Source organism: Nonomuraea polychroma, from assembly GCF_004011505.1.
GTDB lineage: Bacteria > Actinomycetota > Actinomycetes > Streptosporangiales > Streptosporangiaceae > Nonomuraea > Nonomuraea polychroma.
Genome location: NZ_SAUN01000001.1, coordinates 11,119,431 through 11,175,653, shown reverse-complemented (window position 1 = coordinate 11,175,653; position 56,223 = coordinate 11,119,431). Strand labels below are relative to the sequence as shown.

Annotated in this window: 57 protein-coding genes, 1 tRNA gene, 1 pseudogene and 1 riboswitch (2 of these 60 running past the window's edge); of the genes and pseudogenes, 31 read left to right on the top strand and 28 right to left on the bottom strand. The window is 69.4% G+C overall.

Going from position 1 to position 56,223, the window contains the following annotated elements:
- The 3 genes from EDD27_RS52180 to EDD27_RS52170 form a co-directional block, all read left to right on the top strand.
- Positions 1-792: the 3' portion of an SCO6745 family protein gene (locus EDD27_RS52180; protein WP_127940091.1), read on the top strand. 45 nt of this gene lie to the left of the window's left edge; only the last 792 of its 837 coding nucleotides appear in the window; its start codon lies beyond the left edge, outside the window; its stop codon occupies positions 790-792.
- Between the two features lie 101 nt (positions 793-893).
- Positions 894-1,433 carry an HdeD family acid-resistance protein gene (locus EDD27_RS52175; protein WP_127940090.1) on the top strand — a complete coding sequence of 180 codons (540 nt, stop codon included), beginning with the start codon at positions 894-896 and terminating at the stop codon, positions 1,431-1,433.
- Positions 1,434-1,463: 30 nt separating this feature from the next.
- Positions 1,464-2,315 (top strand): SDR family oxidoreductase, encoded by an 852-nt coding sequence (locus EDD27_RS52170; RefSeq protein ID WP_127940089.1) that lies wholly within the window; start codon positions 1,464-1,466, stop codon positions 2,313-2,315.
- Here EDD27_RS52170 and thiC read toward each other — a convergent pair.
- On the bottom strand, positions 2,264-3,856 hold the full coding sequence (thiC, locus tag EDD27_RS52165; RefSeq protein ID WP_127940088.1) for a phosphomethylpyrimidine synthase ThiC: 1,593 nt from the start codon (positions 3,854-3,856) through the stop codon (positions 2,264-2,266). The genes EDD27_RS52170 and thiC overlap by 52 nt on opposite strands.
- Positions 3,849-3,961, bottom strand: a riboswitch (TPP riboswitch). Its footprint overlaps the gene before it by 8 nt.
- Before the next feature lie 51 nt (positions 3,962-4,012).
- Between thiC and EDD27_RS52160 the strand changes: the two genes are divergently transcribed.
- The 4 genes from EDD27_RS52160 to EDD27_RS52145 all read left to right on the top strand — a co-directional run bounded on the left by EDD27_RS52160 (position 4,013) and on the right by EDD27_RS52145 (position 7,039).
- Positions 4,013-4,615 carry a class I SAM-dependent DNA methyltransferase gene (locus EDD27_RS52160; RefSeq protein ID WP_164904163.1) on the top strand — a complete coding sequence of 201 codons (603 nt, stop codon included), beginning with the start codon at positions 4,013-4,015 and terminating at the stop codon, positions 4,613-4,615.
- A gap of 37 nt (positions 4,616-4,652) precedes the next feature.
- A complete protein-coding gene (locus EDD27_RS52155; RefSeq protein WP_241564720.1) occupies positions 4,653-5,006 on the top strand; it encodes a hypothetical protein in 354 nt (117 codons plus the stop codon).
- A gap of 44 nt (positions 5,007-5,050) precedes the next feature.
- Positions 5,051-5,872, top strand: a complete 822-nt coding sequence (locus tag EDD27_RS52150; protein WP_127940086.1) for a universal stress protein — start codon at positions 5,051-5,053, stop codon at positions 5,870-5,872.
- A 123-nt stretch (positions 5,873-5,995) separates the two neighbouring features.
- Complete coding sequence (locus tag EDD27_RS52145; RefSeq protein ID WP_127940085.1) at positions 5,996-7,039, top strand: cellulose binding domain-containing protein; 1,044 nt, start codon at positions 5,996-5,998, stop codon at positions 7,037-7,039.
- A 16-nt stretch (positions 7,040-7,055) separates the two neighbouring features.
- Here EDD27_RS52145 and EDD27_RS52140 read toward each other — a convergent pair whose 3' ends face one another.
- Both EDD27_RS52140 and EDD27_RS52135 read right to left on the bottom strand, forming a co-directional pair.
- Positions 7,056-7,721, bottom strand: coding sequence for an AIM24 family protein (locus EDD27_RS52140; protein WP_206642043.1), 666 nt, complete (start codon positions 7,719-7,721; stop codon positions 7,056-7,058).
- A gap of 119 nt (positions 7,722-7,840) precedes the next feature.
- Complete coding sequence (locus EDD27_RS52135; RefSeq protein ID WP_127940084.1) at positions 7,841-8,227, bottom strand: response regulator transcription factor; 387 nt, start codon at positions 8,225-8,227, stop codon at positions 7,841-7,843.
- Between the two features lie 116 nt (positions 8,228-8,343).
- On the opposite strand from EDD27_RS52135, the gene EDD27_RS52130 reads away from it, so the two are divergent.
- The 3 genes from EDD27_RS52130 to EDD27_RS52120 all read left to right on the top strand — a co-directional run bounded on the left by EDD27_RS52130 (position 8,344) and on the right by EDD27_RS52120 (position 9,962).
- Positions 8,344-8,415 (top strand) — tRNA-Arg (locus tag EDD27_RS52130).
- A 388-nt stretch (positions 8,416-8,803) separates the two neighbouring features.
- Positions 8,804-9,175, top strand: coding sequence for a replication-relaxation family protein (locus tag EDD27_RS59155; RefSeq protein ID WP_127940083.1), 372 nt, complete (start codon positions 8,804-8,806; stop codon positions 9,173-9,175).
- Positions 9,176-9,476: 301 nt separating this feature from the next.
- Complete coding sequence (locus tag EDD27_RS52120) at positions 9,477-9,962, top strand: hypothetical protein (RefSeq protein ID WP_127940082.1); 486 nt, start codon at positions 9,477-9,479, stop codon at positions 9,960-9,962.
- Positions 9,963-10,150: 188 nt separating this feature from the next.
- Here the strand turns inward: EDD27_RS52120 and EDD27_RS52115 are convergent, their stop codons facing one another.
- Entirely contained in the window at positions 10,151-10,504 is a 354-nt protein-coding gene (locus tag EDD27_RS52115; protein ID WP_127940081.1) for a DoxX family protein, read from the bottom strand.
- Positions 10,505-10,639: 135 nt separating this feature from the next.
- Between EDD27_RS52115 and EDD27_RS52110 the strand changes: the two genes are divergently transcribed.
- Positions 10,640-11,230, top strand: a complete 591-nt coding sequence (locus EDD27_RS52110) for a TetR/AcrR family transcriptional regulator (RefSeq protein ID WP_127940080.1) — start codon at positions 10,640-10,642, stop codon at positions 11,228-11,230.
- A gap of 678 nt (positions 11,231-11,908) precedes the next feature.
- Here EDD27_RS52110 and EDD27_RS52105 read toward each other — a convergent pair.
- From EDD27_RS52105 to EDD27_RS52090, 4 genes are all read right to left on the bottom strand, one after another.
- A complete protein-coding gene (locus tag EDD27_RS52105) occupies positions 11,909-12,127 on the bottom strand; it encodes a ferredoxin (protein WP_338324739.1) in 219 nt (72 codons plus the stop codon).
- Positions 12,128-12,134: 7 nt separating this feature from the next.
- On the bottom strand, positions 12,135-13,358 hold the full coding sequence (locus EDD27_RS52100; protein WP_127940079.1) for a cytochrome P450: 1,224 nt from the start codon (positions 13,356-13,358) through the stop codon (positions 12,135-12,137).
- A 139-nt stretch (positions 13,359-13,497) separates the two neighbouring features.
- On the bottom strand, positions 13,498-14,562 hold the full coding sequence (locus tag EDD27_RS52095) for a hypothetical protein (protein WP_206642042.1): 1,065 nt from the start codon (positions 14,560-14,562) through the stop codon (positions 13,498-13,500).
- Positions 14,563-14,703: 141 nt separating this feature from the next.
- Positions 14,704-15,654: an RNA polymerase sigma-70 factor gene (locus EDD27_RS52090; RefSeq protein ID WP_127940078.1), complete on the bottom strand. Its 951-nt coding sequence runs from the start codon at positions 15,652-15,654 to the stop codon at positions 14,704-14,706.
- 260 nt (positions 15,655-15,914) lie between these two features.
- On the opposite strand from EDD27_RS52090, the gene EDD27_RS52085 reads away from it, so the two are divergent.
- The 7 genes from EDD27_RS52085 to EDD27_RS55175 all read left to right on the top strand — a co-directional run bounded on the left by EDD27_RS52085 (position 15,915) and on the right by EDD27_RS55175 (position 24,102).
- Entirely contained in the window at positions 15,915-17,111 is a 1,197-nt protein-coding gene (locus EDD27_RS52085) for an NAD(P)/FAD-dependent oxidoreductase (protein WP_127940077.1), read from the top strand.
- A gap of 434 nt (positions 17,112-17,545) precedes the next feature.
- Entirely contained in the window at positions 17,546-18,340 is a 795-nt protein-coding gene (locus EDD27_RS52080; protein WP_127940076.1) for an IclR family transcriptional regulator, read from the top strand.
- Positions 18,337-19,218 (top strand): SMP-30/gluconolactonase/LRE family protein, encoded by an 882-nt coding sequence (locus EDD27_RS52075; protein ID WP_127940075.1) that lies wholly within the window; start codon positions 18,337-18,339, stop codon positions 19,216-19,218. The genes EDD27_RS52080 and EDD27_RS52075 overlap by 4 nt, the downstream gene beginning before the upstream one ends.
- A gap of 16 nt (positions 19,219-19,234) precedes the next feature.
- Positions 19,235-20,095, top strand: a complete 861-nt coding sequence (locus EDD27_RS52070; protein WP_127940074.1) for a fumarylacetoacetate hydrolase family protein — start codon at positions 19,235-19,237, stop codon at positions 20,093-20,095.
- Positions 20,095-21,108, top strand: a complete 1,014-nt coding sequence (locus tag EDD27_RS52065) for a zinc-dependent alcohol dehydrogenase (protein ID WP_127940073.1) — start codon at positions 20,095-20,097, stop codon at positions 21,106-21,108. The genes EDD27_RS52070 and EDD27_RS52065 overlap by 1 nt, the downstream gene beginning before the upstream one ends.
- A 19-nt stretch (positions 21,109-21,127) precedes the next feature.
- A complete protein-coding gene (locus tag EDD27_RS52060; RefSeq protein ID WP_127940072.1) occupies positions 21,128-23,926 on the top strand; it encodes an FAD-binding and (Fe-S)-binding domain-containing protein in 2,799 nt (932 codons plus the stop codon).
- A gap of 38 nt (positions 23,927-23,964) precedes the next feature.
- Positions 23,965-24,102, top strand: a complete 138-nt coding sequence (locus EDD27_RS55175) for a hypothetical protein (protein ID WP_164904162.1) — start codon at positions 23,965-23,967, stop codon at positions 24,100-24,102.
- 516 nt (positions 24,103-24,618) lie between these two features.
- Here EDD27_RS55175 and EDD27_RS52050 read toward each other — a convergent pair.
- The gene (locus EDD27_RS52050; protein WP_127940071.1) at positions 24,619-25,845 is read right to left on the bottom strand and encodes an MFS transporter; all 1,227 of its coding nucleotides are present in this window, start codon (positions 25,843-25,845) and stop codon (positions 24,619-24,621) included.
- Positions 25,846-26,151: 306 nt separating this feature from the next.
- On the opposite strand from EDD27_RS52050, the gene EDD27_RS52045 reads away from it, so the two are divergent.
- Positions 26,152-27,279 carry an MFS transporter gene (locus tag EDD27_RS52045; protein ID WP_241564947.1) on the top strand — a complete coding sequence of 376 codons (1,128 nt, stop codon included), beginning with the start codon at positions 26,152-26,154 and terminating at the stop codon, positions 27,277-27,279.
- Between the two features lie 162 nt (positions 27,280-27,441).
- On the opposite strand, the gene EDD27_RS52040 is transcribed toward EDD27_RS52045, so the two are convergent.
- From EDD27_RS52040 to EDD27_RS52000, 9 genes are all read right to left on the bottom strand, one after another.
- Entirely contained in the window at positions 27,442-29,625 is a 2,184-nt protein-coding gene (locus EDD27_RS52040; protein ID WP_206642041.1) for a xanthine dehydrogenase family protein molybdopterin-binding subunit, read from the bottom strand.
- Positions 29,622-30,602, bottom strand: coding sequence for an FAD binding domain-containing protein (locus EDD27_RS52035; protein ID WP_127940069.1), 981 nt, complete (start codon positions 30,600-30,602; stop codon positions 29,622-29,624). Before EDD27_RS52035 ends, EDD27_RS52040 begins: the two co-directional genes overlap by 4 nt.
- A complete protein-coding gene (locus tag EDD27_RS52030) occupies positions 30,602-31,102 on the bottom strand; it encodes a (2Fe-2S)-binding protein (protein WP_421917395.1) in 501 nt (166 codons plus the stop codon). Before EDD27_RS52030 ends, EDD27_RS52035 begins: the two co-directional genes overlap by 1 nt.
- A gap of 614 nt (positions 31,103-31,716) precedes the next feature.
- Positions 31,717-32,388: a DNA alkylation repair protein gene (locus tag EDD27_RS52025; protein WP_241564719.1), complete on the bottom strand. Its 672-nt coding sequence runs from the start codon at positions 32,386-32,388 to the stop codon at positions 31,717-31,719.
- 74 nt (positions 32,389-32,462) lie between these two features.
- Positions 32,463-33,143, bottom strand: coding sequence for a DUF998 domain-containing protein (locus tag EDD27_RS52020; protein WP_127940067.1), 681 nt, complete (start codon positions 33,141-33,143; stop codon positions 32,463-32,465).
- A 46-nt stretch (positions 33,144-33,189) separates the two neighbouring features.
- Entirely contained in the window at positions 33,190-33,849 is a 660-nt protein-coding gene (locus EDD27_RS52015) for an SRPBCC family protein (protein WP_127940066.1), read from the bottom strand.
- Positions 33,846-34,103: a hypothetical protein gene (locus tag EDD27_RS56160; RefSeq protein ID WP_206642040.1), complete on the bottom strand. Its 258-nt coding sequence runs from the start codon at positions 34,101-34,103 to the stop codon at positions 33,846-33,848. The genes EDD27_RS52015 and EDD27_RS56160 overlap by 4 nt, the downstream gene beginning before the upstream one ends.
- A gap of 199 nt (positions 34,104-34,302) precedes the next feature.
- Complete coding sequence (gene chrA, locus EDD27_RS52005) at positions 34,303-35,538, bottom strand: chromate efflux transporter (RefSeq protein WP_241564718.1); 1,236 nt, start codon at positions 35,536-35,538, stop codon at positions 34,303-34,305.
- Positions 35,539-35,641: 103 nt separating this feature from the next.
- Positions 35,642-35,965, bottom strand: coding sequence for an Rv3488 family transcriptional regulator (locus EDD27_RS52000; RefSeq protein ID WP_241564717.1), 324 nt, complete (start codon positions 35,963-35,965; stop codon positions 35,642-35,644).
- Positions 35,966-36,459: 494 nt separating this feature from the next.
- On the opposite strand from EDD27_RS52000, the gene EDD27_RS51995 reads away from it, so the two are divergent.
- Together EDD27_RS51995 and helR are read left to right on the top strand one after the other, a co-directional pair.
- Positions 36,460-37,701 (top strand): glycosyltransferase, encoded by a 1,242-nt coding sequence (locus tag EDD27_RS51995; protein ID WP_127940065.1) that lies wholly within the window; start codon positions 36,460-36,462, stop codon positions 37,699-37,701.
- A gap of 198 nt (positions 37,702-37,899) precedes the next feature.
- The gene (helR, locus tag EDD27_RS51990) at positions 37,900-40,050 is read left to right on the top strand and encodes an RNA polymerase recycling motor ATPase HelR (RefSeq protein WP_127940064.1); all 2,151 of its coding nucleotides are present in this window, start codon (positions 37,900-37,902) and stop codon (positions 40,048-40,050) included.
- Between the two features lie 460 nt (positions 40,051-40,510).
- On the opposite strand, the gene EDD27_RS51985 is transcribed toward helR, so the two are convergent.
- A complete protein-coding gene (locus EDD27_RS51985; RefSeq protein WP_164904161.1) occupies positions 40,511-41,257 on the bottom strand; it encodes a CbrC family protein in 747 nt (248 codons plus the stop codon).
- Between the two features lie 108 nt (positions 41,258-41,365).
- Positions 41,366-41,563 carry a hypothetical protein gene (locus EDD27_RS51980; RefSeq protein WP_127940062.1) on the bottom strand — a complete coding sequence of 66 codons (198 nt, stop codon included), beginning with the start codon at positions 41,561-41,563 and terminating at the stop codon, positions 41,366-41,368.
- A gap of 87 nt (positions 41,564-41,650) precedes the next feature.
- On the opposite strand from EDD27_RS51980, the gene EDD27_RS56155 reads away from it, so the two are divergent.
- Together EDD27_RS56155 and EDD27_RS51970 are read left to right on the top strand one after the other, a co-directional pair.
- Entirely contained in the window at positions 41,651-41,857 is a 207-nt protein-coding gene (locus tag EDD27_RS56155) for a hypothetical protein (RefSeq protein WP_206642039.1), read from the top strand.
- Between the two features lie 31 nt (positions 41,858-41,888).
- Positions 41,889-42,542: a DinB family protein gene (locus EDD27_RS51970; RefSeq protein ID WP_127940061.1), complete on the top strand. Its 654-nt coding sequence runs from the start codon at positions 41,889-41,891 to the stop codon at positions 42,540-42,542.
- Positions 42,543-42,605: 63 nt separating this feature from the next.
- On the opposite strand, the gene EDD27_RS51965 is transcribed toward EDD27_RS51970, so the two are convergent.
- The 4 genes from EDD27_RS51965 to EDD27_RS51950 form a co-directional block, all read right to left on the bottom strand.
- On the bottom strand, positions 42,606-44,111 hold the full coding sequence (locus EDD27_RS51965) for a M28 family peptidase (RefSeq protein WP_127940060.1): 1,506 nt from the start codon (positions 44,109-44,111) through the stop codon (positions 42,606-42,608).
- A gap of 148 nt (positions 44,112-44,259) precedes the next feature.
- On the bottom strand, positions 44,260-45,816 hold the full coding sequence (locus tag EDD27_RS51960; protein WP_127940059.1) for a M28 family metallopeptidase: 1,557 nt from the start codon (positions 45,814-45,816) through the stop codon (positions 44,260-44,262).
- Between the two features lie 173 nt (positions 45,817-45,989).
- Entirely contained in the window at positions 45,990-46,595 is a 606-nt protein-coding gene (locus EDD27_RS51955; RefSeq protein ID WP_241564716.1) for a cadmium resistance transporter, read from the bottom strand.
- A gap of 67 nt (positions 46,596-46,662) precedes the next feature.
- Entirely contained in the window at positions 46,663-47,040 is a 378-nt protein-coding gene (locus tag EDD27_RS51950) for a MerR family transcriptional regulator (protein WP_127940058.1), read from the bottom strand.
- A 77-nt stretch (positions 47,041-47,117) separates the two neighbouring features.
- Between EDD27_RS51950 and EDD27_RS51945 the strand changes: the two genes are divergently transcribed.
- Positions 47,118-47,549 (top strand): hypothetical protein, encoded by a 432-nt coding sequence (locus EDD27_RS51945; RefSeq protein ID WP_127940057.1) that lies wholly within the window; start codon positions 47,118-47,120, stop codon positions 47,547-47,549.
- A 16-nt stretch (positions 47,550-47,565) separates the two neighbouring features.
- Here the strand turns inward: EDD27_RS51945 and EDD27_RS57555 are convergent, their stop codons facing one another.
- Together EDD27_RS57555 and EDD27_RS59150 are read right to left on the bottom strand one after the other, a co-directional pair.
- On the bottom strand, positions 47,566-48,018 hold the full coding sequence (locus EDD27_RS57555; RefSeq protein ID WP_241564715.1) for a hypothetical protein: 453 nt from the start codon (positions 48,016-48,018) through the stop codon (positions 47,566-47,568).
- Between the two features lie 109 nt (positions 48,019-48,127).
- A pseudogene (locus EDD27_RS59150) lies at positions 48,128-48,472 on the bottom strand (bile acid:sodium symporter); the annotation flags it as partial.
- A gap of 154 nt (positions 48,473-48,626) precedes the next feature.
- Here EDD27_RS59150 and EDD27_RS51935 point away from each other — a divergent pair.
- The 7 genes from EDD27_RS51935 (at position 48,627) to EDD27_RS51905 (ending at position 54,525) form a co-directional block, all read left to right on the top strand.
- Positions 48,627-49,034 carry an ArsR/SmtB family transcription factor gene (locus EDD27_RS51935; protein ID WP_127940056.1) on the top strand — a complete coding sequence of 136 codons (408 nt, stop codon included), beginning with the start codon at positions 48,627-48,629 and terminating at the stop codon, positions 49,032-49,034.
- Positions 49,031-49,762, top strand: a complete 732-nt coding sequence (locus tag EDD27_RS51930; RefSeq protein WP_127940055.1) for a cation efflux transmembrane domain-containing protein — start codon at positions 49,031-49,033, stop codon at positions 49,760-49,762. Before EDD27_RS51935 ends, EDD27_RS51930 begins: the two co-directional genes overlap by 4 nt.
- Before the next feature lie 150 nt (positions 49,763-49,912).
- Positions 49,913-50,521 (top strand): dihydrofolate reductase family protein, encoded by a 609-nt coding sequence (locus EDD27_RS51925; RefSeq protein ID WP_206642038.1) that lies wholly within the window; start codon positions 49,913-49,915, stop codon positions 50,519-50,521.
- 217 nt (positions 50,522-50,738) lie between these two features.
- Positions 50,739-50,846: a PEP-utilizing enzyme gene (locus EDD27_RS58495; protein WP_338324779.1), complete on the top strand. Its 108-nt coding sequence runs from the start codon at positions 50,739-50,741 to the stop codon at positions 50,844-50,846.
- Between the two features lie 63 nt (positions 50,847-50,909).
- Complete coding sequence (polX, locus tag EDD27_RS51920) at positions 50,910-52,628, top strand: DNA polymerase/3'-5' exonuclease PolX (protein ID WP_127940053.1); 1,719 nt, start codon at positions 50,910-50,912, stop codon at positions 52,626-52,628.
- Between the two features lie 105 nt (positions 52,629-52,733).
- Entirely contained in the window at positions 52,734-54,020 is a 1,287-nt protein-coding gene (locus tag EDD27_RS51915) for an aminotransferase class I/II-fold pyridoxal phosphate-dependent enzyme (protein ID WP_127940052.1), read from the top strand.
- A 238-nt stretch (positions 54,021-54,258) separates the two neighbouring features.
- Entirely contained in the window at positions 54,259-54,525 is a 267-nt protein-coding gene (locus tag EDD27_RS51905) for a hypothetical protein (protein ID WP_127940051.1), read from the top strand.
- A gap of 446 nt (positions 54,526-54,971) precedes the next feature.
- On the opposite strand, the gene EDD27_RS51895 is transcribed toward EDD27_RS51905, so the two are convergent.
- Together EDD27_RS51895 and EDD27_RS51890 are read right to left on the bottom strand one after the other, a co-directional pair.
- The gene (locus EDD27_RS51895; protein ID WP_127940050.1) at positions 54,972-56,093 is read right to left on the bottom strand and encodes a sensor histidine kinase; all 1,122 of its coding nucleotides are present in this window, start codon (positions 56,091-56,093) and stop codon (positions 54,972-54,974) included.
- Positions 56,093-56,223: the 3' portion of a response regulator transcription factor gene (locus tag EDD27_RS51890; protein ID WP_127940049.1), read on the bottom strand. Its footprint extends 556 nt past the window's final position; 131 of the gene's 687 nt are visible here — the last part of the coding sequence; its start codon lies off the right edge, out of view; the stop codon is at positions 56,093-56,095. The genes EDD27_RS51895 and EDD27_RS51890 overlap by 1 nt, the downstream gene beginning before the upstream one ends.

Sequence of the window (56,223 nt, the reverse complement as noted above, 5' to 3'; positions counted from 1 at the left end):
GAGCCGCTGCACGGCATGATCTACTTCGTTCCCGAGGCCGCCGACCGCTACGCCAAGCTCGGCCTCACCGGCATGTCGGGATATTTCGCCTCGCGCGGCGCCGCCTTCGGCCGCGCCTCCGCCGACCTGGTCATCGCCACCTTCTACAACTTCTGCCCCGATCTCGTACGCCGGTCCCTGCCCGCCGCCTGGGACGTGGTGACGCCGGAGCAGATGCTCGAGGCCCGGGTGGAAGCCGCTGCCGAAGCCCTGCGCCGGGCGGGCGTCCACGAGCTCCCGCACCTGGCCGAGACCCTCGACCTGGCCCGCCGCGCCGCCATGGCCGCCTGCGACCATCCCCAGGGTCGCCCGCTCTTCGCCGCCCACGCCGCGCTGCCCTGGCCGGACGACCCGCTCCAGCAGCTCTGGCATGCTCAGACCCTGCTCCGCGAGTTCCGCGGGGACGGCCATGTGGCCACCCTGCTCGCCGAAGGCCTCACCGGCCTCGAAGCCCTGGCTCTCCATGCCGCCGGCGGCGAGGTCCCTGTCGCGTTCCTCAAGATCAGCCGCGCCTGGCCGGAGGAGGAGTGGACGGCCGCGGAGGCGCGCCTCCAGGACCGCGGGCTCATGGAGGCGGGAGCCCTGAGCACGGCGGGGCATGCGCTGCGCCGCCACCTCGAGGACCGCACGGACGCCCTGGCCATGGCCGCGTACGGGGCACTGGGCGAGGACGGTTGCGAGCGCCTGGCCGAACTCGCGCGCCCCTTCGGCCGCCGGGTCGTCGACGCCGGCCTGCTGAGCCTCGGCAGATGACCTGGCGCAACCCGGGATACGGACGTCCGATGTGGACCGCGAGCGACGTCCCCATGGAGTGACGCCGCATATGAGGCCCCGCTCCGGGAAGGAACGCAACCGTGATCGATGACTATCTCGGCCATTGGTGGGTGCTCACCCTGCGCGGCGTGCTCGCCCTCCTCTTCGGGATCATGGCCGTGGCCTGGCCCGCCATCACGCTGCTGGTCCTCGCCGTCGTGTTCGGCGCCTACGCGATCGTCGACGGCGCCCTGGCGGCGGTGGCCGCCACCCGCGCGGCCAAGGGGCACCGGGCTCCGCTGATCTTGCTCGCCGTCGCCGGGCTGCTGTTCGGCATCATGTGCATCGTCTGGCCGGGACTGACCGTGCTGGTCGTCACGTTGCTGATCGGGATCTGGGCCATCGTGACCGGCGTCATGGAGATCATGACGGCGATCAGGATGCGCAGGGAGATCCAGGGCGAGTGGCTGCACGTCCTCGCGGGCGTGTTGTCAGTGCTGTTCGGCGTGCTGGTGCTGGTCTGGCCGGCGACCGGGGCGATCACCGTGGCGCTGATCATCGGGATCTACGCCATCGTGGCCGGGATCATGCTGATCATCCTCAGCCTGCGCGTACGCAAGCTGCGGGAGGTGGGGCGTTAGGCATCCCCCGACCAGGGAAGACGGCTGGGCATGCCGGAAACGACACCACCTCAGAGCCAGCCGTACCCCGGGCGCACGGGCGAGATGGTCCCCGAGCCGCGTGACGAGATGCGCGACTACGAGGGCCGGGACCTCCTCAAGGACAAGAAGGCGCTCATCACCGGGGGCGACTCGGGGATCGGCAGGGCGGTCGCGGTCGCCTTCGCCAAGGAAGGGGCCGATGTCGCGATCGCGTACCTGACCGAGCACGAGGACGCCGCGCACACCCGCAAGCTGGTCGAGGAGACCGGGCGGCGCTGCGTGCTGCTGCCCGGCGACCTGGGTGACCGCGCCCACTGCGGCGCCGTCGTCGAGCAGGCGGTCTCCGAGCTCGGCGGGCTGGACGTGCTCGTCAACAACGTGGCCTACCAGGCACCGGTGAACAGCCTGGAGGAGCTGACCGACGAGCAGTGGGAGCGTACGTTCGCGGTCAACATCCACAGCTACTACCGCGTCACCAAGGCCGCGCTCCCCCACCTGCGCGAGGGAAGCGCGATCGTGAACACCTCCTCGATCAACGGCCTGCGCGGCAACAAGTCGCTCATCGACTACGCGGCCACCAAGGGCGCGATCAACGCCTTCACCTACTCCATGGCACAGAGCCTGGTCGAGCGGGGCATCCGGGTCAACGCCGTGGCGCCGGGGCCAGTGTGGACGCCGCTGATCCCGGCCACGATGCCGGAGGAGAAGGTGGAGAAGTTCGGCAAGCACGTGCCGATGGGGCGACCCGCCGATCCGGACGAGATCGCCCCCTCGTACGTCTTCTTCGCCGCCGAACGGCTTTCGTCGTACTACACGGGCGAGGTGCTGGCCCCCGTCGGCGGCGAGACCCTGCCGGGCTGATCGATGTAGACCGTGCCGCCGCGCTGCCGGAACTCCGCCGCCTTCTCCGCGAAGCCGGCCTCGCGAATGTCGTGGCTGATCCGCATGGAGCAGAACTTGGGCCCGCACATCGAGCAGAAGTGCGCGGTCTTGGCCGGCGCCGCAGGCAGGGTCTCGTCGTGGAAGGCGCGGGCGGTCTCGGGATCGAGTGACAGGTCGAACTGGTCCTCCCAGCGGAACTCGAACCGCGCGTCCGACAGCGCGTCGTCCCACTCCTGCGCCCGCGGGTGCCCCTTGGCCAGGTCCGCCGCGTGGGCGGCGATCTTGTACGTGATCACGCCGGTCTTGACGTCGTCCTTGTCCGGCAGGCCGAGGTGCTCCTTGGGGGTGACGTAGCAGAGCATGGCGGTGCCGAACCAGCCGATCATGGCGGCGCCGATGCCGGAGGTGATGTGGTCGTAGCCCGGCGCGATGTCGGTGACCAACGGCCCGAGGGTGTAGAAGGGAGCGTCGTCGCAGAGCTCGCGCTGCAGGTCGACGTTCTCCTTGATCTTGTGCATGGGCACGTGTCCCGGGCCCTCGATCATGACCTGGACGTCGTGCTCCCGCGCGATCGTCGTCAGCTCGCCGAGCGTGCGCAACTCGGCGAACTGGGCCTCGTCGTTGGCGTCCGCGATCGAACCTGGCCGCAGCCCGTCGCCCAGCGAGAACGACACGTCATAACGCGCCAGGATCTCGCACATCTCGGCGAAGTACTCGTACAGGAAGCTCTCACGGTGGTGCGCCAGGCACCACGCGGCCATGATGGAGCCGCCGCGCGAGACGATGCCGGTCTTACGGCGGACGGTGAGCGGCACGTGTTCGAGCCGCACCCCGGCGTGCACGGTCACATAGTCCACGCCCTGCTCGCACTGCTCGATGAGCGTGTCCCGGTAGACCTCCCAGGACAGATCCTCCGGACGGCCCTTGACCTTCTCCAGCGCCTGGTAAATGGGCACGGTGCCGACCGGCACCGGCGAGTTGCGGATGATCCACTCGCGGGTCTCGTGGATGTCCGGGCCGGTGGACAAGTCCATGATCGTGTCCGCGCCCCACCGGGTGGCCCAGGTCATCTTCTCGACCTCCTCCTCGATGGAGGACGTCACGGCGGAGTTGCCGATGTTGGCGTTGATCTTCACGAGGAAGTTGCGGCCGATGATCATGGGTTCGGACTCGGGGTGGTTGACGTTGGCGGGGATGATGGCCCGGCCGGCCGCGACCTCCTGGCGTACGAACTCGGCGTCGAGTCCCTCGCGGACGGCCACGAACTCCATTTCCTTGGTGATCAGGCCCTTCCGCGCGCAGGCGACCTGGGTGACGGGGTGGCCGGCTGCGCGGCGCTCGCGTACCCACTGCTCGCGCAGACGGGGCAGCCCGCGCCGGACGTCGGTCTCGAGGGCGGGGTCGGTGTACGGGCCCGACGTGTCGTACAGGGTCACGGTCGAACCGTTGGAAAGGTGCACCTGACGCATCGGCACGCGGAGGTCACCGGTGTAAATCTTGGAAAAACGCGCGCCATTCATCGCGCAAACTCCCTTCGCCGGCATTATCCGGAGCAGGTTCTGGCGGTCGGCGGCTGTCAGCCGTCCTCTCAGCCCGGTCAGCACCGGGCTCCCGCGTTGGACGGCGTTGATCGTACCCACCTGTTAAGCCGCGCCAAACCTGGCATGATCGAGGTAATGGATGATCCCGTTTCGCGCACCACAGCGACCTACGACCGCATCGCACGTGATTTCGACGCGCGCGCCAGCCGCAGCGACGGCTTCCTGGCCTTCCGCCAGCGATTCGCCGACGCGGCGCGGGGCTTGGTGACCGATCTCGGGTGCGGTCCCGGGCATGACGCGGCCTGGTTCCAAGAGCAGGGGCTGCCGGTCATCGGAGTCGACCGCTCGATCGAGATGACCAGGCTGGCCGCCGCCCGCGGAGTGCCGACCGTGCGAGGCGACCTGCGCAGGCCGCCGCTCGCCCCCGGCTCGCTGGCCGGCCTGTGGTCCTCCGCCGCGCTGCTCCACGTGCCCGCCGAGGAGACCGAGCCGACGTTGCGCGCCTGGTGGGCGACGCTGCGGCCGGGTGGCGTGCTGGGCCTGAGCACCTCGGCCGGCGACGGGGAGGGCTGGGAGCCGGTTCCGTACGACACCGAGGTCTTCCGGTGGTTCGTCCACCGCCACCCCGATACGCTGCTCGCGACGCTGGAATCGGCCGGGTTCGAGGTCCTGGAGCAGGAGATGAGCACGTGGAACCGCACCTGGCTCAGCGTGCTGGCGCGCCGCCGTGAGGTTTGACGATCGCCCTCGGCGGTACCACCCCCTCAGGGGGACTATGAAGAAAATAGCCGCTGTCGCAGGACTCGTGGTGGTGGCCGCGTTGGGAGGGACCAGCGCTGCCGGGGACGGCATCGACCAGCACGAAGTCAGTCAAGAGCAGTACCAGACCCTGATCGCCCAGTGCCAGTACGCCAATACGGCACGGGCGCGGACGCAGTGCCGCGAGGAGGTCAAGGCACGGTACCGGATCGGCAAAACCGACAGGTCGCTCGACTGCCGCACGTTCTCCGGCGTGACCGTCTGCGGCACGCTGAGGCTCAGCAAGGCCGAGCGCCAGTGCACCGAGGACTCCACGGAACAGGGCGTGTCCTTCCGCCGGGCCGAGGTGGAGTGCTACGCGTTCTCCTAGACCCTAGAAGATCCTGAAAGGCCGTCGTCGTGATCATCGTTGGGGTGGACGGTTCACGCACCGGGCTGGAGGCCGCCGCGTGGGCCGCCACCGAGGCCGCCCTTCGCCGCACGTCGCTCGTCATCGCTCATGCCGTGTCGAAATGGGTGGCCGAAGACACGCCCAGCGGCCACTATGCCGAGGTCGGCCGGTGGATGCGCGAGGGCGCCATGACAGTGCTCGCAGCGGCCGAAGACCGGGTACGCCGCGAGCATCCGGAGGTCGATGTGGCCACCGAGCTGCTGCCCGGCGATCCCCGTACCACATTGATCGACGCCTCCGAGAGCGCCGAGCTGCTGGTCGTGGGCAGCCGCGGGATCGGTGGCGTACGCGGGCTGCTGGTCGGCTCCGTCGCGCACGGAGTGGCCGCGCACGCCCGTACGAACGTGGTTCTCATCCGGGACGTTCCCCGGCCGGCCCGCAGGGAGGTGGTGGCCGGGGTGGACGGCTCACCCGGCGGCCTGCGCGCGCTCGACTTCGCCCTCGCCGAGGCAGAGTTGCACGGTTCACGGGTACATGCCGTACAGGCGTGGGCCTGGCCGCACCCCAGCGGCTTCGAACCGGCCGACCCCGACGGCGAGCAAGATGCCCTCCGCGCCCTGCAGGAGCTGGTGGCCGACGGCCGGGCACACCATCCGGGGATCGACGTGGTGGCCGAGGTCATCCACGGGCACCCCATCGAGGTGCTCAAGGAAGCCGCGACGCGGGCCGACCTGCTGGTCGTGGGGTCGCGCGGACACGGTCAACTGACCGGGATGATCATGGGTTCGATCAGCCAGGCCCTGCTCCACCACGCGCCGGGCCCGCTCGCCATCGTCCGCCCTTGATCTGAAAGTTACATCCCGGATCGCGTATCGCCGCAGGTCGCGTCCCAGTGCCCGGGCCGCCGCCTTCCCGTCTCCAAGCCGCGCTCTTACGATCAGCGCCAGGCGACGACGGGAGTGCGGACGATGCGGAAGACCTGGGCGTTACTGGCGGCGTTGCTGGCGATGGCCGGCGCGGTGATGTTCTTGACGACCACCCCGGCCGGCGCCGCCGCCATCAGGGTCATGCCCCTGGGCGACTCGATCACCGGCTCCCCCGGCTGCTGGCGGGCCCTGCTCTGGAACAAGCTCCAGAGCACCGGCTACACGAACATCGACTTCGTCGGCACCCTCCCGGCGCAGGGCTGCTCGGTCCCGTACGACGGCGACAACGAGGGCCACGGCGGTTACCTTGCCACGAACGTCGCCAACCAGAACCAGTTGCCCGGCTGGCTCGCCGCGACCAGGCCCGACATCGTCATGATGCATTTCGGCACCAACGACGTGTGGAGCAACATCCCGACCTCGACGATCCTCAGCGCGTACACGACGCTCGTGAACCAGATGCGGGCCAGCAACCCCGCCATGAAGATCCTCGTGGCCAAGATCATCCCGATGAACCCGTCCACCTGCGCCGAATGCGCCCAGCGCGCCGTGAACCTGAACAACGCCATCCCCGGCTGGGCCACGAGCACCTCCACCCAGCAGTCGCCCATCACGGTGGTGGACCAATGGACGGGGTTCAGCACCAGCACGGACACGTACGACGGGGTGCACCCGAACGCGGCGGGCGATCAGAAGATCTCCGACAAGTGGTACCCGGCCCTGGTGAACGCCCTGTCCGGCGTCACCCCGTCGCCCTCCGTGACCCCCACCGTCACCCCCACCGGTGGTGGCGGGTGCACGGCCACGTACAAGAACGCCGGTCAGTGGCAGGGCGGCTTCCAGGGCGAGGTCACCGTCAAGAACACCGGCACCACGCCGATGAACGGGTGGACGGTGCGGTGGACGTTCGCCAACGGGCAGCAGATCAGCCAGATCTGGAACGGCACGCTGAGCGCGAGCGGCGCGGACGTGACGGTGCGCAACGTGAACTGGAACGGCTCCCTGGCACCCGGAGCCACGGCCACGTTCGGCTTCCTGGCCTCGTGGAACGGCACCAACACCGCCCCCACCCCAACCTGCGCCTAGAAGCCGATCGGCAGCATCAAGAAGTGGTCACCATGGGGGCACCTTCGCTGGCCTGCACCAGCACGAAGCCCTGCCCCCTGAACGCCAGCTGCATGGCCTCCCCGCTCCCCCGCCCGATCAACGCGCCCACCTTCATCGTCCGATTGACCCCGACCTGAAGCCCCGTGCTCCAGCAAACCGCCGACTGCCCATCGGCGAACGTCGGCATGCGTGCGACATCGAGCAACACCGGCGTACCGTGCGTGGTCACCGCCACCCACCCGGTCCCCGTCACCGTCGTGTTGAACAGCCCGCCCGCCGCCACCCCGGCCCCCTGGACCCGCTGGATGTCCCAGGTGAGCTGCGGCTGAAACGCCAGCAGATTCCGCCCGTTGACGGTCAGCCCTTCGTTCTCCAGGTAGAACAGGTGGATGTCGTCAGCGTTGTCGGCCAGATAAAGCAGCCCCTCACCGCGGACCCGCATGAGCGAGGCGCCCTCACCGGTGACGGCCTTCTTGAACAGCTTGCCGAGCCCGCCGGCCCCCTCGTAGTCGAAGTCCATCTGCCCTTGGAAGGCGACCATCGAGCCTTGCTTGGCAAGCACCTCGTGAGGCAACTGGACGCGCAACATCTTCTTGTTCTCCAGCACGAACCCGCCGGGCAACGGCTGGCCGTCGAGATTGCCGAAAATCGAGCTACGCACCGTCTCAACCCTTCAAAACGGGAGTGTTGCCGCCAGCGTACGGAAGAAGCGCTACACCCGCGCACCCGCCACCACGACGGGCCACAGGACCGCCCCAGCACCCCTCACCTCGGCCCTCTTCACCGACGGGCACTCTCCGCCAGATCCCGGACAACCTGGATCAACTCCGCCGGATCAAACGGCTTCGTCAGATAGGCGTCAACCCCGATCCCCAGCCCCCGTCTCTTGTCATCATCCTGCGCCCGCGCCGTGATCAACACGACCTTGATGTGACTGGTGTCCTCATCCGTACGCAACTTCTCCGCCGTAGCCCACCCATCCAGGCACGGCATCATCACATCCAGCGTGATGACATCGGGCTTGACGTCCCTCACCCGATCGAGGCAATCCTGCCCATCCGTGGCGGTCGCCACCTCGAACCCCTCCAGGTTCAGGTTGACCGCGATGAGCTGACGGATGACCTCGTCATCGTCCACGACCAGTACTTTGCCAAGAACCTCACTCACGGCCGCAAAGCTAACCTGTAGCAGGCCGGTCACGTGCGGTTTTCACGGGATGTGTTCGACGAGCGTTATCCGGTGCAGAGTAGTGCGTAGATGCTGATAGCCTTAGCACTCGTTGAGCCCCCTTAGCTCAGGGGATAGAGCACCGGCCTCCGGAGCCGGGTGCGCAGGTTCGAATCCTGCAGGGGGCACACAGAACAAGGGAAGCATCTTCGGTCGCCGATCTGCCTTGGGGCGGGTCGGCGATTTCTTTGCTCAGGGTCTTGATCAGGGGCAAGTTGCCCTCCTTGACGGTGATCCGGATCAGCACTTCGTGGGCCTCGACGCGATGGCGGAGTCCGAGGTTGAAGGCCGCCTGGCGCTTCTCCAGATCGCGGATCTCCTTCCTGAGCCGGTCTTCGCGTCCGTCCCCCGGCGTGGACGCGTTCGGCGAAGAATTCGTGTGCGAGATCGAGGAGGTCGTCCTCGCGAACCCACAGGCTCTTCGGGTGGCTGGCGTGCCACTCGCGGCGGTCTTTGTGGTGGCGCATGTCGGGCTCGCAGGCGTAGTACGACACTTCGCTGCGGCTCTTACCGTGCATGCCGACGGTCGCAGATCTCGCAGATGATGCAGGAGCGCAACGGGTACTTCGAGCACCCCTCCACCGCCGCCACCGGCTCATCGCGCTGCACCGGCATGGCGTCCTGGACCGCTTCCGACCCCGGACCCCGATCGGCTCCGCGCCCTGGCACTACGTCCTCGGTGAAGCCGGCGCAGCGGTGCTCGCCCAAGAGGATGGCATCGACCTCGCCGCCTTCGGCTACCGCCGCGACCGGGCACTGTCCATCGCCTACAGCCAACGCCTCACCCACACCATCGACTCCCTCCGCAACGGACCGGACTTGGCCGTACCACGCAGAGCGATTCCATCCCCGTACAGCCCTCATGCGATGCGCCTAGAAGAGGCGTAAATGGCACGGTCCAACATGCAGAAGACGCACACTGCATTTTCTTTTCAGGCCTGCCGCTACCGGTGCCATCCGCGAGTATGTGGTACTCGATGCCGCGTAGGTGTTCGCGGACCCGCAGTAGGGCGGCGAGATGGCCGCTGGCGGGCGACGCGCTCCCGCATCCCCGCCGTGATCACCAAGGGGATGTGGGACCTGCTCAGCCGCTGAGGTCGGCCGGCAGCGAACTATCCACCGGTGGGCGGCGTCACAGAGAGGGGCATATCAACAAACTGCTCGAGAAAACGGGGCGATGAGGATGAACATGACTCGACTGGTAGCGGCACTGGCGGTCGCCAGCGCGACGCTGGTGATCACGAGCCCGGCAGGAGCCGTCGCCGCCACGTCGGGCGCCTTCGGCCCGTATGGCTATGGCGGCATCAAGCTGGGGATGACCGCCAAACAGGCCAAGGCCACGGGCAAGATCGTGCTCAAGTGGCGCGACTACTGCTCCGGCTGGGACTACAAGGCCCACCGCAACGCCCGCAACGAGGTAAGGCTCTACATCTCCAAAAAGCGCGGTGTCGCCGTCATCTTCGCGCCGGCCGGGGTGCGCACCCCCAGGGGCATCGGCGCAGGCTCCACTCTCCGCCAGGTCAAGAAGGCCTACCCCGGCGTCAAAGAGGAGCCGAGCGGCTACTACGTCACCGTGCCCGGTAACCAAAAGGCGTACTACTACTTCGGCGTCAACCAACGGAACAGGGTCGAGCAACTCGGCCTTGCCCTCAAGAACCAGGACTGCGTGAACTGATTTCCCTCCGACCGCGAAACCGGACAGGGTGGGTCGCGCCAGGTGATTCGGGTGGAGGAGTGCGGCCAGGTCAGCAGGACGGACTGGCAATCGGGATGTGGAATCCGACGACACAACCGCTGGGAATGTGAGGCGACGCGTCGATCGTCATGCCGCGGCGGCCAGGTGAGAGAGCTTGTCTCCACGGATCACGACCAGTGGTAGCCCAGGTTCACGGCTAGTGCGGCCACCGCAGCGGCGAAGAATCCGGCCCAATTCACGAGCTTGCGAGAACCCACTCGCAGGTGCGCAAGGAGCGCGCCGATGAAGTAGAGCACGAGGCCAGCAGCAGCGAGTGTCCCCAGCATTGGTACGGCGAACCCGCCCAGCAGCCCCAAAGAGCCCGCCGCCAGCAACATGCCCAACACCGGTACCCACGACCGTGGCAGGCGCTTCATGTCCGCCTGAGCCTTGGGAAATTCGTGTCCGATCAGGTAGACGACGGCGGCGCTGCCGTTCAATAACGAGGCGAAGACGGTGACCGTGACATAAGCGGCGAACATGAGCTGCCCTTCTCGATCTCAGCGGTGTCTGTGAGCACATCAGCACGGCACGGATCGTGCCGTGCTGTGCGTCAGCATGGCCGAACGGATTCGCATTTGTCAACACGGCACGTGCCGTTCCAGTAGGGTGACGGCATGACCGACCACCGCGCCACTCGCGCCAACGACCGGACCGAAACGATCATGCGGGCCACGCTGGACCTGGCCCGAGAGGTCGGCTACGCCAAGCTCAGCATCGAGGCCGTCGCAACTCGGGCCGGCGTCGGTAAGCACACCATCTACCGCCGCTGGCCCTCCCGCGGCCTGCTGTTCCTCGACGCGGTCCTCAGCCTGAACACCGAAGGCCTGGACCACCCCGACACCGGCGACATCGTGGCCGATCTACGCGAGGTGATGACCAAGGCCGCCGACCTGCTAGGTCGGCCTCCCTGGGGCCCGCTGTACCAGGACCTCATCGGCGAAGCTCAGCACGATCCCGACGTCGCCGCCGCACTCAACCGGCGTTTCATCGAGCCCCAGACCGCCAACACCCTGACCCGCCTCAAGGCCGCCAAGGACCAGGGGCAACTCGCCCCCGACTTCGACCTGGACCTGGCATTCGAGATCCTGTCCGGCCCCTTGTACTACCGGTTTCTGATCACACAACAGCCGGTGACACACGACTACATCGACCGAGTACTCCAAGCAGTCTTCGCTGGGATGAGCCCCAGACCGCAAACGCGATAGCGAACGGTCGACCAACTGGTCCGCACAAGCACACACCGACGAAATCCCAGATCAGATGCGGTTTGGCGGATCATCGCACCTTTCATAACGGCACCCCTGATTCGGCAACAACGGAGTGATCGCCGAAGACGAGCCCGAGGAGCAAGAGAAGGCCATCAAGTTCAACACGCTGGTCGCCGACTCCCCATTGACTCGTCATGTTCCAGACCACGCTGGATAGGTCGCTGATGCTGAACCATCTGTGCCGCGAGGGTTGGGCGGTACATCGCGCCGATGTGGCCGCCATGTCCCCTACCAGGAAGACAACGTGCGCCGTTTGGGCGACTACGTCCAGGATCTGGACGCGCCGCTGGAGGCATGGAGGTCACCTCCGATCTCGATGAGGAGGCTGGTGTGGCCCGAAGCGCTCCTCTGCGGGGCGCTCGGATCGGGGACCGTTTCTCGACGCCCTGAGCCTGATCCCGATCTTCCACTCGAACATGACCCCGTACGGCGAGATCCAGCTGCGTACTGACCGCCGCCTGGATCTCAACGACCTGCTGATAACTGGACACACCCACTCATGGCGACGATCACCGTGATGAGAGTCCCTGCTGCGGTCCGGATCGCCTCACCTTGCCTTCAACGCGGATGCGCCGGAGGCAAGGTCTGACCTACCCGCCCGGACGTCGTCGCCCGCTACGGGCACGGACGGAGGTTCATCTTCTGCAGGATGGAGAGGGCTCGGGACGGGCACAGGGTGACGGCGTGGCGCGCCTGTGCGGCGCTCTGGTCGTCGGGATGATCGGTCAGCAGGGCCACAATGCCGTCGTCGTCCTGGTCGAAGACGGCCGGCTCAGTCAGGACGTACTGGCCGGAGCCGACGCAGACCCCGGTGTCCGCTTTGATCCGCATCATGTCCGCCTCACCAGGTGACCGGGAGTTCGTGAACGCCGTAGATGACGGCGTCCGTCTTGAACGGCAGGTCCTCGACCGGTGCGGCGAGCCGCAGGGTGGGGATGCGGCGGAACAGCGTGTCGAAGACGATCTGCAGTTCCATCCGGGCCAGGTTCTGGCCGAGGCACTGGTGCGGGCCGAATCCGAAGGCGAGGTGGTGGCGGGCCCCGCGCTCGACATCCAGTTCGGCCGGATCCTTGAACACCGCCGGGTCCCAGTTGGCCGACAGGCCGGAGACGATGACGCCCTCGCCGGCCTTGATGATCACCCCGCCGATCTCCACGTCTTCGGTGGCCACCCGGGCGGTGACCCCGTCGGCGATGGAGAAGAAGCGCAGCAGTTCCTCCACGGCCATGGGCGTCCTGCCCGAGTCGGCCTTGACCAAGGCCAGTTGCTCGGGATGGGAGAGCAGCCCGACCACGCCGAGCGAGATCATGTTCGCCGTGGTCTCGTGTCCGGCGGTCAGCAGCAGGAAGGCCAGGCTCACCAGGCCCGCGCGGTCGAGGGCGCCCTCCTGGCGTTGCCGGGCGATCTGCCGGCCGAACAGGTCGTCGCCGGGTTCGGACTCCTTGCGGGTGACCAGGTCGTCGATGTAGGCGCGCAGTTCGGCGAAGGCTCGCCGGCGGTCTTCCAGCGAGGTCCGGCGCACCAACATGGTGGTGCGGCTTTGGAAAAAGTCGTGGGCGGGGTAGGGGACGCCGAGCAGTTCGCAGATCACCAGTGAGGGCACCGGCAGGGACAGCGCCTGCACCAGGTCGACCGGCCGCTGGTCGGCGGCGAGCATGTCGTCGATGAAGTGGTCGACGATGTCCTGGATCCGCGGGCGCAGCGCGGCCAGCCGCTTCACGGTGAACTCGCCGATCACCGGACGGCGGGCCGCGGAGTGTTCCGCGCCGTCCATGCCGAGCATCAACGGCGGCTGGCTGCGGAGCTGCTGCAGGGTCGCCGCATCGAGGGTGAAGAGCGGAAAGCCGTCCTTGCGCTTGTCGGAGGAGAAGCGGGGGTCGGCGAGAATGGCACGGCCTTCCTCATGCCCGGACACCCACCACGCCTTGCCGCCGCTGGTCAGGCGGATCCTGCTGATCGGCGCCTGCTCGCGCAGTCGCTCGTACTCGGCGGGCGGGGCGAATGGGCAGCCACGCTCGACCGGCAGCTCCAGGTCAGCGAGTTCGCCGGCGATGCTCTTCGTCATGAATGACCTCCCGGTAAAAGATCTGGCTGAATTTGTTCGGGGCTGTTCGGGACTGAAGTCAGACACCGTGCCTGGTCACGTGGCTGTTCCGCCGCCTGTGTTCATCGCAGGGTGAGCGAGGTCGCGGATGCGATGCGGGTCAGCGTGTCGGGGTTGCGAACGTCGTAGAGGCCGGTGATGAGGGCGTCCTCACGAATCCCGCGGCGACGGTGGCGGCACGGCGCGCGCGCAGGCCGCTGGCCAGGCACAGCACGACACCGAGCGTGAGCCAGGTGACCAGGACGATGACGGAGTGGGTGGCGCCGCGGCCGTCGAAGAACGCAGTGGAGCGCAGCAACTGGCCGCCCGCCCCGGGCGGCAGCAGTTGGCCGAGGATGCCGGACCAGCCGGGCAGCATTTCGGGTGCGGTCGCGGTACCTGACAGGGGATTGCCGATGAGCATCATGGCGACGGCGCCGAGACCGAAGCCGACGTACCCGAGCAGCGACTCCAGCCCGAGGATGCTCAGGGAGGTGGCCGCGATGGTCAGGGCGATGGCGCCGCTGTTGCCCCAGTAAGCGCCGGTGAGCGAGCCGAACCAGAACTGCAGGATCGCTGCCACGGCCAGGCCGCCGGTGATCGCGAAGGCGAGCGCTCCGGTGACCCGGCGGGCGGTGCCGCGGACGAGTCTGGTCAGCAGCAGCGCGGCGAGCAGGCCACCCATGGCCAGAGGCAGGGCTCCGGCGGCCAGGCCGGCGCCGCGCGGGTCGTCGGCCGGCAGTGGGATGAGGTCGCGGACGGCGACCGCCGTACGGGTGCCCTGTGCCTGCGCCTGGCTGAGCGCGGTCGCGACGCTGTGCAGGGTCTGAGCGACCGCTGCGCTGGCGGCGGAGGCCATGATGACCTGCGGGGTGCCGGAGCTGACGTCGATCGCCCCGTACACCTCCCGGTCGCGGATCAACCGTTCGGCAGCCGCGGTGTCGGCGACCTCGGCGGTCTCGAAGCCGCCCGGCAGGCGTTGGCCGAGAGCGGTGCTGACTTGCTCGACCGCGGCGGCCGGCCCGGCGACGGCGATCGGCACATCGTGTACCGACGAGCGCACCGACGGCCAGGCGAAGGCGGTGAGCAGCACGGACATGCTCGCCGTGAGCAGGACGACTGCCCTGGCCACCGTCGGCCAGGGTGACGGTGGTGTGTCGGCTGCCAGCGGGGCCTGAACGGCCATATCTACTCCTCGAATACAACGTTTGCGAGGTTTACGTGGTAACGGGCGGGCCGGTACGCACTTGTGCCGATGAGCGGATGCCTTCGCTCGGGATGCTCCGCACTATCGCGATGTCGTGATCATGGCGCGGCGGCTGAAGGATCACTTCAGCGTGAGTGGGGTCTCGAATGCGATGCGGGTCAGCTTTTCAGGGTTGCGGACGTAGTAGAGGCCGGTGATGCGGGCGTCCTCGACACGGATCGCTATGACGCCGTCGATCTCGCCGTCCACGCGGAGAAGGAGTGCCGGGTTGCCGTTGACCACGGTGGACTCGCTGGTGAGCGCGACTTGGGCCTTGCCGAGGCCGCCAACGATCATGCGGGCCACCTTGCCGGCACCGATGATCGGCCGCGGCGCGGCCTGCTTGACGCCGCCGCCGTCGCTCACCAGGACGACCTCAGGGGCGAGCACGTCAAGCAGACTCTGCAGGTCCCTCGTCTCGAGCGCGCGCTGGAACGACTCCACAGCCGCCCGGGCCTGACCCGGGGAGACCACCTCGCGAGGCCGCCGAGCATCGACGTGCCGGCGGGCGCGGTGCGCGATCTGGCGCACGGTCGCCGGGGTCTTGGCGACGGCGGCCGCGATCTCCTCGTAGCCGACATCGAAGACCTCGCGCAGCACGAAGACGGCACGCTCGGTCGGCGACAGCGTCTCCAGGACCAGCATCAACGCCATCGACACACTCTCGGCGAGCTCGACGTCCTCGGCCACGTCGGGCGCGGTGAGCAGCGGCTCGGGCAGCCAGGGACCGACATACGCCTCCTTGCGGCGCTTCATGGTGCGCAGCCGGTCCAGCGAGCGCCGGGTGGCGATCCGCACCAGGTAGGCGCGCTGGTCGTGCACCTGCCCCACGTCGACCTTCACCCACCGCAACCAGGTTTCCTGCAGGACGTCCTCGGCGTCGGCCGCCGATCCGAGCATCTCGTAAGCGACGGTGAACAGCAGGTTGCGGTGAGCGAGGAATGTCTCGGTCGCCTCGGTGGCGCAGTCCATCCGGCCGCCACCAGCCATCGGCTCGGCTGTGCCCGTCGTTGCATCCCTGCGCTCGTTCATACCTGGCTCCTGCCTGTTCACCCGCAACTCCTGCTCCACGCACAAGACGCCGGCTCGCACCGCTGTGTGACACCCCATGCTCGGTGGCGTACATCACATGACCGCGCTGTCACAAAGTTCGGGACGCCGACGCCTCATGGTCGTCAGGACGCCGCGCGAATGATCCGCGCGGCACACAACTCCGCCAGTGATCGCCTTGGCCCCCGTTGAGTGGTGACCGCTCAACTCACCGGGAGCATGCGAACCGACAGGAGCAACACATGAAGCACCGCATCGTCGTCCTCGGCGCCGGCTATGCCGGGGCCTACGTGGCCGGGAACCTGGCCCGCCGGCTGTCCCCGGCGGACACCGAGATCACCGTGGTCAACGCTGAGCCGGACTTCGTCGAGCGGCTACGGCTGCACCAGCTCGCGGCCGGCCAGAAGATCGAGGCTCGGAAGCTCGCCGACGTCTTCGCAGGCACGGGGATACGGCTGCGCCTGGCCCGCGTCACCGCCGTCCACCCCGAGCGCCAGGTCGTCGCCGTGGCCGACGCCGGCGGCGGCCAGCTCGCCTACGACACGCTTGTCTACGCGCTCGGCAGCCACGTCGCCGACTGCGGCGTCCCCGGCGTGGCCGAGCACGCCTTCCACGTCACCGCCCGGCCCTCGGCGCTGCGCCTGCGCGAGCGCCTGGACATCCTGGGCAGGCGGGGCGAAGGCGGGAGGGTGCTGGTCGTCGGCGACGGGTTGACCGGCATCGAGACGGCCACCGAGTTCGCCGAATCCCGGCCCGGCCTGTCGGTGGCGCTGGTCGCCCGCGGCGAGTTGGGCGCCCGGCTGTCCGCCGGGGCCCGCAGCCACCTGCGCCAGGCCTGCGGCCGGCTGGGCATCACCGTCCTGGAGCACACCAGCGTCGAAGCCGTCGAAGCGACGCGGGTGCTGTGCGCCGACGGCACCGCCCTGGCGTCCGACGCAACCGTGTGGACGGCCGGGTTCGCGGTCAACCCCATCGCCGCCGCCAGCGGGCTGGAAGTCACCGAGAACGGTCAGATCGTCGTCGACGGCACCATGCGGTCGGTCTCGCACCCGAACGTCTACGCCGCCGGCGACAGCGCCTACGCCATCGGCGACAACGGCCGGCCGCTGCCGATGTCCTGCGCTTCGGCCGGCTCCACCGGCCGGCAGGCCACGGACGCGATCGTGGGACGCCTGACCGGCCGCAAGATTGCGAAGAGCAAGCTGGACTACCCGGGCAACCACATCAGCCGCGGGCGGCGGGACGGGATCCTGCAGATGGTCGACGACAAAGCGCAAGCAAAGCCGAAGTATGTGGGCGGCCGGAAGGCCGCGCGGATCAAGACGGGCATCCTCAAGATCTCGCTGTGGGGCATCTCGCACCCGACCTTCGGCCTGCCCAAGCGCAAGCGCCGCCTGGCCGCCGCGCCAGATGCGTCCGCCGAGAAGGTGCTCGCGTAGCCGCTTGGGGGGTCCGCGTGGACAGCACCGCCACTGATCGCTTCGACACCAGTCGGTTCGAGGCCGGCCGGACCGGCCGGCCTCGCTGGCGTACCGGCTGATGCCCTGTACCAGCAGCACGGCAGTATCGCCAGCGCCGCAGGCCAGGGCCGGGTCAGCGCCGCGACCATCGCGGACTACGCCGAGGCCGCCGCTGCGGTCCTGACCACCGACGGCCACCTCGGAGCCGTGTACGAACTCGGCGGTGCGGTCGGTACCGGCGTACCACTGGGAGCTTCGGTGCATGGACACCACACCAACGTTCTATTCCGATAATTGGAACTTAAATCGATTTGATGGAACTTGCGGCGAGACTAGCCCATCCCTCACACCGCAGGGGAGGGGTGATTGAGGGCAACTTTCGTTTCTTGAAACGATGGTCTAACCTTCGGAACATGCCTAAGTTGGTGAGGCCGGTCGACGCGAGCAGCGATGCCGAGCAGAAGCTTGTCGGCTCCGATCGGGTGCTGGCGGTGCTGGCCGAACTGGCCCGTCACTCGGACGGGATCGGTCTGGAGGAGATGGCCCGCGCAGTGGACAGCCCCAAGCCGACCGTTCACCGCGCGCTGGCCGCACTCCGGCGGGCCGGGTTCGCCGCCCAGAACGGCCACGGCCACTACGTGCTGGGAGATGAGTTCCTGCGCCTGGCCTTCGCCCACCACGAGGCGCGGCCCGACCATGTCCGCGTCACCCCGATCCTCAAGGCGCTGTGCGACCGTTACGGCGAGACCGTGCACTACGCCGTTCTGGACGGCGCCTCGGTCGTCTACCGCTCCAAGCTCGACCCGCCTGCCGGCGCGGTGCGGCTGACTTCCGTCGTCGGAGGCCGCAACCCGGCCCATTGCACAGGTGTCGGCAAGGTGCTGCTCGCCCATACCCTGCCCGACGAGGAGGCGGTGCGCGCCTGGGTGGGCGACCGGACGCTGGAACAGCCGACCGAGCGCTCCATCGGCACCGTCGAGGAGTTGCACGCCGAGCTGGAACGCATCCGCCGGCGGGGTTACGCCGTCGACGACCGGGAGAACGAGCCGAGTGTCAACTGCATCGCGGTGCCGGCCTATTTGACCTCGCCCACGGTTCCCAGCGGCGCGATCAGCGTCAGCGGCCTGGCCTACCGCACGCCGGTGGACAAACTCATCGACGACCTGCCGGCCATCCTCGCGATCGTCTCCGGCCAGGACGATCTGTGATCAGGCGCCTGACCGCGACCCCAGCCTCAGAAGACCGTTACGAGCTCGGCGAGGGTCCGGTGTGGGATGCCGCCCGAGGTCGTCTGCGTTGGGTGGACATCGTCGCGGGCGTTGTGCACGAAGGCCTGCTGGACGCGGAGACCGGCCGGGTCACCGCTGTCGGACGACACACCTTCAACTCCACGGTGGGGGCGGTCGCCGTCGCCGCGGACGGCACGATGATCGTGGCCGAGCAAGCGACGCTCACCCGCCTCGACCTGGACGGCCGCCGTACCGAGCTGGCCCGGGTGCTGCCCCTGGGCGTGCGCAGCCGGCTCAACGACGGCGCCGTCGATCCCGCGGGCCGGTTCCTGGTCGGCAGCCTGGCCCAGGACGGGCGCAAGGGGCAGGAGGTGCTGGCCCGCCTGGACGAGACCGGGCTGACCTATCTCGACACTGACCTGGTGCTCTCCAACGGCCTGGCCTGGATCGGCGACCGGCTCTACAGCGTCGACACCCTGCCGGGCATCGTCTGGGTACGCGACTACGACGCGGCCACCGGCAAGACCGGCCCGCGGCGGGAGGCGTTCGTCATCACTGACGGCAAGCCCGACGGGATATGCGCCGACGCCGACGGCAACCTGTGGATCGCCAACTGGGGGCTCGGTCGCGTGGAGTGCCGCACCCGCACGGGTGAGCTCCTGACCGTCGTCGAGGTCGACGCGCCGCACACCTCCTGTCCCGCCTTCGCCGGCCCGGACCTCGACACCCTGGTCATCACCACGGCCACCCAGGGGCTCTCCTCGGACGACCTGGCCGCCCATCCCGACTCGGGCCGCCTGTTCACCGCACGAGTGCATGCGCGCGGCCTGCCGATGCCCTACTGGAACCCCTTCTGACCCTGGAGAAATCCCCTTGTATCTCATGCGCATCGGCGCGCCCGGCGCCGAAAAGCCCGTCGTCCGCCTCGACGAGACCCACTACGTCGACGTCTCCGACCTCACGCCCGACTTCGACGAGCGCTTCTTCGGCGCGGGCGGCACGGCGCTGCTGGCCGGACCGGTCGCCGACCGCGTCGACCGGGGCGAGGTGCACGCCTTCGCCGGCGAGCGCGTCGGAGCCCCGATCGCTCGCCCGCATCAGATCCTGTGCATCGGCCTCAACTACAGCGACCACGCCGCGGAGACCGGGCAGGCCGTCCCCGGCGAGCCGATCCTGTTCACCAAGTCGCCCAACACGCTCATCGGCCCGTACGACGAAGTGCGAATCCCGCGCGGCGCGACCAAGACCGACTGGGAGGTGGAGCTGGGCATCGTGATCGGCCGCCGCACCTCCTACCTGGACGCGATCGAGGAGGCCGCGGACGCGATCGCCGGCTACTGCGTGGTCAACGACGTCAGCGAGCGCGCCTTCCAGATGGAGCGCGGCGGCCAGTGGAGCAAGGGCAAGTCCGCCGAGACCTTCAACCCCGCCGGGCCGTGGCTGGTCACCCCGGACGAGATCCCCGACGTGCGCGACCTCGGCATGTGGCTGGACGTCAACGGGGTCCGCCGCCAGACCGGCACCACCAAGACGATGATCTTCGACCCGTACGTCATCGTGCACCACCTGAGCCAGTTCATGGTGCTGGAGCCGGGCGACCTGATCAACACCGGTACACCGCCCGGCGTCGGTATGGGCTTCAAGCCGCCGATCTGGCTCCAGCCGGGCGACGTGATGGAGCTCGGTATCGACGGGCTCGGCCGCCAGCGGCAGACCGTCGTGGGACCGCGCTAGTGCGCGCGCTGGTCCTCACCGGCCCGGGCAAGGCCGAGGTCCAGGAGGTCGAGCCGCCCGTGGCGGGTCCTGGGCAGGTGGTCGTGGGCATCGAGCGGGCCGGGGTGTGCGGCACCGATGTGGAGCTGTTCACCGGTGAGATGAGCTACCTGCACACCGGCCGCTCCTGGTATCCGCTGCGCCCCGGCCACGAGTGGTGCGGCACGGTGACGGCGGTCGGCGACGGCGTCGATGCGGCCTGGCTCGGCCGCCGCGTCACCGGCGACACCATGCTCGGCTGCGGCCGCTGCGACCGCTGCCGCAAGGGCCGCCACCACGTGTGCGCCGATCTGGCCGAGATCGGCATCAGCCGCGGCCGCGCCGGGGCGCTGGCCGAACAGCTGGCCGTGCCGGCATCGGCCCTGCACGCGCTGCCGGACACGGTGGACGCCGCCTCTGGCGCGCTCGTCGAGCCGGGTGGCAACGCCCTGCGCTCCGTGCACGCCGCCGGCCTGGAGCCGGGCGAGCGGCTGCTGGTCCTGGGCACGGGCACGATCGGCCTGCTGGTGGCGCTGTTCGCGCGAGCTCGCGGAGCCGAGGTCCATCTGATGGGCCGCGACGAGGACGGCCTACGGCTAGCCCGTCGCCTCGGCTTCGACGACGCCTGGACGCGGCCGTCCCTGCCGGCGCTGCCGTGGGACGCCGTCGTGGACGCCTCCAACGCGCCGCACCTCCCGGCACTCGCGCTGGAGTTGGTGGAGCCGGCCGGACGGGTGGTCTACATCGGCCTGGCCGGCACCCCGAGCACCCTCGACGCCCGTGACCTGCTGCTCAAGGACGTCACAGCAGTGGGTATCCTGGGTGGCTCGGCCGGTTTGCCGGGAGCCATCGCGGCCTACGCCGACGGGTCGGTCGACGCCCGCCCGCTCGTGGCCGCCACAGTGGGCCTGGCCGAGACCATGGACGTCCTGGCCGGAGACCGCCCTGCCGGCGCCGGGCCGGGCCCTAAGATCCACATAGACCCGCGGCGCTGAACCGCCCGTGAAGAGAGCCATGAACCTGATCAAGCCACCGGATCCCGCCGTCCTGGCGGCGGTGGAGAACGCCGTTCCCGGGATCGCCCGCACGAGGGTGAGCGACCGGCTCGGCATGGCGCACGACGCCTCGCACTACCTGCTCACCCCGCAAGCGGTCCTGGTGCCCGAGAGCGCCGAGCAGGTGGCGGCGCTGATGCGGGCCGGCCTGCCGCTCACCTTCCGCTCCGGCGGCACCAGCCTGAGCGGGCAGGGGGTCAGCGAGCACCTGCTGGTCGACACCCGGCGGCACTTCCGCGGCATCGAGGTCCTCGACGACGGCGCGCGCGTGCGGGTGCAGCCCGGGGCGGTGCTGCGGCAGGTCAACGCCCGGCTCGCGCCCCACGGCCGCAGGCTGGGCCCGGACCCGGCCAGCGAGTCGGCCTGCACGATCGGCGGCGTCGTGGCCAACAACTCCAGCGGCATGACCTGCGGCACCCACGCCAACACCTATCAGACGCTGGAGTCGATGACCCTCGTGCTGCCCAGCGGCACCGTCCTCGACACCGCCGCTCCCGACGCCGACGCGCGCCTGCGCGCCCTGGAACCCGAACTCGCCTCCGGTCTGGAACGGCTGCGCGACCGGATCAGGCGCGACACCGACTCGGTCCGCCGCATCACCGCCCAGTTCTCGATCAAGAACACCATGGGCTACGGCCTCAACAGCTTCCTCGACCACGACTCCCCCGCCCAGATCCTCGCCCACCTGGTCATCGGCAGCGAGGGCACCCTGGGATTCGTCGCCGAAGCGGTCCTGCGCACGGTCCCGGCCCACCGCCTGGCCGCCACCGGGCTGCTCGTCTTCCCCACCCTGCGTCAGGCGATGGCGGCCATGCCCGACCTGGTCGCCGTCGGCCCCGCCGCGATCGAGCTGCTGGACGCCGAATCCCTGCGCGTGGCCCAGACCGACCCCAAGGCCGACGACGTGCTCCGCACGCTCGGCGTACGGGATCACGCGGCGCTGCTGGTGGAGTGGCAGGAAACCGACCCCGCCGTCCTCGGCGAGCGCGAGCGTGCCGCCGAGGAGCTGTTCAGCGCGCTGGCCCTGGCGGCTGCGGCCCGGCTCAGCAGGGAGGCACGCGGCCGGGCCGCGTTGTGGCACATCCGCAAGGGCCTGTACGCCTCCGTCGCCGGCGCCCGCCCCAGCGGCACCACCGCCCTCCTGGAGGACGTCGCCGTCCCCGTGCCGGCCCTGGCCGACCTGTGCGACGACCTGACGGCCCTGTTCGCCAAGCACCGCTACGAGCGCAGCGTCGTCTTCGGCCACGCCAAGGACGGCAACCTGCACTTCATGCTCAACGAACGCTTCGACACCGGCCTGCGGCGCTACGCCGACTTCACCGAGGACATGGTCGAGGCAGTCCTCGCCCGGGGCGGCACGCTCAAGGCCGAGCACGGCACCGGCCGCGTCATGGCCCCCTTCGTCCGCCGCCAGTACGGCGACGAACTGTACGAGGTGATGCGCGAGGTCAAACGCCTGTGCGACCCGGCAGGGACGCTCAACCCCGGCGTCGTCCTCACCGACGATCCGAAGGCGCACCTGCGCGACCTCAAGACCGTCGTCACCGTCGAGCCCGAGGTCGACCGGTGCGTGGAATGCGGCTACTGCGAACCGGTCTGCCCCAGCCGCGACCTGACCACCACACCACGCCAGCGCATCGTGCTCCGCCGCGAACTCGCCGCCGCCCGCGAGGCCGGTGACCACGTCCTCGCCCACGAACTCGAAGCCGAGTACGGCTACGACGCCGTGGACACCTGCGCCGTGGACGGCATGTGCGCCACCGCCTGCCCTGTCGGCATCAACACCGGCGACCTGACCAAACGCCTGCGCGCCGAACGCCACGGCCGCCTGGCTCAGAAGGGCTGGAAGACAGCTGCCAAGCACTGGACCGGGATGACCAGAGCTCTTGACCTGGCACTGGACATGGCGAAGGCGGCCCCGCCCAGCCTCCCGGAGGCCGCCAGCCGCGCGGCCCGAGCCGTCACCGGTCCCGAGGCCGTTCCGCAGTGGACCCGGGACCTGCCGAAGGGTGGGAAGCGCCGCCGGCCGGACCCGGCGCGGAACCCGGACGCCGTGTATGTCCCGTCCTGCCTGAACACGCTGTTCGCCCCCGCCGACGGCGGCCCCGGCGTGATGACGGCGTTCACCCGCCTGGCCGAGCGCGCTGGCGTGCGGCTGCACATCCCAGAGGGGATCGGCGGCCTGTGCTGCGGCACGCCCTGGTCGTCCAAGGGCTACACCGACGGCCACGAGACCATGGCCCGCCGCGTCTACACGCTCCTCGCAGCAGCAGCCGACGGCGGCCGTATCCCTATCGTCAGCGACGCCGCCTCCTGCACCGAGGGATTCCACCGGCTGGCCGCCTCGGCGGGAGAAGGACCCGGCGCCGTTCTTCAGGTGCTCGACGCGGTTGCCTTCACCGCCAAGGAGCTCCTGCCCCGCCTGACCGTGCACCGCCGCCTGCGCTCCCTGGCCCTGCACCCCACCTGCTCCTCCACCCGGCTCGGCCTGGACGCCGCCATGACCCGCATCGCCGAAGCGGTCGCCGAGCGGGTCGTCGTCCCGGACGGATGGCAGTGCTGCGCCTTCGCCGGCGACCGCGGCTTGCTCCGCCCGGAGCTCACCGCCTCGGCCACCCGTGCCGAAGCTGCCGCCGTGTCGGCCGGGAACTTCGCGGCGCACGCCTCGCTCAACCGCACCTGCGAGCTCGGCCTCACCCGCGCCACCGGCCGGCCGTACCACCACCTCCTCGAACTCCTCGACCAGGCCACCACCTGAGAAGAAGCTCACCACGGCAGCGTCGATGAACAGCAAGCGTGCGCGCTACGAAGGGTGCCTGCAACGCGCCCTTCGACCAGGAGACGCTGACACTCGCGCCGGGGCTGCTGGCGAACCAGATCGGCCCCCGGGAAGGCGCCCCGTGGTGGATCGGCGTCTACGACACTCGCCGCTGATCGCCGATCGCGGATGGGGAGTCAGCCGGCGCCATCGGTGACAGCGGATGGCCTTCTCTCGTCGAGCTGATCAGCCTTGAGGTGCCTCGATCACGAACCGGTCATGGGCCCCGAGATCGGGGCATGCGATCGCCGACGAGACGTGGGCCGATCCCGAGCAGCAGGCGATCGACATCCTGGAGTGGGAGCGGCTCGATCAGTGGGTGACCGGCCTGGAGTGCGCCATCAGCGAGATGCTGCGCCGGCGCTACGGGCTGGTCGACGGGCGGGAGCACACGCTGACGGAGGTCGGCGAACGCACAATGGCCACCGCAGCGTGACCGGCGTTTCTCTTTGACGGTGTGCGGCCTCCGTGTCCCGTTCCGCCGGGCGCCGGTGCGGAGTTTCCCACCAGTCAGGGCTGAAAGTCCTTTTTGGAAACCCCTCGGGCCGGGCGTCGCAATGCGTGCCTCCGGCCCGCTGGACCCGCCGTAGGGGTGGATCAAAGCCCAGGTGCGGCCGCGACGTCACGATGGGTCAGTCGTCGTGGGCGATGAGCATGAGCTGCCGCCATAGCAGCACCACGAATACCGCGGAGCCGGCGAAGGCGAACCAGAAGGGCGCCGCCACGCCGAAGCGGGCGGCCAGGACACCGCCGATCAACGAGCCGACCACCAGACCGGCGTAGACGCAGATGGTGTTGACGCTGCCCACCCGACCCTGGAGTTCGCGCGGGACCGCGCGCTGGCGGACGGTGACCGAGGTCGTGCCCCATATGAACGCGTGCGCGCCGAAGGCCAGGAAGATGCCCCCGGCGACCCATGGCGAATGGGTCAGGGCCAGGCCCAGGTGGGTGAACGTTTCGATGATGAGTCCGATCCGCATCAGGGCACCGAGGCTCATCCTGCGGGTGATGGCCCCGTACAGGCCGGTGCCGATCAAGCCGCCGATCCCGCCGATGGTGGTCATCAGGCCGAAGCCCATGGCGCCGAGGCCGAGCTGCTCCTGGGTGTAGAGGACGAGAACCGACCAGGCCGCGCCGAACGTGAAGTTGAAGATCAGGATTGTGAGCGCCAGGGTGCGGACCGCCGCGTGCTGGATGGTCCAGGTGAACCCGGCGATGAGTTCCCGTACGGTGCCGGGCTTGGGGTCGTCGGCCTGTCGGCCGTGCGGCGGCAGCGTGATCCGGGCGATCAGGACGATCCCCGCCACCACCAGGAGCAGCTGGCCCGCGAACGGCCAGGTAAAGCCCAGGCCGAACAGTGCCGCGCCGATCGGCGGCCCGGCGAGCTGATTGAGCGTGATGAATCCCGTGCCCAGACGGGCGTTGGCGATGACGAGATCGTCCTTGCTGACCATCATGGGCGTCAGCGTGGCCGTCGCGTTGTCGGCGAACACCTCGGCGATGGACCGGAGCGTGAGCGCCACCAGCGCCGTCGCCACGGTCACGGTGCCGGTCACCATGAGCGCGACGAGCGCCGCCAGCACCACGGCCCGCACCGCGTTCGCGACGAGCACGATTCTGCGCCGGTTGTACCGATCCGACAGCACTCCCGCATACAGGCTGAACAGCAGCGGCGGCGCCCAGCCCACCAAGGCCGACAGCGAAATCAGCAGCGGGTCGCGGGTCAACGTCGCAATCAGCAGGGGGCCCGCGGCGGCCGCGACCCCGTCACCGAGATTTGTCAGCCAGCTGGAGGCCAGCAACCACCGGAATCCTGTCCCTAGCCGGGCAGGTAGAACTCGCTCCACCACTGTGATCACGAGCGTAAAACCATACGTTTTGCGGGAATCCACGGCAACGCGTTTTCCGTCTACGCCCTATGTGGTGAGGAGGGTCGCTGCGACCGCGCTCACTCGCGGCGACCTGGGCCAGCGGGCCAGACATCGTCCAGGGCCACCTTTGAAGACCTCCTGCGGACATGGGGCACCATCGATCATCCCCGTGCCTGGATGCGCCGGGTCGCCGAACGCAAGCTGATTCGCGCCAAGGACCGGGGACCGACGAAAAGCCTGATAAGCGCCACTACCTGTTTTGTCGGAGTGAGCACGTAGCCTGCGTCGGTGTTCATGGGCGAGAGACAGCGAGAATCGATCCCGGCCGACGCGAGAACCCTGCTGTGGATCCGCGTGCTCAACCAGCTCGGCTCCTACGCCCTGGCCTTCCTCGCGGTGCTCACCGGTCCGGAGCTGGCGCCGGCCGCTTTGGCGAGCTTCGGGATCGCCGCCCTCGTCTCGCGCTGGGCAGGCGCCTTCCTGCTGGACCGGCTGCCGCCGCGGACCGTGCTGGCCCTCGGCCTCGGGCTGACCGGGCTGTCCCTGCTCGTCCTCGCCGCCGCCCGCACACCGCCATACGTGCTGGGCGCGGTCGTCCTCGTGGGCCTGGCCTTCGAGCTGTACGAGCCCGCTACCCAGGAATTCCTCGCGCGGGCCGCCACCGGAGCACGACGGCAGCACGTGTACGCGCTGCTCGGAGTCTCCCTGTCGGCGGCCGGAGCGGTGGCGGGTCTGCTCGCCGCGGTCCTGCTGCCACTGGGCGTGCGCTGGCTGGTGATCGCGGATGCGGTGACCTGCCTGGCAGCGGCCGGAATCGCCGTCCGGTTCCTGCCCAGAGGGGAGGAGCGCGCCGCGGGTGCCGCGACGAGACGGCGCTGGCGCCCGCCTCTTCCCTTGCTCCGGCTGACGCTGGCCGGCACGGTGTTCGCGGTGGGCAGCCTGGCCGTGATGATGTTCCTGCCCCTGGCACTGCTCGAACGCGGCGCTCCCGCCTGGGCACCCGGACTCACCCTCGCCGGCGCGGCCCTGCTCGGCCCGCTGGCGTTGTGGGCGACCGGGCGACATCTTGAGAGCCGCGGGCACGGGATCGTACTGGGCGGCGGAGTGGTCCTGCTCGGCCTGCTCGCCCTGGCCATGGCCATCTCAGACCAAGTCTGGCTGACCGCTGCGGCCTATCTCGGGTCCACCGCGGCCAACGGGTTACTGCTCGGACGCTGGCAGGCGCTCGTCGCCGACGCCGCCCCCGAACCCGACCGCCCCCGCTGGTTCGCCTTCCACGGTTCCTCCTGGGGCATCGCCCAGCCCGTGGTCCCGGGCCTGGTCGCGGTGTTCGGCTCCATCGCCGGCAGCACAGGTGCGGGCGCGTTCTGGACGGCCGCCCTCGCATTCCTCGCGGTGCCCCTATTCCTCAGCTACCCCTGATGCAGGCCACCAGCAGGTCGAGCGAGGCCGATGCCCGCGCACCAACAGCGCTCGTACGAGCCGCCGCTGCTCGCAGACATGCTCGAACATCGGCAGGCTGAACGCGAACAGCGCCGAGGACGCCAGGAAGAAGCTGAGGTTTCCCGCGGCGTATCCCGGCGATCAAAGCAGGGCTTCGGCGGTAATGGGCAGCCCGCGGATGCGGCGGCCGGTGGCGTGGAAGACGGCGTTGGCGATGGCGGGTGCCACACCGATGTGAACCACTTCGCCGAGGCCTTTGACGCCGATGGGGTTCGCCTCGCGGTCCTCGCCGTCCAGATAGATCGCCCGAACGTCCGGGACGTCGGCGTTGACCGGGACGAGGTAGTCGGCGAGGTTGGCGTTGACGATCCTGCCGTCGCGGTGGTCGGTGACCGTGTGCTCCAGCAGGGCCGTGCCGATGCCGCCCACCATGCCGCCGAGCGCCTGGCTGTCGGCGAGCTTGGGACTGATGATCCGTCCCGCGTCGTAGACGCCGAGCATCCGCCGGACCCGGACCAGGCCGAGGCGGTGGTCCACGGCGACCTCGGCGAACGTCGCGCCGTAGGCGTACATGGAGAGCCGGGGCTCCCCCGGAGTGAAGGAGCCGAGCGCTTCGAGGCGGGTGCGGTTGTTGCGGGCCAGGAGCTGCTGGTACGTCTCACCGCGCGCGGGGTCGTGCTTGACGTGCAGCCGGCCGTCGGTGACCGCGACGTCGCCGGCCTCGACGCCGTGCAGCGGCGATCGCTCGTCGGCGACGGCCAGCTCGATCGCCTGGCGCCGCAGCTTGTCGCAGCCGTCCTGGACGGCGGACCCGACGCTCGCCATGGTCTGCGAGCCGCCGTGCGCCGGTGTCGGCGGCATGGTGGAGTCGCCGAGCCGGAACGTCACGGCCCGTACGGTCAGCCCGAGGGCGTCGGCGGCGACCTGGGTCATGGAGGTGTACGTGCCGGGGCCCATGTCGCTGGTCGCCGCCTCGACCAGAGCAATGCCACGTGCGTCGAGCACGACCCGAGCTTGGGCCGGGTTCCGCCGGGTGGTGTGGACGCCGGCGGCCATGCCCATGCCGATCAGCCAGTCGCCGTCGCGGGTGGAGCGCGGTTTGGGGGCGCGCCGGTCCCATCCGAACTCGCGGGCGCCGACGGTGTAGCACTCGCGCAGCCGCCGGGTGGAAAACGGCGTTCCGTTCGACTCGTCCTCGGCCGGTTCGTTGCGGCGGCGCAGCTCGATCGGGTCGATGTCCAATGCGTGGGCGAGTTCGTCCATCGCTGACTCGATGGCGAAGGCCGCCGTGGCGTGACCGGGGCCGCGCATGTAGAGCGGGGTGTTCACATCCAGCGGCACGGTCCGGTACGTCTGGCGGATGTGGGGCATGCTGTAGAGCATCTGCCCCGCCGCCAGGACGCCCTCCTCGAAGTTCTCGTACGACGAGGTCTCTGCCTTGATGTCGTGGACCATCGCGGTCAGCCGGCCGCGACGGTCGCTGCCCAGGCGAAGGTGGTATTCGTACGCGGGCCGGTATCCCGTCCCTGAGTACAGCTGCTTACGGGTGAGGACGAGCTTGACGGGACGGCCCATCTCGCGCGCGGCGAGGGCCGCGATGGTGACGTGCGGCCAGGCCCGCAGGCCGCTGCCGAACGCCCCGCCCACGAACGGCGAGATGACCCGCACCGCGTGCTGCTCGATGCCGAACACGGCGGCGAGTTCCTTCTGCGTGCCCACAACCCACTGGGTCTTGTCCCAGACCGTGAGCCGGTTGCCGTCCCAACGGGCGATGGTGGCGTGCGGCTCCATCGCGTTGTGGTGGTTGCGGGCGGTGCGGTACGTCATCTCCAGCCGTACCGCGGCAGACCGCATGGCCTGGTCGGCGTCGCCGCGCGCGTAGGTCACGGGGGCGTTCGCGGGAGTGCCGGTCAGGTCCGTCGATGGTTTCTCGGCGTCGTAGCGGACCTCGACCAGGCTTGCGCCGTGCTGAGCCGCCTCCGGCGTCGTGGCCACCACGACCGCGACCGGCTGCCCGTGGAAGAGGACTTTGTCGTCCTGGAAGACGTGCAGCCGCTCCCCGCCTTCCGGGTTGTTCGAGCTCGGGTTGGCTCTGTAGGCCAGCTTGGGCGCGTTGCGGTGGCTGATCACCTTCAGGACACCGGACACGGCCAGGGCCGCTCGAGCATCGATGCCGGTGATCCGTCCCCGTGCGACGGTGCTGCCGACGATGGCGGCGTGAACGACCCCGTTGGTGGGGTGGTCGGCGGCGTACTTTGCTTGTCCGGTCACTTTCGGGCGCCCGTCCACCCGGGACAGCGGCGCCCCGACGGCTTGCCGGCTCACGCGGTGCCTCCCACGATGCGCAGCTGGCGTTCGACGGTGCGCTTCAGCAGTGCGATCTTGAACTTGTTATGGGTGAGCGGACGAGCCCCGGCGGCCGCCTGCTGGGCCGCCTCGGCCCACAGCGCCTCCGACGGCCGTTCGCCGATGAGGCGGCGCTCGACGGCGGGCAGCTTCCACGGCACGGTGCCGACGCCTCCGGCGGCCACCTTCGCCTCGCGGATCACACCGCCGCGCACGTGCAGTGCGACCGCCGCCGAGGTCAGCGCGAACTGATACGACTGCCGGTCGCTCACCTTCAGGTATCCGGACCTGAGCGGGCGCGGCAGGGCGGGAATCTCGACAGCGGTGATCAGCTCGCCTGGCCGCACGGACTGTTCCCGCTGCGGTGTGCTGCCGGGCGGCAGCAGGAAGTCGGCGAGGGCGACGCTGCGCTGCCCGTCCGGGCCCAGCAGGTGGACGCTCGCCTCCAGCGCCGCGAACGCCACGGCGACGTCCGAGGGGTGTGTGGCCACGCAGTGATCGGAAGCACCGAGGATCGCGTGGGTGCGGTTGAACCCGCCCAGCGCCGCACACCCCGAGCCCGGCTCGCGCTTGTTGCAGGCCGCCGTCACGTCGCGGAAGTACGCACACCGGGTGCGCTGCATGATGTTGCCGCCGATGGTGGCCATGTTGCGCAGTTGGGGAGAGGCGCTCAGCTCCAGTGCCTGCGAGATGATGGGGTAGGTGGCGCGCACCTTGGGGTGGGCGGCGGCCTCGGCCATCCGTACCAATGCGCCGATGCGCAGGCCCCCGCGCGCGGTGGCGGTGACGTCGCGCAGCGGAAGCGCGCTGATGTCGACCAGCGTGGAGGGACGCTCGACACTCTCGCGCATCAGGTCGACCAGCATGGTGCCGCCGGCGATGTAGCGGCCGCCACGACGCCCGGCGGCGAGCGCGCCGGCGATGTCGGACACTTTGATGTAGGAGAAGGGGTGCATCAGGCCCACCTCGCCGATTGCTCGACCGCCCTGACAACCTGCACATAGCAGCCGCAGCGGCAGATGTTGCCGCTCATCCACTCCCGGATCTCCTCGGGGGAGCCGGTGTGGCCCTCACGGATGCAGCCGATGCCGGACATGATCTGGCCGGGGGTGCAGTAGCCGCACTGGAAGGCGTCCTCGTCGATGAACGCCTGCTGCAGCGGGTGCAGTTGGCCGTCGTCCGCCAGGCCCTCGATAGTGGTGACCTCCGCGCCCGCCAGCCGCACCGCCAGCGTCAGGCAGGCGTTGACCCGGAGGCCGTCGACCAGCACCGTGCACGCCCCGCAGGCGCCGGCATCGCAGCCCTTCTTGGTGCCCGTCAGCCCGAGCTGCTCGCGCAGCAGATCCAGCAGCGACGTCCGGTTGTCGACCGTCGCGGCGTGCTTCTCACCGTTGACCACCAGCGAGACGCGACCGCTGAGCGGCACCTCGGCCGGCTCGGTTCCGAGCGGGGACAGTCCCGGCACCAGATCGCACGCCACGGCCACACCGCCGACAGCCGCCGCCGTCGCCGCCGCCGTCGCGATGAACGTACGCCGAGACACCCTCGACGCGTGCTCCGCCTCGGGCGGAACACGTGAGTCCGGGAGTCCGGAGGACATATGCACCCCTCTCGATTCGGCATACGATCGGCGCTCTCACACGTCGGCGTGCCCCGGGGGCATGCCTGTGTCAGCACTGCGCTGTGCCACGTCACCAAGGAATCCGGTGCCGCGGCGGCCGCCGGTCTCCCCGCCAAGCAGTCGGCGGGAAGAGACGGCCATGCGGATCACGTCCCTCGGCCGCTACCCATAAAACCGCTGGTTAACGGCCTGGGAGAGGGCCTGTTGAGACATGCGCTGACAGCACACCTGCGTGTTCGAGCAAGCGTCGCGCGAGACTGTGTGCTACCGACGTGAGATTTGCCAATTCCGGCCGTCCGCTCAGCAAAAAATCACCCCGCGGTCTGCCTGCGCAGGCCGTTGACGGGCCAACGGCCGCTGACCAGGACGACGTGAGGCCCCTCACGGCCGGTTCGTATCGGAGGCCGCCTTCGGAGGCAGTGGCGGCACGAGCGTGAGCGCGAACGTTCCTACTTGTCGTGCTGCCGGCGCACCATCTCGGTGATCCAGATGGGCGCGAACGGAGACGTGCAGTTCGGGGGAGTCGGGTAGTCCTTGAGCACCTCCAGGCGCTCACCGATGTCGAGTGCACGGGCGCGGTGCTCGGCGTGCTCGATCCCGATCTGAGCCAGGCAGTGGTTCATCGCCCACTGCAGGCGATCCGGGGCGTCTTTCATCTCCGCCTCGATGACGTCGAGCAGTCCTTCGAGGTCGAGGCCCTCGGGCTTCTTCGTCACGCGTTCGGTGGTCAGCGCCCAGCCGGCACTCGCCACCACTGGATCCGGATCGGCGGACCAGGCCAGGCGCAGCTCTTCGGACTGCGGGTGCTTCTTCACCACGTAGTTCACGAGCCAGTCGTGCACCTTGGGAGTGCGCGCCTCGCGCACCATGACGTCCAACTGGTCACGCTCGAACGCCTTCGGGCGGCAGATCAGGATCGCCAGCAGTTTCGCCGCGGTGTCATCGGTCTCCCAGAGCCGGCACGCGAGTTCCTGCTGCGTCTTCAGCCGCTTCGCGAGCGCGCGCAGCTTGCCGAGGTTCACACCGTGATCGTCACCGTGTCTCTCATTCACCTCGCGTATCTTCGGGTCCTCGAGCTCGGCCAGCTCGGCCATCACCTCCGCCACCATCGTCTCGGCCACCTCTGCCTCCTGTCCATCACGTGCGAGATTCACCCTACGGATGTCGGCCTCCCGTCGCGCACGCACGCCGAGGGTCAGGCCGGTGCCGCCGCGCCGGGCCGAGTCAGCCGGTGCGTGGCCAGGAGCGACGTCCATGCCAGGACGAGCGCGATGGCGAGGGCGAAGGCGACATTGGCCACCCGGGAGCCCTGCGACGCGAAGATCGAGATCCAGGCCGCCAGGAAGAGCGCGCCGGTCACCGTACTGAAGGCCGCCCAGCCGCGGCGACCGGCCGCCGCGAATCGCCGGCCGAACACGAAACACGCGGCGATCAGCGCGAGAAAGGCGAGCCCGGCGACGAGGAAGTGCACCATCCCGTGCGTACTCATGCTCGTGGGCGGGCCGAGGGGCGTCCCCGGCGGGAAGCCATCGGCGGGGTCGGCGGAGAAGAAGGCGGCGGCGACCATCCCGGCGCCGAAGACGCCGACCAGCCGCGGCCCCCAGATGTCGCCCCGGCCCGCCGGACCCCGTACCCGGTGCAGGCCGACCGCTCCCGCCACGAACAGCAGGCCGCTGATCGCGAAATTGGCGATCTGGATCCATCCCTGGTCACCGTTGCTCAGCATGCTGGCCGGGTGCCGGCTGATGTCGAACCCGTCCCTGGTGAGCATCTGCAGCAGGACCACGACGATATAGAGCGGGCCGGCGACGATGCCGCACATCAGCAGCGTCCGCGTCGCCCCGCCGGCCGCTGTGGTGGTGAGGTTCTCGGTCATCGGTCTACTCCTCTCATGAGAATGGGACGACCCACCGCGCGGCGGGTCAGCCGTTGCCGTCCCTGCCGGGCCCGGGAGCGAAGTGCTGCACGGCGAACGCGACGGCCGCGGCGATGTCGTCGTCGCCGGTGCCCCAGGCGGCCTGGACCGCGGGCCCCCACGCGTGGCAACCAGCGGTAGCGAACTCCTTCACCTCGGGCGTGTCCCCATAGGTAGCGGGGTCGAACGTGACGCCGCGCAGGAACAGGTCGAGGCCGAGCAGCGTGAGGTCCCAGCCGCCGCCGATGCCGATCGTGGTGTCGGGCCCGTACGTGCGCACCATCTCGTCGACGATCCCGGCGGGCGCGGCATGCTCCAACTCCAGGACGGTCCCGCCGTCGCCGCCGGGCGCGAGGCGCACTTCGACCTCGGTGAGCATGCCCTCCCCCGAGGCCCAGGTCACCTTGATCAGATGGGGCTTCTCACAGCGCAGGATCTCCCCGCCGGCGTTGTCCTTGAGCTGAAAGGTGCCGCCGAGCCGCAGATCGCCCTCGACCGGGGCGAGCCATCGGCTGATCCGGTCGGGGTCGGTGCAGGCGCTCCACACGTCCTCGATCGAGGCGTCGTACGTGCGCCGCAGCAGCAGCGAGCGCCCCGCGCCGGCGGCGACCGCCTGGTTGCCGATCTCCCGGTGGGTGGCGTTGATCTGGTTGACGATGTCGATCATTCGTCTTCTTCCTCCTCGTTGTCCGAGTCGGGCCGCCCCTCCGCGGACGGCGTGTCGTCAAGCGGGTGGCGGCGCTCGCGCCGGGCGCGCGCGACTTCGGAGCCCAGCGCGTCCAGGCGCCGGCTCCAGAACCGGCGCAAGCGCTCCAGCTGGATGCCGACCTCCCGAGTGGTACGGAGCCGACGCCGTACGGGCGCCGGGGTGCGACCGCGCGGCCGAGCACGTCCCGCTCGTGCCCGGGGCAACAATCTCACCCACGACTTATATAAGTCAAGGCTGAATAAGTGCTTCCGCTCGATGAACAGCCGGGAGAGAGTGCGCAGCCGTCCCGGTGATGCAAGCTCGGCGTTGCCCACGGAGAGGATGATGCACGCCTCGTGGCGTCAGCGCAGGTGAAGGGTACGCAAGCGACGGCCTGGCGTGCACTGGACGGCAGCACCATGCCGCCACCGTTCAGCTCAGCAGGATGTGGGCGAGGCCGATGAGGGCACCGCCGGCGATGAACCAGGCGTTGTTGAGCTTGGTCTTCCACAGCAGCACGAGCGTGACCACGGCGATGCCCGCGGTCAGCCAGTCGATGATGGCGGTCTGGCCGAGCTGGAACGACACCCCGGCCATGAGGGCCAGCGCGGCGGCGTTGAGGCCGTCGAGCAGGGCTGAGGTCCACTCGCTGGAGCGGAGCTTGTCGGTGATTTTGGTGAGCAACCCGACGAAGACGAACGAGGGCAGGAAGATGGCCACCGTGGCCAGGAACGCCCCGATCGGCCCGGCGATCACGTACCCGAGGAAGGTGGCGGTGGTGAACACGGGGCCGGGGGTGACCTGGCCGATGGAGACGGCGTCGATGAGCTGCTGGTTCGTGATCCAGCCGAGCCGGTCGACGAAGTCGCCGCGCAGGAAGGCCAGCAGCACGTACCCGCTGCCGTACAGCACGGAGCCGATCTTCAGCATGGTGAGGAACAGCTGGACGAGCTGGCCGCCGGTCGGATCCGGGAACAGCGGGGAGCCGCCGAGGGTCAGCAGTGGGGCGGCCAGCACGCCCTGCATCCGGTCCGGGCGGGGCGGGCGGCGCATGGCGCGGGCCGCACCGGCCAGCAGCGCCCCGGCCGCCAGCACGAGCAGTTCGTTGACGCCCAGCAGGTAAGCGGCCAGCGCGGCGACCGCCAGCGCGCCGAGCCAGATGGTCTTGACGACGGTGCGCAGCAGGCCGAACAGGGCGTGCGCGATGATCGCGATCACCACGGGGACGATGCCGTACAGGAGTCCTTCGGCCGCGGGGGTGCTGCCGTAGGTGACGTACGCCCAGGCCAGCGCGGTGACGATGAGCGCGGCCGGGAGGATGAAGCACAGCCCCGCGGCGATCAGGCCACGCCAGCGGGCTCGGTCGTAGCCGAGGTGGATGGCGAGTTCGGTGGAGTTGGGGCCGGGGATGAGGTTGGTGGCGCCCATCAGGTCGACGAATCGCTGGTCGCTGACCCAGCCGCGGCGGCGTACCAGCTCGTCGCGCATCATCGCGGTGTGCGCGGCGGGGCCGCCGAAGGCGATGGTGCCGAGCTTCAGGAACATCAGCGCCACCTCGCGTACGGATCCGGACGTTCCGGTGTGCTGGTCCTGGCCGGCAGGGTCGGCGTCGCCGGGACGCCCCTCCCCGGGAGCCGGAGACGGGTCTGCGGGGTCGTGCTCGCTCACCGAAACGGTCCCTTCACCGGATATGACGGACTCCGATATCGGTCTGCGATACTACTCTGGCACCTTCATCCGTCATGCGCAGGCCCGCCCGTGCCGAGTGCGCTCACGCTCCTCGTGTTTCGTGGCCGAGGACTTCGCGAGCCAGCTCGGCGAGTGCGGCGCGGTCCTCGGCCAGCGCCGCCCGTCCCGCCTCGGTCGCCCGATACACCCGCCGCACCCGGCCGTCGACCACCTCCTGGTGGGAGACCAGCAGCCCGTCGGCCTCGAGCCGGTGCAGCGTCGGATAGAGGGTGCCGGGGCTGATCGCGTACCCGTGCCGCTTGAGCTCCTCGGTCATCCACGCCCCGTGGATGTCCTCCTCGGCCGCATGGTGCAGGATGTGCAGCCGAACCGCCCCGCGCAGGAACTCCCGCATCCCCTTTGTCACCGCCCCGGCTCGACGTCATCGGCCCTTCAGCATAGGACGAAACCGATATCGGCTCGCGATGTCGCCATCTCCTGCCATGCTCCACGAGACGCCGTACGCGCCGGGGTCTCCCCGACGGCAGGAAAGGCAAACCCACATGGCAGTCATCCGCACCAGTGCCCACGACAGCCTGCGCATCCACCAGGGCTCGGAATTTCTCATCACTGAGGTGGCGGACGGCATGCCCACAGGCAGCCCTGGGCCAGGGGCCGGATCGACCTCTACAGAGTGCAGCTCTGGCCACCCGTGACGGCATAGCCGGGTTTACTGCATGCGGCGCGCGCCGCCGCTTCGCGAAGGGGTTGTCCGTCACACAGCGGACGATGAAGGGGGAACGGAGCACCCGCTCCTTTCCACTCTCAACGTATAGCGCACCGGGGGGCTTGCGGCAAGACCCGGGTCATGCCGCAGAATCGTCGGCCGAGGCCAGAAGCTGCGGAAACGGGGGACGCGGAATGCGTGTGTTGTTGTCGACGTACGGGTCGCGAGGGGACGTCGAACCGATCGCGGGACTCGCGGTGCGGTTGCGGGAACTCGGTGCGGAGGTGCGGATGTGCGCGCCGCCGGACGAGGAGTTCGCGCAGCGGCTGGCCGGTGTCGGCGTGCCACTGGTGCCGGTCGGCCAGTCGGCGCGCGCGCTGACGACCGGAGGGCCGCCGCCGTCGCCGGCGGATCTGCCCCGGCGCGCGGCCGAGGTGATCGCCAGCCAGTTCGAGGCGGTGACCGCGGCGGCCGAGGGGTGCGATGCGCTGGTGGCGACCGGCATGATGCCGGCCGCGGCCGGCGCGCGGTCGGTGGCCGAGAAACTGGGCATTCGCTCCGTGTCCGTGACCTTCCAGCAGCTCACCCTGCCGTCGCCGCACCACCCGCCGCTGGCGTATCCTGGCCGGCCGTTCCCGCCGGAGGTGACCGACAACCGGGTGCTGTGGGACCTGGACGCCCAGAGCATCAACGCGCTGTTCGGTACGGCGCTCAACACCAACCGGGCGTCGATCGGCCTGCCGCCGGTGGACAACGTCCGCGACTACGTCATCGGCGACCAGCCGTGGCTGGCGACGGACCCGATCCTGGACCCGTGGCAGGAGACGCCGGACCTCGACGTCGTCCAGACCGGCGCGTGGATCCTGCCCGACGTTCGCCCGCTCCCGGCCGAGCTGATGGCGTTCCTGGACGCCGGCACACCACCGGTGTACGTGGGCTTCGGCAGCATGCCCATGCGCGCATCGACGGACGCCGCCCAGGTGTCCATCGAGGCGATCCGAGCGCAGGGCCGCCGCGCGGTCGTGGCCCGCGGTTGGGCCGACCTGACCCTGATCGACGACCAGGACGACTGCTTCGTCGTCGGCGAGGTCAACCAGCAGGCACTGTTCGGCCGGGTGGCCGCCGTCGTGCACCACGGCGGCGCGGGCACCACGACGACGGCCACCCGGGCCGGCGCGCCTCAGGTGGTGGTACCTCAACTGGCGGACCAGCCCTACTGGGCCGGCCGGGTGGCCGACCTGGGCATCAGCGCGGCACACGACGGTCCCACTCCGACCTTCGCGTCCCTGTCGGCCGCGCTCAAGACGGCCCTGACCCCCGAGACCCGCGCACGAGCAGCCGCCGTGGCCGGCATGATCCGCACCGACGGGGCGACGGTGGCCGCGAAGCTACTGCTCGATGCGGTCAGCCGGGAAAGGCCGCCCGTGTCCGCGTGAACCACGCGGGATCGTCAAGCGCCAGGACCCACCAGAACACGAGAACCCGCAAACCCTGGCGAACTGAACCGACAACGGCCACGGGGTCCGCGTCAGGCGGAGCGTCGCTCGCCATGCCATGGCCACCAGATTCGACACGCCGGTCCAGACGCCTTGGTTCGCAATGGTCGCACGCGACCTCAGATCGGAGCTAAAGACGTGAACCCCTTGACTACCAGCGCGTTCGACCTTCCCGACCACCTCTCCCCCAAGGCCGATCCGACGCTGATCGCCGGCGACGAGCAGCACTTCGCGGCCATCGCGGAGAGCCTCCAGCAGTCGATCGCCGACCTGTCCGACCGCCTCGATGCCGAGCGCAAGGCGCCCGGCGGCGCCGGCCGGCAGGCGCTGGACCGGGACCTGGAGATCCACCGGCTGACCGCTCGCCTGCGCACACTGCGTCGCTTCGGTTTGGATCTGTGCCTCGGACACATGGTCTTCGCAGACGCCCCCCAGCCCGTGTACGTCGGACGCATTGGCCTTACGGACAGCGCGGGTCGTCGGCTGCTGCTCGACTGGCGCTCCCCCGCGGCTGAGCCGTTCTTCGGAGCCACCCACGGCAACCCGATGGGCCTGGCGAGCCGCCGCAGGTATCGCTGGACCCGTGGCCGGATCAGCGATTACTGGGACGAGGTGTTCACCTCGGACGGGTTCGAAGGGCACGCCGCGCTCGACGACCAGTCCGCCTTCATCGCCAGCCTGGGCAGCAGCCGGTCGCCCCGGATGCGAGACGTGCTCGGCACCATCCAGGCCGACCAGGACGCCATCATTCGCGCCGGGTCCCGCGGGGCTCTCGTCGTCGACGGCGGTCCGGGTACGGGGAAGACCGTCGTCGCTCTGCACCGCTCCGCCTACCTCCTCTACTCCGACCCTCGCCTCGGTCACCGCCGGGGCGGCGTGCTCTTCGTCGGGCCGCACCAGCCGTACCTGGCCTACGTGGCCGACGTACTCCCCAGCCTCGGAGAGGAGGGCGTGCAGACCTGCACCCTGCGGGACCTCGTAGCCGAGGGAGCCGCAGCAGCGATCGAGACGGACCCGGACGTGGCCCGCCTGAAGGCGTCCGCGGACCTGGTGAAGGCGATCGAGCCGGCCGTCAGGTTCTACGAGAACCCGCCCACCAAGGGGATGACGGTCACGACGCACTGGTCCGACATCTGGCTGAGCGCCGACGATTGGGCCGAGGCGTTCGAAGCACCAGAGCCTGGTACGCCGCACAACGAGGCGCGCGACCAGATCTGGGAGGAGTTGCTGACGATCCTGGCGGACAAGCATGACGAAGAAGACGTCTCGGCCGACCTGCTCCGCAAGTCGCTGCTGCGGAACAGGGAGTTGCTCACGACCTTCAACCGCGCGTGGCCGCTGATCGAAGCGGCTGACCTCGTCGGAGACCTGTGGTCCGTACCCGCCTACCTGCGGATGTGCGCTCCCTGGCTCAGCCCCGGCGAAGTACGGCGGCTGCAGCGCGCGGACGCCCAGGCCTGGACGGTGTCCGACCTGCCGCTCCTGGACGCGGCACGGCAGCGGCTCGGCGACCCGGAGGCCGCGCGACGTAAGCGTCGGCATGCCGCCTCCGTCGCCGCCCAGCGCGAGCGCATGGCGCAGGTCGTCGACAACCTGCTCCAGGCGGATGACGACGGTGAGGGTCTGGTGACGATGCTGCGCGGCGAGGACATGCGGAACACGCTGGTCGACGAGACCGCACTGCCCGGCGCCGACCCGGACCGGCTCGCCGGCCCGTTCGCGCACATCGTCGTGGACGAGGCTCAGGAGCTCACCGACGCGGAGTGGCAGATGTTGCTGCTCCGCTGCCCGTCCCGGAGCTTCACCATCGTCGGGGACCGTGCCCAGGCCAGGCACGGGTTCACCCAGTCGTGGCAGGGACGGCTCGAGCGGGTCGGACTCGACCGGATCAACCTGGCCTCTCTGAGCATCAACTACCGGACGCCGGAAGAGATCATGGCGGAGGCCGAGCCGGTCATCCGGGCCGTGCTCCCGGACGCCAACGTGCCGACCTCCATCCGCAGCAGCGGCGTCCCCGTCGTACACGGATCTGTTTCGGATCTGGACTCGATCCTGGACACCTGGCTCGCCGGGCATGCAGACGGGACCGCCTGCGTCATCGGCGATCCCACGTTCCAGGAGACGTCCCGCGTCCGCTCGCTGACCCCGGAGCTGTCGAAGGGGCTCGAGTTCGACCTGGTCGTCCTCATCGACCCAGAGACGTTCGGCCAGGGCATCGAAGGGGCGGTCGACCGCTATGTCGCGATGACCCGAGCGACCCAGCAACTCGTCATCCTCACGAGCACCTGACGCCGGTCGGCCGTCCGCCCACTCCCGGCGGCCGAGCTGGAGGCGCTCCTGGACCCGGAATCGCCGGAAAGGCGTGACCGGCGACGTAGCCGGATACTCCTCCCCCATCTCCTCCCAGCCGACCACCCGGCAATCGGGGCCCTCGATGCTGTCCAGGCCGCAGCAGCCGTCACACCGCTCCCGGACGGTTCCGCAGACATCGCCCGGCGCGACCCCGATCTCTTCCGCGGGTCCGTACAACAGGGAGTCCACCGGCGCGTCCACCAGGCCATGGCCGTACTGCTGGCCGGCATGGTCAGGGAGCGCGACGCGCGGCGCCCTCGCGGTAAAACGGCACCGCAGCCCGCACACGCGAAAACGACCAAGTATCCATCCACGCCTCAACGATTCGATCATGCTGCCGCACGTCCAGGCATGTCGGACGCGCAGCGTAGTGTCCTACGCGCGGGCTGTCGGTGCGTTATCCCAGGTCCAGGTGACCGCGGCGGCCGTTGCACGTGCGGCAGGCGAAGACGTGGGAGCCGAGCTCGGTATGGGCGGGGAAGCGGTCGGGGAGATGTTCCCATACGCCTTCCGTGTCGCTCTCGCGCATGGTCATCAGGAAGGCGCTCTCTGGATCCTCGGGATCATAGGCGAAGAAGTCGTCCTTGCCCCACTCGCCGAGGTACGTCATGGCCTGGCTGCAGCAGAACAGCCATCTCTCTTCTTGCCAGGTCGAGTACGTCGGCGTGCGCACGAGTTCGAGAAGGGTCTCCGTGGAGATGAAGACCCCGGCCCAGCCGTCGTTGTCAGGCGTGTCGAGCTCGAACCCGGAGGCGTGGCGAAGACCGGGCACGCCGTGGGTGCGACCGCGCATGGCGTCCTCCCAACGCACCATTCCGTATTCGGTGTCCTTGGTCAGGGCCGCCTTACCCTGGCGCAGGCAGGAGACACAGACCACCGGATCTTTCAGACCGGCCGCCGGCACTGTGGCTCCGCAGTGCGAACAGACCACCGTGGCCGTCTCATGTTCGTCGGCCGCCACCGCGAATGACCGATCGCAGTGCGCGCATTCGTGGATGACATCGGCGCCGATGCCGAGCTCAAAGACGGCGTCCGATTCCAGCGCGCACAAGGAGCAGCGACCAGGTCCGGCGTACTCGGCGGCCCCCTTCAGCGGCGCCGCGAACAGGGGGAAGGGGGACGGCTGTAAAGGTGCGCCAGGCATGGACGCAAATATAGGGGCCGGAGGGAAAGGGATCCGGTGTGGAACGGTCAGGACATGATCAGGTACCACCGGCATTCACACTGCACCGAACACACGCTGTTCCGCGGGTCACCGCGGCGCCGTGGGGAAGACGACGATCAGCACTTCCCTGATTGCCTCCGCCTTGTCCAAATCCGGGGCGCGCTCGACCCCCCGGACATAGGCGCGGATCCGGTAGGAGCCAGCTCCTGCGGCGGTCACATCGCCCAGCAGGTCACCGCCGTCGCCGAAGAACTCCAGCACACCGGTCGGGCTGTGAAATCTCATCTCGCCCGACTGCTGCCAGCCCTTCGCCTTGGGCGGACGGTCCCGGTACGCCTCCCCCGTGACGCAAAGTGGGCGACGTGCTTGCTCATGTTTGCTGACATCGTCGACGGCTTTGCCTCTCCACATCGCCAGGTCCTCGCCACGCAGGTGCGCGACGCCGGCGGGCGGGGCGGGCGGCCAGGTGGCGGCCCTTGGCGGCGCTGCGCGCCGTCCCGAAGCACCACTGTCACCGTCACGGCCGCGCTGGCCGGCCTTCCCGCGCTGGCGCTGCTGGCCAGTCGAAGGCTCGCGTGAAGCCGTCGACCCGGCCTTGTAGGCTCGCCGCATGCCGCAGTCCGGAGAGCCGCACATGCTGGTGAGCGGGAAGCACGTGCGCCAGGCCGTCGCCCACTGTGTCGACAGCCTCACCGGCATCCCTGCGGACCGATGGCACGTCCGGGCCGGCGACCTGGAGTGGACGTGCTGGGAGACCCTCGAGCACCTCGCCGACGACCTGCTCACCTATGCCCTGCGGTTCGGGCTCGCGCAGCCGATGGACGTGCCGCGCGTGCCGCTGCGAATCTCGCGTGATCGGCCCGAAGGGCCGGCCAATGTCATCTTCGGCGACCGCGAGGCAGGGCCTGAGGGACTCCTGACCATCGTGGAGGCGTGCGGCGGACTGCTCGCAACCGCCGTCGACACCGCCGCCCCTACCACCTTGGCCCCGCACGTTTTCGGTGCCTCCGACCCGGAGGGCTTCGCCGCGATGGGCGTCGTCGAGACCCTCGTCCACACGCACGACATTGCTCAGGGAATGCACCTTGTCCTGGAGCCTCCCCAGGACCTGAGTGAGCGGGCCCTGAGGAGGCTGTTCCCCGACGTACCCATCACCGATACTCCGTGGTCGACCCTTCTGTGGGCCACCGGACGCATCGAGACGCCTGACCGCCCCCGCCGGGAGAACTGGCGCTGGTACGGCGTACCACGCGGCCGCGGCTGACCTGCCGGCACCGCACGTCGATGACCAGGGTCGGGGGCGGTCGCCCCGCGCGCCCCCGAGGAGCTATCGGGTGATCTTGACGTCGTCGACGCCGGCTTCGACCAGTGAGGCAGTGGAGGCGTCGGCGGCGTCGATGAGGATGCGGACCGTCTGGCCCGCGAAGGCGTTCAGGCTCGCGGTGGCCGTGGCCCAGGAGCCGTTGCGGTTGGTGGCCGCGCCTGCCTGCTGGAACACCGTGGCCGTGGTGTTGCCGACGACGCGGACCCTGAGGTAGTCGGCGCTGGAGGAGTTCGAGCCGTGCGCCAGATACCACGACAAAGACAGGTTGAGCGCGCCCGCCGAAGGCAGCGTGATCGGCGGCGACTGGATCGAGGTGACGCCGCCGTCGATGTCGTAGGCGCCTGCCGACGAGCCGGCCAGTCTGCCGGTCACCAGGTCGTTCGTGCCGCTGACCGTCGTGCCCAGTTGCTTGGCGCCCGAGGACGTGGTGGCCTCGGGGTCGCCGCGCTCCCACTGGCCGAGCGTGGCGGTGTCGGTGCCGTTCGGGTCGGCGGTCCAGCCGGTCGCCGTCTCGAAGGTGTCCTGCCAGACCACGACCGGTGGCACGGCCGTGCCGATCGTCCACACTGCGTGCGCGATCGCGTCGGCGTTGCGGTCCAGCGCGGTGTCGTTGATGTTGGCGGTCGTGTCGCAGGCGCGGTGGTAGCAGACGTCGAACGCCTGCCCGGCCGTGCCGCCCCACAGCGCGGCCTGCGCCGAGGACTTGATGCCCTCCGCACCGGTGAACGTGCCGCCCGCCGGGATGCCCACGGCGATGAACGGCCCGTAGTCGGAGCGGCCGTCGAAGTCGGTGCCCCGCGTCGGCACGCCGATCGAGGTGAAGTAGCTCTGGAGGGTCTGCTCCAGCGCCGCCGATCCGGCAGGTCCTGGACCGGCACCCGTGCCGTCCGAGTTGTCGCCGTCGTAGATGAAATATCCGGCGTTGGGAGAGCCGACCATGTCGAAGTTCAAGTACCCCTTGATGCGGGCGCGTTCGGCGGCCGGCAGGTTGTTGATGTAGAACTGCGATCCGCGCAGGCCCAGCTCTTCTGCGCCCCACCAGGCGAAACGCAGGTGTTTGGTGGGCTGGAGCGCCTGACGGGACACCTCGAGGGCGCTCTCCAGGATGGCCGCGCTGCCCGAGCCGTTGTCGTTGATGCCGGGGCCGGCCGTGACACTGTCGAGGTGCGCGCCGACCATCAGGATGTCGTCGGGATTCCCGCCGGGCCAGTCGGCGATGACGTTGTAGCCGGTCGCGCCGTTGTAGGTGAAGGACTGGAGCGTCGTGGTGTATCCGGCGGCGTCCAGCAGCCCCTTGACGTAGTTGGCGGAGGCCAGGTAGCCAGGGCGGCCGTGGGCTCGGGTGCCGCCGTTGGCGTTGGCGATGGACTGGAACTGGGCCAGGTGCGCCTTCACGTTGGCCAGTGGGATGTCCGGCGGGGCTGCGGCCTGAGCGGGCGCGGCCGGCAGGGATAACAGGAGAGTGGCGATCGCTGTGAGTATGACGCCTTTTCTGCAGGTGAGCAGCATGGCGGCGCCTCCATCCGAGGTCGAGGGCGGAAGATCCCGAGATGGTGCTGTAAGGAACGTAACCCCGCAAAAGGGGCTCGCCTAGAGGTGCAGTGCCGCACAGCGGAAGGCGCCCGCACCACGCGGGTGCGGGCGCCGGTGGCGGAGGTCAGCTCGCCGAGTCGGCGGGCTTGTGCGTGTGGGTGTGCTTGGCGTCGCTGCGCTGGGCCGCGACGGTGGGCGCCGGATCGGTGGGGATCGTCCCGGTGCTGAACGCGTACTTCGCGGTCAGTGCCGCGATCGCGTCGGAGTTGACGTCGAGCGCCTTGTCGTTGACGTTCTTGATCGTGTCACAGACGCTGTGGTAGCAGGGGTCGAGCGGGACGCCGGCCGTGCCGCCGAAGATCGCGGCCTCCTCCTCGGTCTTGAGCTCCTCGGCCCCGGTGAACAACCCGCCCGACGGAATGCCCACGTCGATGAACGGTCCGTAGTCGGAGCGGCCGGTGAACGCCGTCGCCTTGTACGGCTGCCCGCGCCCGGCGAAGAACTTCTCGAAGTCCTCCTCGATCACGTCCGATCCGGGCGGGCCCGCGGTGCCGAACGCGTCGCCGTCACCGTCGTAGATCCCGAACGTGTAGTTCGGCGAGGCGATCATGTCGAAGTTGAGGTAGAGGGTGATCCTGGCCCGCTCCTCCGCCGTCAGCGACGCGACGTAATGCTCGGAGCCGAGCAGGCCGAACTCCTCCGCGCCCCAGAAGGCGAAGCGCAGCTGGTTCTTCGGCCTGATGTTGGCGGCCTGGAGCGCGACCTCCAGGAGGCCGGCGCTGCCCGAGCCGTTGTCGTTGATGCCGGGCCCCTCCTGGACGCTGTCGAGGTGGGCGCCGAGCATCACGACGTTGTCCGGGTTGCCCTTCTTGGTCTGGGCGATCACGTTGTACGTCGTCCGGGTCTCGACGATCGGGTCCCAGTTCATCTGCACCGTCGTCCCCGCCGCGGCCGCCAGCTCCTGGCCGACGGAGAAACGAGTGAAGAACGACGGGATCGTGATGCCGGGCCCGCCGAGCACCGGGTTGAAGTCCACCTCGGTGCGGCCTTCCTGCCCCTCGTTGAACACGATGGCCCCGGCCGCGCCCGCCGCGATGGCGTTCTCGACCTTGATGCGGAAGTTGCAGGTGCCGCGCTGCATGAGCGCGATGTTGCCGGCGACGAATCCGGCGAAGTCGCTCGCCTCGCAGCCGGAGGTCGAGGTGTTGGCGGCCGGCCCGGGCGGCAGCACCAGGTCCACGGCCTGGACCGTGCCACTGACCGCGCCCGCGGGCGAGTCGCCCATCGCCACGTAGTCACTGAAGAACCCGTACGTGTACGTCTTCGGGTCCGGGCTGGTCCGCTTGAGCGCGGGCGGTGTCCTGTAGCCGTCGAAGGTGAACTCGAACGGCTGGATCGTCACGTCGTACCCGGCGCCGCGGAGCTTACGCGCCACGTAATCACGGGAGGCGTCGAAGCCCGGCGTGCCCGAGACGCGGGTCCCGCCGTTGGCGTCCGCGATCGCCTGAAAAGCCCATAGGTGTTTCTTGACGTTCTTGCCGGAAACCGCTTCAACCAGCTTGCGTACGGCGTAGTCGTCGCCGTGCTGAGCGGCGGCCGGGCCGGCGAATGCCAGCGGGGATATCGCCACGGCAACCGCGGTTAAGGCGCCGAGAACGCCCTTGTGCAGTCGGGAACGCATGCTTGCTCCTCGGAACGTGGAGGGATGACCCGGGTCGAGAATGCGCGCGTTCCCGAACGTATTAATCAATCCACACAATAGGGAAGATTTAGGATGTATCTGTTGCATCACGGACTTGGAACGTGCTTTTTCTGCGACAAAAAGGGAGATTATGTATGTCCATAAGCCGGAAATCAGGAGATCTTGGCGATGACGCCGGACTCCACGACGATCACGATCCCGATGGTCATGAAGACGACGGGCACGAGCAGGTGGCCGTACCGTTCGATCAGGTCGATGATCTTCCGATGAGAGCCGAGCCATGAACCGGCCGCGCACCATAGCGCCACCCCGATGGCGAACACGGCGATGGTGACCAATGTGGGCCCGGTGCCGATGGTGCGAAACACCGGGGTGTAGACCGAGATGTTGTCGGCGCCGTTGGCGATCGTCACCCCGGCCACCGACGCCACCCCAGACGCGACCACCGAGGACGTATCCTGGCCGTCGCCACGAGCCCGGAAGGCTGAGACCAGGCCCTTGACGCCGAGCGCGAAGGGGATGAACCCCAGGAGGCCGACCCAGTCCTCAGGCACGATCGTCAACCCGAGCGCCGCGACCACCGACACCAGCACCAGGACGGCGATCCCGGTGTACTGCCCGGCCCAGATCTGCCACGGCCGCGGTTTCGCGTTCGCCCGCCAGGACAGGAACAGCACCGTCAGCACGATGATGTCGTCGATGTTGGTCCCGGCGAACATTCCGGCCGCCGCCGCTAAGGTTCCTGCGATCCCGTCCACGGCCCGCGAACCTACCCGACGACATGTCTTCCTGCCCCGCCCACCCACGACGGTCGGGCGTCAGGGGTTACCTCTGGCGAGATGGGACGAGTCGGCATCGACCCGCCCGGCAGTCCTCCAAGCCCTCGACGGCGTTGCGCCGTGCCCGCATCAGGTCGGCGATCTTGGCGTCGATCCGGTCGACCACCGACTCCAGCCGCCAGCGTTCGCTCTCACACGTCGCTCCGCCCCCGTCGTGCGCGGCCATGGCGTCGATGACCTCATCGAGCGTGAAGCCCAGTTCCTGCAGCGCCTTGGCCATGCGGATACGCTCCACCGCCCCGGCGTCGAAGATCCGATAGCCCGACGGCCTGCGTTCGGCCGCCGGGAGCACGCCGCGCCGTTCGTAGAAGCGGACCGTGTCCACGCTGACTCCTGCCGCCTCGGCCACCTGCCCGATTTTCATCGCTTCACCTCTTGACTCTGGAGTCAGGTCCAGACTCTATGGTGGCGTCAACGGCAACCTGGCACAAGGAGCAGAGCATGGACATTCCCCACGCCTCCACCCCGATCGTCTGCGACATGACCGACGCCCGCGACACCGAGGCGGAGCGCATCGCCGAATATCAGCGGCTTTTCAGCCAGGCTCTGCTCGGCAGGGAGCGGACCGCCGAGGGCATCCGCTTCCGTTTCCGCGCCGATCCCGGCGTAGAGGCCTGGGTACGTGATCTGGCCGCCCGGGAGAAGGCGTGCTGCGCGTTCTTCGCCTACGAGATCACCACCGAGGGCGATCAAGTGCTGTGGGACGGCGCCGTCCCCGACAACGACATGGCCCGCGCCATCCTGGAGGAGTTCTATCAACTGCCCGATACCGCGCTGAAGACCTTCGACGACTTCCGCGAGCGGCTGAACCAACAGGGCCTGGAGGTCGCCACCGATCCAGGCGGCAGGGTCCACAGATTCCGGCAGGCCTGACCCGGCCCTCGGAGCATCACCGCTGGGGCACCAGCTTGGGTACCGCCCGCACGTAGATCACCATGCCGACCACCTCGACCAGGGTCTGGGTGACGACCACGACCGCCGCGACGGCCAGCGTGTCGGGCAGCGCCAGCGCCAGCGGTAGCACGACCAGGGAGTTGCGGGTCGCGCCGGTGAACACGACGGCCCGGCTCGATGGCGCATCGAGCCGGAACAGGCGGGCGACGGCCAGGCCGGCGAACGCCATCACGACGAGGAACACCACGTAGAACGGCACCACCGGGGCCACCGCCAGCACGTTGCCATCGAGCTTGGCCACTTGGGAGGCCACCACGGTGAGCAAGGTGGCCGCCATGAGCGGCACCATCATGGTGCCCGCCGCCTCGGCGACGGTCCGGCCCACCGGACGCCGGACCGCCCACGCCTGGGTGAGCCACGCCAGCGCCAGCGGAAGCACGATGAGCACCGCGAACGCCTCGACGAAGGGGCCCCGCCTCCACAATGCCGGCCAGGTCGGCGCCCATGAAGGCCACCAGGAGCACCGGTAGCAGGATCATCTGGACGAGCAGCAGCAGCGGCGTCGCGGCCAGCAGTCGCCTGCTGCTGCCCCCGGCCAGCCCGGTGAACACGATCACGTAGTCGACGCACGGCGTCAGCAGCACCAGCAACACCCCCAGCCTCAGGGCCGGGTCACCGGGAAGAAAGACGAACATCGCCGCGATCACCAGCGGCACCACGGCGAAGTCCACCACCAGCGCCGCCGCCAGCAAGCGGCCTGATCGCAGCGAGCGCACCAGTTCGGCCGCGGGCACTTGCAGGAACGTCACGTACAGCAACGCCGCCAGCACCGGGTTGATCACATGCTCCAGCACCGGCCCCAGCGCGGGGACCGCCCAGCCCGCTGTGGCGCCGACCACCATCGCCGCCACATAGATGGCGACCTGGTGCCGTTCCATCCCGGCGACCAGTCCCCGGGCCCGCGCCTGCCGCGTCACCGCGCTCCTCCTTGCCCAGCGGCCGTCCGTGCAGCCACGCGCTTGCGATGATATAGCCGCTTCTGACTATAATCGCTATATGGCGATTGATAGTGATGCCGGCCCCTGCGTCAGTGTTGACATCGCCGCCGGCATCCCTCCGGCGGCGGCACTGTTCCACTCCCTGGCCGATGAGAACCGGCTGCGCATCGTGCAACGCCTGGCCCGCGGCGAGGCCCGCGTGGTGGACCTGACCACCGAGCTCGGCCTGGCCCAGTCCACCGTCTCCAAGCACCTGGCCTGCCTGCGCGACTGCCACCTGGTCGACTACCGCGCCGAAGGCCGCCAGTCCTTCTACTCCCTGACCAGACCCGAGCTGATGGACCTGCTCACCTCCGCCGAGCAGCTACTGGCCGCCACCGGCCACGCCGTCACGCTCTGCCCCGCCCCCGGCGCCGGCCGCCCAGGTGACGGCGTCAGGCTTGCCGCGGGGGATGTGGTGACATGAGCGCGATCAACCTGCCCGGCCTCGGCCCGTCCCCGGCCCGGCGCGCACTGCTGCAGCACCGCATCCGGCTGCTGGTGGCCGCCACCATCACCTACAACGTGATCGAAGCGATCGTGGCCATCACCGCCGGCACCATCGCCTCCTCCGCCGCCCTCATCGGTTTCGGGCTCGACTCCGTCGTCGAGGTCGCCTCGGCCGCCGCGGTGGCCTGGCAGTTCGCCGCCACCGACCATGAACGCCGGGAGAAGACGGCGCTGCGAGTCATCGCGATCTCCTTCTTCGCCCTGGCGGCCTACGTCACCTTCGACGCCGTACGCGCCCTGCTCGGCGTCGGCGAGGCCGAGCACTCCACTCCCGGCCTGATCCTGGCCGCCCTGTCGCTGCTTGTCATGCCGTTCCTGTCGTACGCCCAACGCCGGGCCGGCCGCGAGCTCGGCTCCGCCTCGGCGGTGGCCGACTCCAAGCAGACCCTGCTCTGCACCTACCTGTCGGGCGTTCTCCTGGTGGGGCTGGCGCTCAACAGCCTGTTCGGCTGGTCCTGGGCCGACCCGATCGCCGCCTTGGTCATCGCCGCCGTGGCGGTCAAGGAAGGCCGCGAGGCTTGGCGCGGGGATGCCTGCTGCGCCGTTCCCACAGTCGCCACCACGTCCGGCAGCACGGTCTCCGAGACCGACGGTTGCTCGGACGGTTGTTGCTCGCCTGCTCAGCAGAGGGACGGCGGCCTGTGACACGCACACTCCACCTTCTGGGTTCGTGACGTCTCGTCGCCGCCCGTCCCAAAGGAAGACCTTAAGCGATCCGTAACCAAGGTCCGCGAGGCTACAGGCACATCAGAACGGCGGGCAGGACGGCCCCCGCCCCTTCCTTGGAGGACCATCATGAGGACGATCATCGCAAGCCTGTTCATCTCACTCGACGGGGTCGTCGAGGAGCCGTCGGAGTGGCATTTCCCGTACTTCAACGACGAGATGGGTGCCGCCGTGACCGCGCAGATGGCCGACACCCTGCTCCTGGGGCGCAAGACCTACGACAGCTTCGCCGGAGCGTGGCCGGAGCGGGAGGCCGCGGGCGACGAAGACGCCGGCTTCGCAAAGACGCTGGGCGACGCACGGAAGATCGTCGTGTCGCGCCAGCCCCTGGAGTTCACCTGGCGGAACTCCGAACTGCTCGAGGGCGACCTGGTCGAGGCCGTGACCGCGTTGAAGAACGAGCAGGGCGGCCGCATCGCCATGAGCGGCTCGATCTCGGTGGTCCGCCAGCTGCTGGCCGCGGGGCTGCTGGACGAGCTGCACCTGCTGGTGCACCCGATCGCCATCCGCAAGGGCGAGCGCCTGTTCGACGAGGGGGAGAACCCCATCCCTCTGGAGCTGGTCAAGTCCGAGACGTTCACGACGGGTGTGCTGTACCTGGTCTACCGGCCTGCCCAGGCGACCGGCGAGACTTCCTACGACGACGCCAAGGGCAACCTCTCCCAGGGCGAGCAGTAGAACCGATCCGCGGCCATGGGCCGGGTCCGCCTCGCCGGCGGGCCCGGCCCATTCTCGTCGGATCTCAGCGCACAAAGCTGACCGTCGAGTCCTACAAGTCCCGAGATCTCCCGGAGAGTGAGCTGATCGCCGCCTACGAGCGGCTCGGCGGCGGGCGCGTGGCCGTCCGTTCCAGCGCACATCGAGCCGGGCGAGATCCTCGTGGCCCCTACGACGGATCCCGGCGGTCATCTGCGTCCGGAACGCCACGCACGAGATCAAGACCGGGCAGCTCATCACCATCGACGGGACCGCGGGCACGGTGCGGGTGGAGGAGGACGCCTGACGGCTCGGCCGCCCTGATATCCGACGCGATTTCGGGATAGGGGACGGTAGGGGATGATGCGAGATGGCACGCACCAACGACGACGTGTCCGACGTGCTGGAAGAGTACGCTGACCTGCTCGCCATCACCGGTCACGAGGACTTCAAAGTCCGCGTTTACCAAAAGGCAGCCCGGTCCGTAGGCGCCTATCCGGACGACATCGCCGGCTACGACGCCGACGCGCTGCGGCGAATCCCCAACGTGGGCGAGTCGATCGCCGCCAAGGTGGCCGAATACCTGCGCTCCGGCACCATGCCGAAGCTCGAGGAGCTTCGCAGCCGCATCCCTGCCGGGGTCCGCGCGCTCACCCATATCCCCGCACTCGGCCCCAAGCGGGCGATGGTGTTGCACCAGAGCCTGGGCGTGGACTCACCGGAGAGCCTGGAATCCGCGATCACGGCGGGCGCCCTGCGGGACCTGCCGGGATTCGGCGCCAAGACCGAGGAGAACCTGCTGCACGGCATCGCCTTGCTGCGTGACGCGGGCCGGCGGGTCCACATCGGCGTGGCCATGCCGCTGGCCGAGGACATCGTGGCGGCGCTGCAGGCGGTACAGGGCTGCCGCCGCTGCGGCTACGCGGGGTCACTGCGCCGTATGAAGGACACCATCGGCGACATCGACGTCCTGGCCACGTCCAACCGGCCGAAAGTGCTGATGGATGCCTTTGCCGGGCTACCCGACGTGACCGAGGTGATCGTACGTGGCGACAAGAAGACCTCGGTCCGTACGAGCCAAGGGCTGCAAGTGGACATCCGGGTCGTGCCGCCGGACGCGTGGGGCGCGGCCGTGCAGTACTTCACGGGCGCCAAGGCGCACAACATCCGCACCCGCGAGATCGCCCAGCACCGCAAGCTCAAGCTGTCGGAGTACGGCCTGTTCGACGCCGTCACCGACGAGAAGATCGTCTCCAGCACCGAGGAGGAGGTCTACGAGCGGCTCGGCCTGCCGTGGATCCCGCCGACCCTGCGCGAGGACACCGGCGAGATCGAGGCCGCGCTGGCCGGAACCCTGCCCGAGCTGGTCACCGAGGCCGACCTGCGCGGCGACCTGCACACCCACACCGACCTCACCGACGGCCACGCCTCGCTCGAGGACATGGTCGCCGCCGCGGCCGAACGCGGATACGCCTACTACGCCGTCACCGACCACGGGCCCGACCTCTACATGCAGCGCATGACCCTGGACAAGGCCACCGCGCAACGCGAGCGGCTGCGCGAGCTGGACGGCACGTACGGCCTGCGGCTGCTGCACGGCATCGAGCTCAACATCGGCCCTGACGGCCAGGTGGACTGGCCGTCCGACGTGCTGGCCGGGTTCGACGTGTGCGTGGCCTCGGTGCACTCCCACTTCGACCTGCCGCGGGCCAAGATGACCCGGCGGCTGGTACGCGCCGCGCGGAACCCGCACGTCAACATCATCGGCCACCCCAGCGCCCGCCTGATCGGCCGCCGCCCGCCGATCGACGTGGACTGGGACCAGGTCTTCCAGACATGCGCGCGCTCCGGCACCGCGCTGGAGATCAACGCCTTCCCCGACCGCCTCGACCTGGCCGCGGACCTGATCCGGCAGGCGCACGGGTACGGCGTGAAGTTCGCCGTCGACAGCGACTCCCATGCGGTCGGCCACCTGGCCAACATGCGCTACGGCATCGGGACGGCGCAGCGCGGCTGGCTGACCGCGGAAGACGTCATCAACACCTGGCCGCTGGACCGCCTCACCGCCTTCCTCCGTAAGGGGCGGTAAGGCGCTGGGCGGCCTGGCGTCGCCCGGCACGATTCGGGCGGATCACGCAGACTTCTTCGCGAGGGCCGTACACGGGGAACCACTTCAAAGAAGCGGAAGTCACACATGGTCGATGTGTTCGCGAAATGTCGGCTGCCGGAGACGTACCAGTTCGTGAAGGAGCTGGGCGTCTACCCCTACTACCAGGCGATCGAGGAGCGGCTGGGCGAGGGCGAGGTCGTGATCGACGGGCGGGTGCTCGTACAGGCGGGCTCCAACGACTACCTCGGCTTGTCGGGCGACGAACGCGTGCGCGAGGCCGCGATCGAAGCGACGCGGCGGCTGGGCACCGGCAGCGGCGGCTCACGCCTCAGCAACGGCTCGCTCGCGCTCCACGAGGAGCTGGAAGCGCGGCTGGCGGCCTTCCTCGGACGGGAGGCCGTCATGGTGACCAGCGCCGGCTACCTGGCCAATCTCGCTCTCGGGACACTGATCGGGCCCGGTGACACGGTGGTCGGCGACCGGCTGGTCCACGCATGCCTGATCGACGCCGTCCGCCTGGGCGGAGCGCGGTTACGCCGCTACCGGCACAACGACATGGGCCATCTGGAGCGGCTGCTCGACGCCGCCGATCCCGGCGCCGGGCGGCTGATCATCACCGAGGGGATGTTCTCCACCTCCGGCAGCGTGTGCGACCTGCCGGGCATCGCCAAGCTCGCCCGTGCGTACGACGCCCGCCTCGTCATGGACAGCGCCCACGACGTCGGCCTGCTCGGCGCGAACGGGCGGGGCGCGGCCGAGCAGCACGGCCTGGAGGGTGCGATCGATCTGCAGACCGTCACCTTCTCGAAGGCACTGGGCACCATCGGCGGCGCGGTGGCCGGTCCCGAGGAGATCGTTGCTTACCTGCGGCACTACGCGCGATCGGTGGTGTTCACGGCCGCACTGTCCCCGGCGTGCGCCGCGGCGGCGCTGGCCGCCCTGGAGATCATCGCGGCGGAGCCGGAACGACGCCACCGCCTGCGGGCGACGGCCGAGGGGTTGAGCGGTGAACTGGCCGCGATGGGATACGCGGTCGTTCCCTCGGATCGGCCGGTCATCGCGGTACCGGTGGGTGACGACCTGCTGTGCTTCCGGTTGTGGCGCGAGCTGTTCGACGAAGGCGTCTTCACCACCGCCATGATCTCGCCCGGCGTGCCACCCGGCCAGGCGCTCATCCGGGTCAGCATCACCGCCGTTCACACCGGGACCCAGGTGGACCGGATCATCTCGGCGTTCGCCGCCGCCGGCCGCCGCCTGCGTCTCATCCCCGATGGACCCGAGGCTAGGACGGTCACCCCTGCGGAGGACGGGCTCAAGACGGTCCCCCGCACATCGCCCGGCGCCACCCCAACCGCTCCCGCGGGCCCGTAGGACAGAGAGAACACCGGCGCGTACACGCCACGCGCCTCTGCCTCCTCCGCACCGACCTCCTCCCACCGCCGCCACGGCGGACCGGAAGGTTCCGGATTCACCGCGTACGTCCCAGGCTCCAGGAGTGCAGGCAGGAGCTCATGGCCGTACTTCTGGTTGGCGTGGGCGGGGAGCGCCCTCCGCATGCACCCCCTACTTGATCGACGGGTGGCAGACAGGCGTTCTACACTCGCTCGCCATGACGCGATTACTTGATCGCCTGGGTCCGGTCTCCTTGGTCCTCGCCCTGCTCACCATCCTCGTCGGCTCCCAGCTGGCACAGGGCTGGGTGATGCCGACGCTCGGGGCCGTCTCGGCGGCACTGGCATGGCCCGGACTTCGGAAGCAAGCCACGATCGCGACGGTCTACAACCGCAGCGCATCGGTGGCGGGGATGGTGCTGGGGGCGATCGCGATCGGTCTCGGGGTACTCAACCTGGTATCCGCGTATCTCTTCTCCTCGTAAGGGCTGCGTCCATCGATGGCAAACCGCAATCAGATCGCAGGAGGCGACGGATGAGCGACACTGAGCCGCAGACCGCAGGCGGAAAGGTGCTCTGGCACTTCGCGATGTCGCTGGACGGATTCGTGGCGGGACCGAACCACGAGATGGGCTGGATGACCGGGGTCTCAGTCCGTCCGGGCCTGCACAGTGAGTACATCGAGACCACGGGCGCCGTGCTGGGGGGTCGAGACGGGTGGGACCACTTCCCGGACGCCCGCCCCTACGGCGGCGCCTGGAAGGGACCGATCTTCGTGCTCACCCACCACCCCGAGGACGCGACGCCCGCCGACGGAGTCACGTTCCTGAACTGCGACCCGGCCGAGGCGGTGCGGATCGGGCTGGAGGCGGCCGGCGGCAAGAACCTCGAGGTGTACGGTACCGGCCCACCACACCGGCCGGTAAGCCCTTCACCCGTTGACGTACGTCCGCAGCGGCAAACGTACGCGGAACGTGGTTCCCTCGCCGGGGACGGAGTGGGCGGAGACGTCGCCGCCTTGTGCGGTCACCACTGCCTGGACGATGGAAAGGCCGAGACCGGCTCCGCCGCGGCGTGGGCCGTTTTCGCGGCTGTGGTCGACGCGGTAGAAGCGTTGGAAGACCAGCGACATGTGTTCCTCCGACATCCCGGGTCCCTGGTCGGCGACCTCGATCAGTGCTCGGTCGCCTTCGACGCCGACTCGTACGGCGGCCGGCGTGCCTTCCGGGGTGTGGTGGACGACGTTGGCCAGCAGATTGCTCATCACCTGGCGGAGCCGGGCGGCGTCGCCGGTCACCCAGACGGGGCCGTCGTGGTCCAGCGACAGCGGGCGGTCCGGGGCGATGGCGAGGGTGTCGGCCACGGCGTCGGCGGCCAGTTCGGTCAGTTCGACGGGCGCCTGGTCCAGCGGGCGCCCTTGGTCGAGGCGGGCGAGCAGCAGCATCTCGTCCACCAGCGAGCCCATCCTGGTGGCCTCCGCCTCGATTCTGAGCATCACCTTCTCCAGGTCGTCCTGGCGGGTGGCGGCGCCGCGCCGGAACAGCTCGGCGTAGCCGCGGATGGTGGCGATGGGCGTGCGCAGTTCGTGGGAGGCGTCGGCGACGAAGCGGCGCAGCCGGTCCTCCGAGGCCTCGCGCTCGCGGAAGGCGTCCTCGATCTGGCCGAGCATCGCGTTGAGCGCGTTGGCCAGCCGACCCACCTCCGTGCCGGACGGTCCGGTCTCCACTCGCCGCGCGAGGTCGCCGTCGCCGATGGCGGCGGCGGTCTCGACGATGCGGTCGAGCGGGCGCAGGCCGCGGCGGATCAGGTGGGCGGCCAGCAGGGTGAGGGCCGCCAGCCCGAATCCGGACGTGCCGATCAGCACGAACGCGACACGTTCCGCCAGTTCGTCGGAGGCGGCCAGCAACTGTTCCGGAGTGGTCAGCGACAACAGGCGGGAGCTGCCGGGTCCGCGCCAGTCCTGAATGGCGCCGAAGGTCGCTCCGGCGGCCAGGATGAGAGCGAGTGCCAGCAGGCCGACGACCGTCGCGACCAGGCGGGCTCGAAGTGACATCAGGCTTCCCTGGGCAGGCGCAGGACGTAGCCGACGCGGGGCACGGTGTGGATGAGGGGCGGGTCGACGGCGTCGACCTTGCGGCGCAGGTAACTGATGTACGTCTGCACGACGCCGTCGTTGCCGCCGA

Excerpts from the sequence above, each read along its gene's own strand:
- EDD27_RS52115 (WP_127940081.1), bottom strand. The coding sequence starts at position 10,504 with ATGTTCGCCGCTTATGTCACGGTCACCGTCTTCGCCTCGTTATTGAAC.
- EDD27_RS52120 (WP_127940082.1), top strand. The coding sequence starts at position 9,477 with ATGACTCGACTGGTAGCGGCACTGGCGGTCGCCAGCGCGACGCTGGTG.
- EDD27_RS52015 (WP_127940066.1), bottom strand. The coding sequence starts at position 33,849 with ATGATCGACATCGTCAACCAGATCAACGCCACCCACCGGGAGATCGGC.
- EDD27_RS52110 (WP_127940080.1), top strand. The coding sequence starts at position 10,640 with ATGACCGACCACCGCGCCACTCGCGCCAACGACCGGACCGAAACGATC.
- EDD27_RS51905 (WP_127940051.1), top strand. The coding sequence starts at position 54,259 with ATGACGCGATTACTTGATCGCCTGGGTCCGGTCTCCTTGGTCCTCGCC.
- EDD27_RS52145 (WP_127940085.1), top strand. The coding sequence starts at position 5,996 with ATGCGGAAGACCTGGGCGTTACTGGCGGCGTTGCTGGCGATGGCCGGC.
- EDD27_RS52155 (WP_241564720.1), top strand. The coding sequence starts at position 4,653 with ATGAAGAAAATAGCCGCTGTCGCAGGACTCGTGGTGGTGGCCGCGTTG.
- EDD27_RS51980 (WP_127940062.1), bottom strand. The coding sequence starts at position 41,563 with ATGAGATTTCACAGCCCGACCGGTGTGCTGGAGTTCTTCGGCGACGGC.
- EDD27_RS52045 (WP_241564947.1), top strand. The coding sequence starts at position 26,152 with ATGGGCGAGAGACAGCGAGAATCGATCCCGGCCGACGCGAGAACCCTG.
- EDD27_RS51995 (WP_127940065.1), top strand. The coding sequence starts at position 36,460 with ATGCGTGTGTTGTTGTCGACGTACGGGTCGCGAGGGGACGTCGAACCG.
- EDD27_RS52100 (WP_127940079.1), bottom strand. The coding sequence starts at position 13,358 with ATGACGAAGAGCATCGCCGGCGAACTCGCTGACCTGGAGCTGCCGGTC.
- EDD27_RS51930 (WP_127940055.1), top strand. The coding sequence starts at position 49,031 with ATGAGCGCGATCAACCTGCCCGGCCTCGGCCCGTCCCCGGCCCGGCGC.
- EDD27_RS52020 (WP_127940067.1), bottom strand. The coding sequence starts at position 33,143 with ATGACCGAGAACCTCACCACCACAGCGGCCGGCGGGGCGACGCGGACG.
- EDD27_RS59155 (WP_127940083.1), top strand. The coding sequence starts at position 8,804 with ATGCCGACGGTCGCAGATCTCGCAGATGATGCAGGAGCGCAACGGGTA.
- EDD27_RS52090 (WP_127940078.1), bottom strand. The coding sequence starts at position 15,654 with ATGAACGAGCGCAGGGATGCAACGACGGGCACAGCCGAGCCGATGGCT.
- thiC (WP_127940088.1), bottom strand. The coding sequence starts at position 3,856 with ATGAATGGCGCGCGTTTTTCCAAGATTTACACCGGTGACCTCCGCGTG.
- EDD27_RS52035 (WP_127940069.1), bottom strand. The coding sequence starts at position 30,602 with ATGCACCCCTTCTCCTACATCAAAGTGTCCGACATCGCCGGCGCGCTC.
- EDD27_RS52170 (WP_127940089.1), top strand. The coding sequence starts at position 1,464 with ATGCCGGAAACGACACCACCTCAGAGCCAGCCGTACCCCGGGCGCACG.
- EDD27_RS52160 (WP_164904163.1), top strand. The coding sequence starts at position 4,013 with ATGGATGATCCCGTTTCGCGCACCACAGCGACCTACGACCGCATCGCA.
- EDD27_RS52060 (WP_127940072.1), top strand. The coding sequence starts at position 21,128 with ATGAACCTGATCAAGCCACCGGATCCCGCCGTCCTGGCGGCGGTGGAG.
- EDD27_RS51960 (WP_127940059.1), bottom strand. The coding sequence starts at position 45,816 with ATGCGTTCCCGACTGCACAAGGGCGTTCTCGGCGCCTTAACCGCGGTT.
- EDD27_RS51950 (WP_127940058.1), bottom strand. The coding sequence starts at position 47,040 with ATGAAAATCGGGCAGGTGGCCGAGGCGGCAGGAGTCAGCGTGGACACG.
- EDD27_RS51945 (WP_127940057.1), top strand. The coding sequence starts at position 47,118 with ATGGACATTCCCCACGCCTCCACCCCGATCGTCTGCGACATGACCGAC.
- EDD27_RS52105 (WP_338324739.1), bottom strand. The coding sequence starts at position 12,127 with ATGATGCGGATCAAAGCGGACACCGGGGTCTGCGTCGGCTCCGGCCAG.
- EDD27_RS51925 (WP_206642038.1), top strand. The coding sequence starts at position 49,913 with ATGAGGACGATCATCGCAAGCCTGTTCATCTCACTCGACGGGGTCGTC.
- EDD27_RS51915 (WP_127940052.1), top strand. The coding sequence starts at position 52,734 with ATGGTCGATGTGTTCGCGAAATGTCGGCTGCCGGAGACGTACCAGTTC.
- EDD27_RS51970 (WP_127940061.1), top strand. The coding sequence starts at position 41,889 with ATGCCGCAGTCCGGAGAGCCGCACATGCTGGTGAGCGGGAAGCACGTG.
- EDD27_RS51935 (WP_127940056.1), top strand. The coding sequence starts at position 48,627 with ATGGCGATTGATAGTGATGCCGGCCCCTGCGTCAGTGTTGACATCGCC.
- EDD27_RS51965 (WP_127940060.1), bottom strand. The coding sequence starts at position 44,111 with ATGCTGCTCACCTGCAGAAAAGGCGTCATACTCACAGCGATCGCCACT.
- EDD27_RS52080 (WP_127940076.1), top strand. The coding sequence starts at position 17,546 with ATGCCTAAGTTGGTGAGGCCGGTCGACGCGAGCAGCGATGCCGAGCAG.
- EDD27_RS56155 (WP_206642039.1), top strand. The coding sequence starts at position 41,651 with ATGTTTGCTGACATCGTCGACGGCTTTGCCTCTCCACATCGCCAGGTC.
- polX (WP_127940053.1), top strand. The coding sequence starts at position 50,910 with ATGGCACGCACCAACGACGACGTGTCCGACGTGCTGGAAGAGTACGCT.
- EDD27_RS52085 (WP_127940077.1), top strand. The coding sequence starts at position 15,915 with ATGAAGCACCGCATCGTCGTCCTCGGCGCCGGCTATGCCGGGGCCTAC.
- EDD27_RS51895 (WP_127940050.1), bottom strand. The coding sequence starts at position 56,093 with ATGTCACTTCGAGCCCGCCTGGTCGCGACGGTCGTCGGCCTGCTGGCA.
- EDD27_RS52095 (WP_206642042.1), bottom strand. The coding sequence starts at position 14,562 with ATGGCCGTTCAGGCCCCGCTGGCAGCCGACACACCACCGTCACCCTGG.
- EDD27_RS51985 (WP_164904161.1), bottom strand. The coding sequence starts at position 41,257 with ATGCCTGGCGCACCTTTACAGCCGTCCCCCTTCCCCCTGTTCGCGGCG.